Raw genomic sequence first — 57,671 nt, forward strand, 5'->3', positions numbered from 1 at the left:
GATCGTGGCCCGGCCCGGACCGCTGCCGGGGGTCGTGGTCACCACGGGCGAGATCGGCGCGCCGATGTCCGGCGTGTGCGCCGATCAGACCCGGGCGCTGTCGGGATTGCATGTGGCGCTCGACGGGGAGCGGGCCGCGGTCACGCTGTTCACCCATCACAGCATTGCCGATGGCTATCACTCGTTCGCGCTGCTGGCGGATCTGTGGTCGCTCTACACGGATACGGTGGGCGGCAATCCGGTGGACGCCATCGTGTGGGACTATCCGCAGTCGCTGGAGCAGATGCTCGCCGAGCGCGGGATCGTCAAGGCGGACAACGGCATTGCGGCCGAACCCGTCGAACAGGGCGCCGCGGGCGAGACACCCGCACCCGTGATCCCGGGTCCCGCCGTCGCCGATCGCGTATTCACCAGCGCCGCAGCACGATTCCGGTTGTCCGCCGACGCCACCGCGGCGCTGCTCGCCTACGCGCGCAGCCACGAGACGACCCTCAACGGTGTGGTGTCCGCCGCGATCATGCGGGTGGAGTCCGAACTGCGGGGAATCGCTCCGGAGCGAATCAAATACAGCTATCCGGTCAACCTGCGCACCCGGGTGGAGCCGATCGTGCCGGATCAGGCCGCCACCGACCCGCTGGGGTTCGCGGAGTTCGTTCCTTCCGGCGACCTCACCGACCTGGCCGCCCTCGCCCGCGCGGTCACGGACGCGCTGCGAAAAGGCTTGGACAGCCAGGAGATACATCAGGCCGGACTGTCGTTCTTCGACAATATGTCCGCGGCGATCGCACGCCTCATGCAGCTGCCGGAGGACGAGCGTCCCATCGCGGTGGTCTCCACCAACTGGGGCCTCGTACCCCCGCTGCGGTCGCCCGCCGGGCTCGAATTCGACGACTTCCGCAGCGTCATGAACGAGCCGCCCTTCGATCCGGACGCACCGATCGGCCCGCCCGGCACCTGGATCCTGTCGTCGTTCCAAGATCGCCTGGCCATCGAGCTGCGCGGTCCCTTCGACGCCGAGACGGCCCAGAAACGCGTCGCCGCAGTGGAATCCGTGCTGCTCACCCTGGATTAGCGGGATCTTCGCCACGGGCTCGCCCGTGAAACCCGGGGCTTGTCCGGGAACATCCGCGATGGTGTCGTGGTCTACGCGGTGCGGACGGGAGAGGTCCGCACCGCGCGATGACGGCGGAGAGGGATGTTCGTGGAGGACCTGGAGCAGGCGGTGCGCCATCGCGCGGAGTTGACGAAGGAGCTGCTGACCTACTTCGGGTCCATGGCGGAGATCGAATTGTCGCCCGACGACGATATTTTCGCGCTCGGACTGGTGAATTCGCTGCGCGCGCTGGAGATCGTCGTCCACATCGAGAACACCTACGGCATCGCCGTCGAGGTCGACGATCTCGAGCTGGACAATTTCCGGAGCGCCGCACGCGCGGCCGCGTTCGTCGAACGCAAGCGGGGCGGTGTCAGCCACTCGTGATCGCAGTCGACGAGCTCGTAGCGGCCGCGGCATCGGAGGGGGCGCGGTGGGACCACGACGGCCTGCCCGACGAGATGATCACGCTCGCCGCCGCGAAGGGCGTACTCGGTGCGGACCGGCCCGCGACATTCGGTGGCGCGGGACTGGATTCGCGCGAACTCGGGGAATTGGCCGCGACGCTCGGGCACGCGTGCACCAGCTTGCGGTCGTTGCTGACAGTGCACGGAATGGTTGCCGCGGCGGTGGACCGATGGGGTACGGCCGCACAGCGGCGGCAGTGGCTGCCCCGGCTCGCCACCGGGGAACTCGTCGGGGCGCTGGCGGCGACCGAGGCCGGGGCCGGAACCGAACTGTCCGCTGTCGCCACGACTTTCGCGCCGGACGGGAATGACGTCCTGGTCTCCGGCACCAAGCTGTGGGTGACCTTCGGCCAGCGGGCGGATGTGTTCCTCGTGCTCGGCAGGGAGCCACGCGGACTGTGCGCCGCCCTGGTGGACCGCGACCGTCCCGGCGTGACCGTGGCCCCGGCCGAAAGCGGGCTGGGCCTGCGCGGCACGCGTTTGGCGACCATCGGTTTCGACCGCGTGCGCATCCCCGCCACCCAGTTGATCGCACCGCCGGGATTCGGGCTCTCCCATGTCATCGGCACCGCACTGGATCACGGCCGCTACACCGTGGCCTGGGGCTGCGTCGGGCTCGCCCGCGCGTGCCTGGACGACGCGGCCGCCCATGCCGCGGCCCGCGTCCAGGGTGACACCGCCCTGTCCGGCCATCAGCTGGTCCGCGCCGCGCTTGGCCGCAGCTGGGCGGAAGTCGAAGGCGCACAAGCACTCTGCGCACGTGCGGCCGACACCCGCGGTGCCGGATCGCCCGAGGCGCTGATCGCCACCATCGCCGCCAAATACGCCGCGGCCGGTGTCGCCGCCACGGTGAGCGAACGCGCCGTGCAGATACTCGGCGCGGCCGGGTGCGCACCGGACAGCCGGATCGGGCGGTTCTATCGCGACGCCAAAGTCATGCAAATCATCGAGGGAGCACAGGAGGTCGCCGAGGTGACCATGGGAGAGCACGTTTTGCGAGGTGCGCGGTGAGCGAACGCGTACTCCTGGGTCCGGTCGCCACCTGGTTCCCGGACACCACCGCCGAAGTCGCCACCCTGGCGGAACTGGACGCCCTCCCCGCGAATCGACGGGAACACGCCCTGGCCCTGGGCATCGACACGGTGCGCACCGCCGACACCATGGCCGAGGTCGACCTGGCCGCCGAGGCGGCGCTGCGGGCACTGGACGAGGCCGGGCTCGCTGCCACCGATCTGGACGCGTTGGTCCTGGTGACCGGCCGGGCACCGCAGTACCTGCTGGCCTCGGAAGCGACCCGGCTGCAACACCGGCTGGGCGCGAGCCGCGCCTTCACCACGGCGGCCGGGGATCTGGGCTGTGTATCCGTCTCCGCCGCAATGACTCTCGCCGCGAGCCTGCTGCGCGGTGATCCGCACTGCCGCACCGTCCTGCTGGTCACAGCGGCGAAGACGCCCACCCGCACCAGGTATCGCGCACCCATGACCCTGCTCGGCGACGGCGCGGCGGCCGTGCTGATGACGACCTCCGGCCCCGGCCGCTGGGAGTTCGTCGACCAGATCGTCCGCAGCGAGGGCAAATACGCGGATCTGTTCCGCATCGACTACCGCGATGTCGGCTCGCAGGACTGGATCGAAGCGTGCGCGGACGAAGCCACCTACTCGTTCCGGCTCGCGGTCGAGAGCAAGAAGCGCTTCGACGCCATCATTCCGGAACTGCTGCGACGGAACGGAATTCGGGACGATCAGGTGGGTCCGATGCTCATGCAGAATCTTTCGGCGGGCGCGTTCGCCTTCTGGGAGGAAGCCCTCGACCGCCCCGTCGACAAGGCTTGCCGAAGCAATCTGGCCGCCTACGGCCATCTCGGTTCGATGGACATGCTGCTCAATCTCGAGTCGGTCGCCGCCACCCGCGCGAGTGGCGAATACGCGCTCCTGTTGAACAGCAGCCCGGTCGCCGCCTGGAGCGCCGGCCTGCTACGGAGGATCTGATGGCGACGACAGTGAAATGCCTGGTCTGGGACCTCGACGACACGGTGTGGCCGGGCGTGGTCCTGGAATCCGACGGCGGTGCGCCGAAACCCGAAGCCCTGCACGCGATCCGGACCCTGGACGAGCGCGGCATCCTGCACGCCGTGGCGAGCCGCGGCGAACCGGCCGCCGCCACAGCGCATCTGCGCGCGCACGATATCGAGGACATGTTCTCGGCCATCGAGATCAGCTGGGGCCCGAAGTCGGAAGCCGTCCGGCGGATCGCCGAAGCCCTGAACATCGGCCACGACACCATTGCCTTCGTCGACAACGACCCGGTCGAGCTGGCCGAGGTGGCCGCCGCCCTCCCGGAGGTTCGCTGCTATCCGGCCGACCGGATCGCCGAACTCCCCGGCCTGCCCGAATTCACGCCCGCCACAGCGACATCCGAGGCCCGCGGACGCCGATCGCTGTACCGGGCGGAGCGCGAGCGGCAAGCCTCCCAGGCCGAATTCGCCGGCTCGGACGCGGATTTCCTGGCCTCCCTCGATCTGGTCATGACCGTGCGCGAGGCCGGCGAGGCGGATCTGCTGCGCGCGCACGAGCTGACCGAGCGCACCCACCAGCTCAACACCACCGGTGTCACCTTCGATCTCGGCGAACTGCGCGCCCTGTGCGCCTCCCCCGATCACGAGGTGCTGGTCGCCTCCCTGACCGACCGCTTCGGCGGCTACGGCACGATCGGGCTGGCGGTGACCGAACGACGCGGCCCCGATGCGGTGCTGCTCCTGCTGCTCATGTCCTGCCGCGTCATGTCCCGTGGCGTCGGCACGGCGCTCATCGCCGAGGTGGTGCGCCGCGCACACGACGCGGGCCTGCGTCCGGCGGCGGAATTCGTTGCCACCCCGCTGAATCGGGTCATGCTGGTGACGCTGCGCTTCGCGGGGTTCGAGGTGGTCGACACCGACGGGGAGCGCATCCTGCTCGCCTGTTCGGTCCCGCCCGAGCACATCAGCGGCACCGGTCACGTCGAGGTGGTCCGGTGAACCACACCGATCTGCTGAGCGGGCTGCTGCACCAGTTCGAGCGGGTGCCCGAGCGCACCGCGGTCGTAGTGGGGGAGCGGTCCCTCACTTACGGCGAACTCGACACCGCGACACTGGCTCTCGCGCGTCGCCTGCTCGCGGCCGGGGTGCGACCCGGCCAGACGGTCGTCATCTTCCAGCAGCAGAACCTGGACAGCGTGATCGGCATGCTCGCGGCCCTGCGCGCCGCCGCGGCCTGGAGCATCATCGAACCCGGGCACGGCGGCGAGCAGTCCCTGGCCGCGGTGCTCGAGACGCTGGACTGCGGCGCGGTGATCATCGACGGTGGTGATCCGCTCACGCCGGGCAGCGCGGCGGCGGCCCTGGCCGACGCGACGGGCGGCCCCGCACTGATCGACATTGCCGCACAGGCGAATCCGCCTGAGCTCGCGCTGCCCGCCGCACCGCCCCTGCGGGCCCCGGCCTACGCGATCACCACCTCCGGCTCCACCGGCGTCCCGAAGGCCGTGGTCGTCTCCCGCGCGAACCTGGCCACCCTCATCGGTTCCCGCAACTACGCCTACACCGACGGTGAACTGGTCACCTTCTCGGCCATGCGGCTCATCTGGGACGGCTCCCTCATGGGTTTCGCCTGGGCGCTCGCGGTCGGCGGCACCAGCGTGCTGCCCGAGGCCCGGATGCTGCGCGATGTCGAGGCCGTCGCCGAACTCGCTGGCCGCCACCAGGTTTCGCATCTGGTCGCGACACCGTCGTTCTATCGGCTGCTGCTGCCGCGACTGGCCGGGCTGCGGCCCACCCTGCGCCGCGTGACCCTGGGCGGTGAGGCGGTCTCGGTGCGCCTGGTGGAGGAACACCGTGAGGTGCTGCCCGCCGTGGCCCTGCACAATGAGTACGGCCCGACCGAAGCGACGGTCACCTGCATCCTGCACGTCGTCGCGGACACCCCGCGACAGATCGTGCCCATCGGCAAGCCGACCGAGGGCACCACCGCCCACATCCTGGACGACACACTGCGGCCGGTCCGGCGCGGCACCCGCGGTGACCTGTATCTGGGCGGCGAGCAGATCGCCGACGGCTATGCGGCCCGGCCGGGCCTGACCGCGCTGCGATTCGTGGCCGATCCCTTCGCCACCGTGCCGGGCGCGCGCATGTATCGCACCGGCGACCTGGCCCGCATGGACGCCCACGGCGACATCGAATTCCACGGCCGCGCCGACAGTCAGGTGAAGGTGCGCGGCGTGCGCATCGAACGCGGCGCGGTGGAGGCGGTGCTGGAAGATCACCCCGCCGTGCGCGAGGCGGTGGTGCTGCCCGTCACCGATGTCGACGACACCGTGTACCTGGCCGCGTTCTGGGTGCCGATGGACGGCGGGACGGTCACGCCCGCGCCCAGCGTGCTGGCCGAGTTCTGCGGCGAACGGCTGGTGCCCGAGGCGGTTCCGGCGCGGTTCGTCACCCTCGACGCACTGCCGATCGCGGCGGGCAGCAGCAAACTGGACGAAGCCGCGCTGCGTGCGCTGCTGACCACAGCCACTGTGCGGCAGCCGATCTCGCGCGACGACTGGTCGGATCCGGAACGTGAAGTCGGCGACATCTGGTCCCAGGTGCTGCTGCACGACGAGTTCGACCGCGAGGACCGCTTCCTCGACGTGGGCGGCAACTCCCATCGCGTGGTCGCCCTGCACATGCGCCTGGAGGCGCGCTGGCCGGGAGCCATCTCGGTGGGCCTGCTGTTCGACCTGGACACCGTGGCCGCGCAGGCCGCCGCGCTGCCCGCCGACCCGGCGCACCCCGCCGAATCCGCGGACAGCGCGCAGAGCATCCCCCTGGCATTCGAGGTGTGAAGGACATCGTGACCGCACCAGCACTACGCGACGACGACATCGCCGTCATCGGCATCGGCGCGCGCTTTCCCGACGCGGCGAACCTGGACGAGTTCCGCGAGAACCTCGCCGCCGGACGGGATTCCATCGGGCCCATGCCGGAGTCCCGGGCCGAGGCCACCGCCCTCGATCGGCGGCTGGACTACCTGCCCATGGGGCATCTCACCGATATCCACAGTTTCGACTACGCCTTCTTCGGACTGTCCAAACGCGAAGCGTCGCTGATGGATCCGCAGCAGCGGATCGCCCTCGAACTGGCGCACCGGGCGATCGAGGACGCCGGATACGCGCCGGCGACCCTGCGCGCGGCGACCACCGCGGTGGTGTTCAGCGCACCCATGCCCACCTATCACGCCATGGCGGTGGATCCGGGGCCGCTGGCCATGCTGGGCAATCTGCCCTTCGGCGTACCAGCGCGCATCGCGCACCTGCTGGGACTGGACGGGCCGTGCTACGCCATCGACAGCGGCTGCAATGCCTCGCTCGTCGCCGTGCATCACGCCTGCCGCGAATTGCGCGGCGGTGACGCGGATTACGCGGTGGCCGGGGGAGTCAGCGTGCGCGCCAACGGTTCTCCGGCGTGGGCGATGAACACCATGACCGAGATCGCCTCACCCGGCAGTCAGGTCCGCGCCTTCGATGCCGACGCCGACGGGACGGTGCCCGGTGAGGGCGGTGCGGTGCTGCTGCTCACGACGGTGGCGCGGGCGCGTGCCGACCGCGCGCCGGTGTATGCCGTCATCCGGGGTACGGCGGTGCTGCACAACGGGCATTCTGCGGTCACCATCAGTACCCCCAGCGCCGCGGCGCAGGCGAAGGTCATCGCGCGGGCCTGGCGCAATGCGGGGGCGGACCCTCGCCAGGCCGGATATCTCGAGGCGCACGGGTCCGCGACCCGGCTCGGCGACGCCGTCGAGCTCGAGGGGCTGCGCGCCGCGTTCGCCGGGCGCGGTGCGGCCCTGCCCATCGGGTCGGTGAAGACCAATATCGGGCATCTGGATCACGCCGCCGGCGTCGCGGGCCTGGTGAAGGCGGTGCTGTCGGTGTCGGACGGAATGCTGTACCCCTCACTGCATTTCGAACGTCCCACCGGCGACCTCGACCTGGCGGCCGCCGGTATCGAGGTGGTGACTCGCGGGCGTGCGTGGGACAGCGACGGCCCGCGCCTGGCGGGTGTGAGTTCGTACAGTCTGGGCGGGGCCAATGCCCACGCCGTCGTGCAGCAGGCGACCGCGCGTCGCGGCCTGGTGCGGGTGGCGGGCGAGCCCCGTCTGATCGGCCTGTCGGCGCGAACCCCGGCCGCGCTCGCGCAACTGTGCCGTGAGCTCGCCGGGAATGTGCGGGGGCGCGCACTCGATATCGCCGATGCCGCATTCACGCTCAATCGGGGCCGGGCGCACTTCGGTCACCGTGTCGCGGTGGTCGCCACCAGCGCGGCGGACCTTGCCGAGGTGCTCGAAAAGCGCATTGCCGGAATCGATCCGGATCGCAAACGGTCCGAGGCTCCGCGCGTGGCGCTGTTGCTCTCACCCGGCTCGCCGGACGCATCCGAGACCGTCACCCCGGCAATGTTCTCCTCCAGCATGATTCCCGCCGATCAGATTCGGCTGACCCTGCCCGAGCAATTGCCCGCGACCGGGCGCACCGCGCAGGTGCTGCGGGAGCAGATCGCGATCCATGACCGATTGCGGGCCTGCGGAATCACATTCGCCGCCATCCTCAGTGCGGGGGCGTCGAAATACGCGGCCCGCTACCTGCTCGGCGCTACGGCGCGCGTCGACGCCCGCGAACTGGCCGACGCGGCGGCGAATCCGACCATGGATCGGTCCCGGCTGCTCGCTGCGGCGCAGACGCTGCTGGCCGACGGTCCCGTGGTGTTCGTGGATCCGACCGAGGGCGGCGCGCTGGGGCGGGCGCTCGCCGAGGATCTCGCGGGCCGGGCGGACGCGCAGATCCTCGCCGTCGCCCCGGAATCATGTGCCGCGCTGGAACTTCTGGGGCAGCTGTACGAGTGCGGCGTCGAAATCGACTGGGCGCAGGTCCATGGCGAGGAAGGCGCGCGCGTGCGGCTGCCGGGCCATCCGCTGCTCGGTACCCGGTGCTGGGTCGAGCTGCCCGGCTCACATCGGTCCGCCGAGCCCGCGGCACCGGTGCCACCCGCCGTGTCCGAACAACCGGCCGTCACGATGCCCGCCGATGCGACCGCCTGGCTCAGCGGTGTCCTGCGCGATCTGCTGCACTCGGAGACCGACATCGGCCCGGACGACGACTATTTCGATGTCGGCGGCAATTCGATCATCGCCGTGCAGCTGGTCGAGCGGGTGGAGGAGGCGTTCGGCTTCCGGCCGAAACTCCTCGATGTCTACGAGCGGCCCACCGTCGCCGAATTCGCCGCACTGCTGCGCGAGCGGGCCCGCCCCGCGGCCCCGCAGACGCATCCGGCGGCCCGTGGCCTGCCACCCATTACGCGCACCGATGAGCTCGTCATGTCGCCCGGCCAGGAACGCATGTGGTTCCACCACCAGCTCGTGCCGGACACCACGCTCTACAACTATCCGGTCGTCAATGTCCTGCGCGGGCCCATCGACGTCGACGCGGTGAAGGGCACCTTCGAGGACTTCGCCGAACGTCATGAACCCCTGCGCTACAACCTGATCGAGGAGAACGGGCTCCCGGCGGTGCGGGTGCGGCCCGCGCTCGGCGAGTTCTTCCGGATCGTCGACGTGTCGGGGAAATCCGATGCGATGGCCATTGCGCGCGAGCTCATCCAGGAGAACGCGGTCCGGCCCTTCGATCTCGCCCGCGACCCGATGTTGCGCGTCCTGGTGGTGACGCTGAGCCCGGAAACGCATGTGCTGCAGGTGGTGTGCCACCACTGCGTCACCGACGGCCAGACGCCGGGCATCCTGGCCCGCGAGATTCCGGTGCTCTATGCCGCCCGGCAGCAGGGGCGCACCGCCGAGCTGGAACCGCTGCCGATCCGGTACCGCGACTACGCGCGCTGGCATCGGGAACTGCTCGGCTCGGGCGCGCTCGACCACGAGCTCGACTACTGGGTGCACGTGCTGCGTGATGCCCCGAAACTGCGGCTGCCCACCGACTTTCCGCGTCCGGCGCGCAAGACCTTCGCCGGTGAGCTGGAACCGTTCACGGTGCCCGCGAGCCTGCTGGCCGCGGCCCGGCGGGTGGCCAAGCGGGAATCGGTGTCGCTGTTCGTGGTCATGCTGGCGGCGTTCTATGTGCTGCTCGCACGGCGCAGCGGGCAGCGGGATCTGGTGATCGGCACGCCGACCACCGGTCGCACGCGACGCGAGCTGGAGGGGCTGATCGGGTTCTTCAACAGCACCGTCGCCCTGCGCGCCAACCTCTCCGGTCCCGCCACCCTGGCCGATGTGCTCGAGCGGGTGCGCGGAATCGTGCTGGGCGCGTTGGAGAATCAGGAGATTCCGTTCGAGCGGGTCGTGCACGCGCTCGACGATCAGCGCGATCTGTCCCGCACGCCGCTGTTCGATGTGCTGTACGTGCATCAGGACCTCACCAGCACCGGGGCCGCCAATCCGCTCAGCGGCGGGGAAACCGAGTTCTTCGACCTCGAACACTCGATTCAGAACGCGTTCGGCGGATTGCCGCCCGGCACCGCGAAATTCGATCTCAGCCTGATCACCTACGACCGCAGCGACGATCACGACATGCTGGCGTGTTTCGAGTACAGCACGGAGCTGTTCACGCAGCGCACCGCGGCGGGGTTCGCGGCGGCGTATCTGCAGATCCTCACCGAGGTCGTGGAATCGGCTCCGGATCGATCGATCGACGAACTGGTGCTTGCCGCGCCCGCGATCCCGGCGGTAGTGGAAGAGCCTGCGGCACTGGATATTCCGACCGACCGCCCGCGCGGATCGGGTTCGGCTGTGTACACGCCGGGAACCGTGCGGGAGCGGGTCGATTCCGCCCCCGGGGATGCCGAGCTGCTCGCCGCGTGGGTGGCACTGCTGAGCTGGTACTCCGCCTCCGATGCGGTGACGGTGGGCTTGGCGAGCGGTGCGGCCCGTCTGGATCTTTCCGACGAACCCACCGGAGCCGAGCTGTTCCAGCGAAGCGCTGGGGCGCTGGGTGAATCGGCCGGACCCGCCGGTCCGGGGGCCATTCGATTCGGTGACACCTCATCCAGCACAACGGAACTGGCTCTCCGCCGGGCCGCAACGGACCGCTCGGTGCTGGAACTCGTGTACGCCACAGAGCTTTTCGACGAAACGACCGCACAGCAGATGCTCACGGATCTGATCCTGCTGCTGCGCGGCCTGCGGGAGACACCCGATGAGCCGGTACCCGATATCGCGGTGCGCAGCATCGCCGACGCGGAGGTGACGCGATGAGCGGAATCGTGGCAGTGCTCGGCGCGGGCACCATGGGTGCGGGCATCGCCCAGTGCCTGGCCCAGGCCGGGCGCGAGGTCATTGTGGTCGAACCCGATCCGGCCGCCGTCGAGCGCGCGCGGCGCGGGCTCGACGAGGCGGTGCGCCTGGCACTGCTGCTGGGCCGTGGTGATCGCCGCACCGCCCTCGACGCCGCCCGCCGGGTGCGCTGGACCGACCACCTCGACGAACTCGGCCCGGTCGAGTTCGTCATCGAGTGCGCGGTCGAACAGATCGAATTGAAAGAGAAGCTCTTCGCCGAACTGGACCGGATCTGCCCGGCCGAGACCGTCCTCGCCACCATCACCTCGGCCATTCCGATCGCCCGGCTGGCCGCCGTCACCGGCCGCCCGGACCGGGTGCTCGGACTGCACTTCATGAACCCGGCCCCGCTGACCGACGCGGTGGAAGTCGTACGCGGCGCAGCGACGTCACCCGACACCATGACGCGCGCCACCGAGCTGCTCACCGCCCTCGGCAAGGAAGCCATCGTCGTCGGCGACCGGCCCGGGTTCGTCCTGAACCGGGTGCTCATGCTGAGCATCGCCGAGGCCGCCGCCCTGCTCGACGCCGGCGAATCCGCCGCCACCGTCGACGCCCTCTTCGAACGCTGCCTCGGCCACCGGATGGGCCCGCTGCGCACCGCCGACCTCATCGGCCTGGACAACGTCGCCGACACCCTCGAGGTGTTGCGGCGCGAAACCGGCGCGGCCCACTACCGCATTCCGCCCGCCCTCGCGACCCTCGTCGCCGCAGGACATTTCGGCCGCAAGACCGGACAAGGATTCCATGACTATCGTTGAGCCCACCCCCGCCGCGACCGCCGGCCTACGGGTGCCGAGCGACGCCGAACGTGCCGCCCTCGCCGCCGGTGACCATTACGTCGACCTGTATGTCGAGCTGACCGGAACCGTGGACGCGACGAGCCTGCGCCGGGCGATCGACACCGCCCTGGCGGAATGCCCGGTGCTGCACAGCGTGTTTCGCCGGGCCGGTGGTGCGATTCAGGTGAGCGAGACGGCCGTCGCGCCGACCGCTGTGCATATCGTCGAAACGGCCGAACCCGAGGAGTTTCTCGGCGCATGGCTGGCGGACGAGCGTGCGCGACCGATGGACAGCGGGCAAGGGCCGCTGTACCGGCAGGCCGTATTCCAGTTCGGGAATGGCCGGATCGGCTGGTATCAGCGCTATCACCGGCTGATCAACGATCAGGCGGGCATGCTCGCGATCGTGGCCCGCGTGCGTGACCTCCTCGACGGCACGCCCGCGCAGCCCGGCCCGAACCTGCCCTTCGGTTCCACCTCGGACCGCCTGGACCACGAACACCGCTACCGTGAATCGGGCGCATGGGCCGCTGATCGCGCCTACTGGGAGCAGAGCCTCGCCGAGGCCGCCCGGCCGGAAACGCTGCCGTCGCCAGTAGTGGCCGCGACCGGTGTTCCCGCCGTGAGTGATTCGGTGCACGGGGTGGCGACCGGCCGTGCTGCCGAGCCCCTGTGGGTTCGGGTTGAGGGCACCAGCGAGCTCGCCCGGATCGCGCGCGTCTGCGGCGGCGGCGCGCCCGCGGTCGTGCTCGCCGCCATGGCCGTCTACGGGTCGCGACTGCTGCGCGCGGGCGAATGTGCCGTCGCCTTCGACACCGGGGAAACCGTTGTGCCGATGCGGATCACCGTCCCCGCTCAGGCGAGCTTCGACACCGTCGCGAAGCAGGTGGGCCGCGCGCTGCGCACGGCGCGGCGGCACCGGTACATCCCCGATATCGATGAGCCCTGGGCGGATTCGCCCGTCCATGGTCAGTGGCCCCTCACCGTACGCATGCTCGGCGGCGCGGCGGTCGACCGCATCGGCACCGCGGCGGTCTCCGAAAGCTGCGGGGCCGGAGCAGGATTCACGGTCGGCGTCGATGATCGCGCGGTCGGCGGATGGCGCATCGCGGTCGCCGGGGCGCACCGCTCGCATCGGGACCGGCTGGTGGGGCTGCTGGAACGACTCGCCCGCACCCCGCACACACCCCTGGCGCACCTCGATATCGCCGCGCCGGGCGAGATCGAACAACTGGCGGGCGAACGCTCCGCAGCCGCGACCGCGACCCTCGCAGAGCTGTTCGCGGAGCAGGCCTCCCGTTCGCCGGAAGCGACGGCGCTCGTCGGACCCGGCCTCCACATGACCTATGCGGATCTGCACGGCGAGGCGAATCGTCTGGCGCGCAGTCTGATCGGGCTCGGCGTCGGACCGGAACGGCCGGTGGCGCTGGCTTTCGGACCGTCCGCCGAGCAGATTGTCGCGATCCATGCGGTGCTCGCGGCGGGCGGCGCGTATCTGCCGCTGGATCCGGAGCATCCGCGGGAGCGTCAGGCCCGGGTGCTCGATATCGCGCGGCCGGTGTGTGTGCTCAGCACGCGGCGTGCCGGATTCGAGGCGGACGGCGTCCCGGTGATCTACGTGGACGAGCTCGACCTGTCCGGTGCATCGGCCGCCCCGATCGGCGATGCCGAACGGCTCGCGCCGCTGCGACCGGAAAACCTGGCGTACGTGCTGTTCACGTCCGGCTCCACCGGGCAGCCGAAGGGCGTGGCGGTGACCCATGCCGCCGTGTGCACGCATCTGGCGTGGATGCAGCACCTGCACGGGCTCGACGACTCCGATACGGTGGTGCGCAAGACCGCGCTGACCTTCGATGTGTCGGCCTGGGAAGTGCTGTGGCCGTTCACAACCGGGGCGCGCCTGGTCATCGACGGCACCGGCACGCAGGGGGATGCCGGTGAGCTGGCGCGCGCGATGAGCGAGCACGGTGTCACCACCGTGCAGTTCACGCCCTCCACGCTCGGGGCGTATCGGCGTGCGGTGGCTGCGCCGCTGCCGTCGAGTGTGCGCCGCCTGCTGCTCGCCGGTGAGGCGGTGACGCCCGCGCTCGCGGCCGCATTGCCCACTGTCGCGGCGGACGCCCGCCACGACAATCTCTACGGTCCTACCGAGGCGACCGTCGCCGTCACCCGGCACGCGATCGACGGGAGCGGCACTGCCCCGGTGCCGATCGGCGCACCCGCCTGGGAGGTGCGCGCCCATGTGCTCGACGCCTGCCTCCGGCCCGTCCCCGCGGGCCTGCCGGGCGAGCTCTACCTCGGCGGCGCGACCCTGGCGCGCGGCTATGTGCGCCGCCCCGCGCTCACCGCCGCACGCTTCATCGCCGATCCGTTCGGCCCCGCCGGGCAGCGGCTCTACCGCACCGGCGATATCGTCCGTTCGACCGGTCACGGCGAACTGGAATTCCTGGGCCGCAGCGATTTCCAGGTGAAGCTGCGCGGCATCCGCATCGAACTCGGCGAACTCGAATCGGTGCTGGCCGCCGAGGAATCCGTCGCGCAAGCGATCGCGGTCGTCCACGACGGCAGCGCCAGCGCGGCAGGTGGTGCTCGATTGGTCGCCTATGTCACCGCAGCTGCCGGACACACCATCGATACGGTCGCGCTGGATGAGCGGCTGCGGGCGGTGCTGCCCAGGCATCTGGTGCCCGCCACGATCATCGCGCTGCCCGAATTGCCGGTGAATCGTTCGGGCAAGGTGGATCGAAAGGCCTTGCCCGCACCGGAATTCGCGCCGGTGGCCTTCCGTGCGCCGCGCTCCGAAACCGAGACCGCGCTGGCCGCCGCGTTCGCGGAGGTGCTGGGGCGCGACGGCATCGGGGTGGACGAGTCCTTCTTCGCGCTCGGCGGAGACAGCATCATGTCCATCCTGCTGGTGTCGCGGGCCCGCGCGCGCGGCATCGCGGTGACCGCGCAGCAGGTGTACGAGCACCGCACCGTCGCCCGACTGGCCGCCATCGCGGAAACGGCAGGCGGAGAAGAGATTCCGCCACTCGTCGAGCTGCCGGGCGGTGGGGTCGGGGAGTTGCCGCTGACTCCGGTCATCCGATTCCTGGTCGAACGCGGCGGGACCTTCGACCGCTTCTGCCAGTCGATGACGCTCGACCTGCCCGCCGGGATCGACCGCGGCGCACTGGTTTCCACCATTTCCGCGGTGGTGGACCACCACGACATGCTCCGTTCGCGGCTGTACCGCGACGACTCCGGTGAATGGCACGTCCAGGTGTCTGCGCCGGGCAGCGTCGACGTGGACGCCCTCATCGATCAGGTCGTTCACGACGCCGACCTCGACGGCGAGGAGCTGCGTGCGCTCGCCGCGGTCGAACTGAACGCGGCCGTCGACAGGATCGACCCGTCCACCGGATCGGTCCTGCGATTCGTCTGGCTGAGACCGGACTCCGGCGACGCCTCCGGGATGCTCGTCATCGCCGCGCACCACATTGCCGTCGACGGGGTCTCCTGGCGAATTCTGTTGCCCGACTTCATTGCCGCGTGGGCGGCGGTCGCGGCGGGGAACACGCCGCAGCTGCCGGCCGTCGGAACCTCCATGCGGCGCTGGGCGCACGCGCTGGTCGACACCGCGCACAGCGACACCCTCACCACCGAACTGCCGATCTGGCGGGAGATCGTCGAGGGCCCGGACCCCTGGTTCGGTGCGCGGTCCTTCGACCCGCAGCGGGATATGGCCGCCGACGTGGCACACCGCACCGTCGAACTCGACGAAGCCGACACCGCCGCCATTCTCACCGCCATTCCCGACCGCTATCGGGCCCGCGTCGCCGACGCACTGCTGACGGCGCTCGCACTCGCGGTGGCGCGCTGGCGGTCGCGGCGCGCCGAGCCCGAACGATCAGTGCTGCTGCGGCTGGAAGGCCATGGGCGCGAACAAGATGCTGTGCGCGGGACGGAACTGTCACGCACGGTCGGCTGGTTCACCTCCATCGTTCCGGCGCGGCTGGATCTGACCGGGGTCGACCTCGTGGACGCCTTCGCCGGCGGACCGGCCATGGGCGTCGCCATCAAGGCCGTCAAGGAACAGCTGCGGGCCACGCCGCACAATGGTTTCGGCTACGGCCTGCTGCGCTACCTGAATCAGGACACGGCCGCCGCCTTGCCGCCGGGTGAGCCGGGGCAGATCTCGTTCAACTACTTCGGGCACATCACGGGCCTGGATATTCCGGACGAGCTGGCGGGCATCGGCTTCCTGCCCTCCACCGAATTCGGCATGCTGGCCATCCGACCCGACGCCCGGCGCGGCGCGCTGGGCGCCGTCGAGGTGGACTCCATCGTCCTCGGCCACCGGCTCGTCACCAGCTTCGGTTACGCACGTGGCATATTCGGCGAGACCGCGGGCGCGGAACTCGTCGGCCTGTGGCGAGAGGCGCTGCACGCGGTCGCGGAGCACGCGCGCGCTCCGCACACGCACGGCGGCCACACGCCGTCCGACTTCCCGCTCGTCACCGTCACCCAGGGCGATATCGACGGGTGGGAGCGGCGGTATCCGACGCTGAGCGATATCTGGCCGGTGACGCCGCTCCAAGCCGGGATGATCTTCCACGCCCTGTTCGATCCGGGCGCGATCGACGTGTACACCGTGCAACTGGTGCTGAGCCTCGAAGGCGAGATCGACGCGGCGCGATTGCGCGACGCCGCCGCGGCCGTGCTGGAACGGCATCCCAACCTGCGGGCCGCCTTCGCCGTCGATGCGACCGGCGCGCCCGTCCAGATCATTACCGGCGCGGCGGAATTGCCGTGGCGCGAAGTGGTTTCGATCGACACGGCGGGCGAATACGATCGCCTGCTCGCCGCCGAACGCACGACGCCGTTCGACCTCGCCGCGCCGCCGCTGCTGCGCTTCCTGCTGCTGCGCCTCGGTGACGGCCCGGCGCAGTTCGTGGTCACCTGCCATCACCTGCTGCTCGACGGCTGGTCCATTCCGCTGCTGCTGCGCGAGATCATGGCCGGGTACGCCGGATTCACAGCTGCCGCGCCACGGCCCTACCGGCACTATGTGGAATGGCTCGGCCAGCAGGATAGTTCGGTCTCGCGACAGGCGTGGGCGCAGGCGCTGGCCGGGCTGGACGAGCCGACCCTGCTCGCGGACGCCACCGAAGCGCACGCGCCCGATACGCTCCCGCTGGAGCGGGATTTCGCACTGGACGAGGCACAGACGCGGGCGGTGGCCCGGCTGGCGGCCGAGTTCGAGGTGACGATCAATACCGTCGTGCAGGCCGCGTGGGCAATCCTGTTGGCGCACAGCACCGATCGCAGCGATATCGTCTTCGGCACCACGGTGTCGGGCCGGCCCGCCGACCTCGCGGGCGTCGAGGACATGGTGGGGTTGTTCATCAACACGATCCCGGTGCGGATCAGGCTGGACGCGGGGGAGTCGGTGGGCGCACTGCTGCGCCGGGTGCAGCGCGAGCAGTTCGAGCTGACCGCGCATCACCATCTCGGGCTGCCCGATATCGGCGCACAGGCCGGGCTCGATGCGCGGAGTCTGTTCGACACGCTGCTGGTCGTCGAGTCGTACCCCGTCGATGCGGCGAAACTGCGGGCCGACGCGCTGGCCTACGCCGGTCTGACCATCGACCTGCTGCGGTCGCGGGAGGCGACCCACTACGCGCTGACCCTGACCGTCCGGCACACCGATCGGCTGCACATCCAGACCGGATGGCGACCCGATCTGGTCGACGAGGCGAGCGTGGTGCGGCTGGGCGAGCAATTGACGCGGATCCTGGCGGCGCTGGCCGCGAATCCGAATACCGCTGTCGCCGAGATCGATTCGCTCGGTGACGTGGAACGCGGGCAGGTGCTGCGGGAGTGGCAGCGGGACTCGGTGCGGGTGCCGGAGGCATCCCTGGTGGACCTGTTCCGGGCGCAGGCGATCGCGTGCGGCGAGGCCGTCGCGGTGCGCTTCGGGGACAGCGCGCTGACCTACCGTGAACTCGACGCCGCCTCCGACGCGGTGGCACAGATGCTGGCCGAGTGGGGTGTCGGTGCCGAATCGCTGGTTGCCGTGGGTATTTCGCGCTCCACGGAACTGATCGCGGCACTGCTCGGTGTGCTGAAGTCCGGAGCGGGCTATGTCCCGCTCGACCTGGAGAACCCGCTGTCACGGCTGGAATACCTGCTGGCCGAGACGAATCCGGTCTGCGTGCTCACCACCGCCGCGGACCGGGCCGCACTGCCGCAGACCGGCATACCGCGCCTGCTGGTCGGCGACGCCCACAGCCGTTCCAGCCATGCGTGGGGCAGCGCCGAGAGCTCCGGAGCTCCAAGCGAGAACGACCGGGCCGCAGCCGATCTCCCTCCCGCCGGTCCGAGTGCGCACAGTCGCGCCTACGTGCTCTACACGTCAGGCTCCACAGGTCGGCCCAAGGGCGTGAGCGTCACGCACCGCAATGTCGTTGCCATGCTGGCCGCCACCCGCGCGATGCTGGAGACCGATTCCTCGGACGTGTGGACGATGTTCCACTCGTACGCCTTCGACTTCTCGGTCTGGGAAATGTGGGGCGCGCTCACCAGCGGCGGCACGCTCGTGGTCGTGGACGCCACGCTGACGCGCGCGCCCGCGGAATTCGCCGAGCTGCTGGCACACGAGGGCGTCACCGTGCTGAGCCAGACCCCGGCGGCCTTCGGTGCGCTGCTCGACGCGGGCCTCCGCCGGGCCGATGTGCCGGCACTGCGACATGTGGTCCTCGGCGGCGAGGCCGTGGACCCGCGCCGCCTGCGGCCGTGGTTCGACGCCGATCCCACCGGGGAAACGCGGATCTCGAACCTGTACGGCATTACCGAGGCGACCGTGCACGCCACACAGGTGACACTGGACCGCACCCATGCCGGATCCACCGGCGCGAGCCTCATCGGCCGAGGTCTGCCGGGAATGACGGTGCGCGTACTGGATTCGCGGCTGCGACCGTCCGCCGTCGGCGTCCGTGGCGAGCTGTACCTGACCGGACCGCAGCTCGCCCAGGGCTATCACGGTCGACCGGCAACCACGGCAGAGCGCTATGTGGCCGATCCGTACGGCGCGCCGGGCACCCGCATGTACCGCACCGGCGATCTCGCGCGCTGGAACTCCGAGGGGCAGCTCGAATACCTCGGCCGCGCCGACCAGCAGGTCAAGATTCGCGGGTACCGCATCGAGCCGGGCGAAATCGAGGCCGCCTTGCGCGAGCACGAGTCGGTGGCGCGGGCGGCCGTCGTGGCCCGGGCCGCCGAGTCTGGGGCGATGCGCCTCATCGCCTACGTGGTCCCGGCCTCGCTCGGCGACCCCGCGAGCGAGGTGTCGGCGGTGCTGGAAATGCATATCGCGCAACGCGTCCCGTCCTACATGCGACCGGCCGCCATCGTGGTCCTCGATGCGCTGCCACTCACCAGGAATGGCAAGCTGGACCTGGCCGCACTGCCGAATCCGGTGCTCGTGCCGCGCTCGAGCAGCGCGCCGCGCACACCCGCCGAACAGCTGGTGGCGGAGCTGTTCGCCGAGGTGCTCGGCGTGGCGGGGCCGGGCGTGGACGACTCGTTCTTCGCGCTCGGCGGCGACAGCATCATCTCGATTCAGCTCGCCTCCCGGGCCCGGGCGCGGGGACTGCACGTCACGCCCCGCGAGGTGTTCGAGCAGCGCACCGTGGCCGGAATCGCCGCTGTGGCACGGGTATCGGACAGTGCGGACGAGACGGCGCGGCTCCTGCCGGAGCTGCCCGGCGGCGGGATCGGCGATATGCCGCTCACCCCCGTGGTTCGCTGGCTGACCGAACGGGGCGGAGGTTTCCGCCGGGTCAACCAGAGCCTGACCGTCGAATTGCCCGCCGGCACCGAGTACGACGCCCTCGTCTCCGCCGTCGCCGCACTGCTCGACCGGCACGATATGTTGCGCGGCAAGCTGTTCCGCGACGACGTCGAGGAGTGGCGATTCGAGACCACGCCGCCGGACGGGCTCGATGCATCGAAGCTGCTGCGCCGCAGCACATTCGAGGATGCTCTCGATGCTGATGCCATTCAGGGCCTCGCCGCCGCGGAGCTCGATGCCGCACTGGACCGTCTCGACCCGGCCGCCGGCGTGCTGGTGCAGTTCGTCTGGCTCGAGGCCGAGCGGGGGAGCGTGCCGGGCCGTTTACTGATCTGCGCCCACCACCTCGCCGTGGACGGCGTGTCGTGGCGCATTCTGCTGCCCGACCTGTTCACCGCACTCACCGCAGCGGCGAACGGCACAGCGCCGCAACTGGATCCGGTAGGAACCTCCATGCGCCGCTGGGCCCATGCACTGGTGGACGCCGCGCACTCGCGTGCGCGCACGGCCGAGCTCGCCGGCTGGCGGCAGATCTGTGCGACGCCGGACCCGCTGCTGGGGCTGCGGGCGTTCGATCCGGCCATCGATACCAGCGCGCGGCTCGCCACCGTGGAAGTCGCCGTGGACGAGGCGCTCACCGACGCGCTCGTACGCATGATTCCCGCGCGCTTCCACGCGGGCGTCGACGAGGTGCTCATCGCCGCGCTGGCCGTGGCGCTCGCGGTGTGGCGCGCCGATCGCGGTGTGGACGCACCGGTTTCGCTGCTGCGCTTGGAGGGCCACGGCCGCGAGGAGCAGCTGGCGCCCGGCGCGGATCTGTCCCGCACGGTGGGGTGGTTCACCTCGCTCTACCCGGTGCGCATCGACCTGTCCGAGCTCGATATCCGTGCGGCGCTGGGTGGTACGGACGCGGCCGGTTCGGTGCTCAAGGCGACCAAGGAACAGTTGCGCGCCATCCCCGATCACGGCATCGGCTTCGGGTTGCTGCGCTACCTGAATCCCGATACCGCCGAACAGCTTCCCGAGCAGATGCCCGGTCAGATCGCCTTCAACTACCTCGGGCGAATCGACGGTCGGGGTGCCGGAGTGCTCGCGACACCCGAGGCCCGGCCGGACGCGGACCTGCCCGCGGCCGCCACACTCGAGGTGAACGCCGTCGTGACAGGTTGCCGGCTGCGCGCCGGATTCGCCTATCCCACCACGCTTCTCGACGAGGCGGCGGTAACGGAGCTGGCCCAGCTGTGGGTGACCGCGCTCGGCGCGTTCGCCCGGCACGCGCGCAGTGCGCACGCCGGCGGGCACACGCCCTCGGACTTCCCGCTCGTGCGGGTCAGCGGTGACGACATCACCGGCTGGGAACGGGATTACGGCCGCCTCACCGATGTGTGGCCGTTGGCCCCACTGCAGTCGGGCCTGTTCTTCCACGCCACCGTCGCCACTGCGGCCCAGGCCGCCGTCGCCGACGTCTACAACGTGCAGACGGTGGTGCGGCTGGGCGGGACGATCGACCGCGCTCGGCTGCGCCAGGCCGGGCAGCGCATCCTCGAACGCCACGCGAACCTGCGTGCCGCCTTCGTGTACGCCGCCGACGGCACACCCTGTCAGGTGGTACCCGAGTCGGCCGAACTGCCCTGGCGCGAAGTGACACTCGCCGAAGCCGGCGAGCTGACGGACCTCGTGACGCAAGAGCGCGCCCGCCGATTCGACCCGGCCCGCCCGCCGCTCATGCGCTTCACCCTGGCCAACCTCGGCGAGGCCGGGTGCGTGCTGCTCGTGACCTACCATCACATCCTGCTCGACGGCTGGTCGGTGCCGCTGATCCTGCGAGATCTGATGGCGCTCTACGGTTCCGGCGCACCACTGCCCGCCCCGAGCGGATCCTTCCGCGACTACCTCGCCTGGAATCACACCCGCGACGCGGCCGCCGCCACCCGGGCCTGGCGTCGAGCCCTGGACGGCGTGCACGAACGGACCCTGGTCGCACCGGACACCCGCACCCGGCAAAGCACGGTCACCACAGCGGATCACCGGTGGTCCCTCGACCGGGACACCACCGCGGCGCTCGGCGCGACCGCCATCGAACTCGGCGTCACCCTCAACACCGTGGTGCAGGTCGCGTGGGCAATCCTGCTGGGCCGCAAGCTCGGACGCGGCGACGTGGTGTTCGGCGCGACCGTATCGGGCCGCCCGCCCGCCCTGCCCGGGGTGGAATCCATTGTGGGACTGTTCATCAACACCGTCCCGGTGCGCGTGCGCTTCGGCCCGGACCTGCCCGTGGCCGAGCTGCTGCGCACCGTGCAGGCCGAACAGGCGGAAATGATCGAGCACCACCAGCTCGGGCTGACCGACATCCACGCCGCCGCCGGACTGCGCGATCTGCTGTTCGACACGGTGCTGGCCTTCGAGTCCTATCCGCTGGACGCCGAGCAGCTCAGCGCCGCGGCCGCCGCGCTGGACGGCGTCACCGGCGCGGGTCTGGAGATCACCGACGCCGCGCACTATCCGCTGTCGGTCACCGTCGATCCCGGCGCGGAGCTGGCGGTCCGAATCGGCTATCTGCGTGAGGTTTTCGACGAGACCCACGTGGCCGAGATCTGCGCGACCATGCGCGCGCTGCTCACCGCCATCGCCCGCCATCCCTACGCGACCATCGAGGAGCTGGCGTGACCGCGCGCCTGCCGCTGACACGCGCACAGCAACACGTCTGGGTCGCACAGCAACTCGACGACACCGGGCAACGGCTGATCGTCGGCGGATACGTGCACATTCACGGCGCCCTCGACGAGGAGGTGTTCGAGCGGGCACTGCGGATCGTCGTCGCCGGCGCGGAGACCCTGCGGGTGCGGTTCGACACCGAGACCGACGGCTCGGTCGTGCAGGTGGTCGAAGAGCTGCGGGATTGGCCACTGGGGCGCAAGAGTTTCCGCGGAGCGGCGGACCCGCACGGCGCGGCGCTGCGGTTCATGGAGGCGGCCCTCGAACAGCCGATCGACCTGGGACGGGCGCCGCTGTTCGCGCACCAGCTGCTCGATCTCGGCGCCGCGGGGACGGTGTGGTTCATCCGCTCGCATCACGTGGTGCTCGACGGGGCGTCCTCGGCGGCGTTCATTCGGCGGGTGGCCGACACCTACAGTGCGCTGCTCGACGGACGATCGGTCTCGGAAACCGTGTTCGACCGGGCGGCGGACCTGGTCGCGACGGACGAAAAGTTCCGCAGGTCGGCGCGATTCGCCGCGGACCGGGAGTTCTGGACGCAGCGGCTGGCGACCGAGCATCCCTATGATCCGCCCCAATTCGCCGGTGCGCCGACGGCCGCCGACGGCAATCGGTTTCTGCGGCACGCGGGTGTGCTCGGCGAAACCGAGTGGAAGGCTCTGCGGGTCCGCGCGGAGGCCGCCGGGACGCCGTGGCCGGTGTGGATGTTCGCGGCCATCGCCGTGCTGCTGCACGCGGATTCGGGCGCGCGCACGGTCACCCTCGGACTTGCCGTGCCCGCCAAGCGTTCCCGGCATGCGCTGGGCATGACGGCGAATATCCTGCCCCTGCGCATGACCGTCGACCCCGCCGCCACGGTCGGGGAACTGCTCGCCGCCGTGCGGGCCGAATCCCTGATCATCCTGCGGCACCAGGGTTTCCAGTATGGCGAGATGCTCGCCGAACTGGGGGAGAGCGGACTGACGGGCGGCATTCTCGGGCCCACCGTCAATGTGATGCCCATGCAGAAGGATCTGCGCTTCGGCGTCGAATCCGCGACGCTGCGGCATATCGCGGCCGGGCGCTCCGACAATCTGAACATCAGCCTCTACGACAATGGCGAACCCACGCTGTCGGTGACGCTGGAATCGAATACGCTGCGATACTCCGACCGTGATCTCGCGGCGCACCACGACCGGCTCACGGCGACGATCGCCGCCTTGGCCGCCGCGCCGGAGGATCTTCCGCTGGGGCGGTTGCGGTTCGCGCCCGACCCGGTAGCCCCGGCCGCCGGCACGGGCTCGTCCGACACGCTCGTCGATCTCTTCGAGCGCATGGTGGCCGCGCATGGGCAGGCCACCGCCGTCGTGCACGGGGGCGAATCGCTCAGTTACGCCGAACTGGATGCACGGGCCGCCAGGCTGGCTCGGATTCTGGCCGGGTCGCGGGTCGGCCCCGGCGACTTCGTCGGGCTCGCGCTGCCGCGTTCGGTGGACCTGATCGTCGCCATTCTCGCGGTGCTGCGGACGGGTGCGGCCTATGTGCCGCTCGATCCGAGCTATCCACACTGGCGGTTGCGCGCGATCCTCGAGGATGCGGCGCCGGCGCTGACCCTCGTCGGCGCGGGCGTCGAGCTTCCAGAGGTGGATTTTCCCGTCCTGCGCATCGGCGACCCGGTGCAGGTCGTCCCGGCCGAGCCCGCCGGACGGCCCGGAGCGCGATTCCCGGCGTATGTCATTCACACCTCCGGGACCACCGGCCGCCCGAAAGGTGTGGTCGTCACGCACGCGAATGTGGTCCGGCTGCTCACCGCGACCCAGCCCCGGTTCGAGTTCGGTGCGGACGATGTCTGGACGCTGTTCCACTCCACCGCTTTCGACTTCTCGGTGTGGGAGATCTGGGGTGCGCTGGGGTACGGCGGCACGCTCGTCATCGTCGACGCCGAGACCGCGCGGTCACCGCGTGAGTTCGTCGAACTGCTGGCGGCGCAACGGGTTACGGTGCTCAATCAGACGCCGTCCGCCTTCGGCATGCTGGTCGACGCGGACGCGCGACGGCCCGCCGACAGCGCGCGCCTCGCGCTGCGCCACGTGATATTCGGCGGTGAACCGGTGGAGCCGTGGCGGCTGGCCGAGTGGTGGTCGCGGCACGACCCCCGCGGGACGCGCCTGACGAACATGTACGGCATCACCGAGACGACGGTGTTCACCACCGGAACACCACTGTCGGAGACGGTCTCGCCCGGCGATATCGGCACGGCCATACCGGATCTGGCGGTCTATATCCTCGACGCCGCATTGCGCCCGGCCGCGCCCGGGGTGCCGGGCGAGCTGTACGTCGCCGGGCCTGGCGTCGCAGCCGGGTATCTGCGCCAACCCGGCCGTACCGCAGCACGATTCACCGCCGACCCCTTCGGTGCGGCGGGCACGGTGATGTATCGCAGCGGCGATGTGGCGCGCTGGACCGGCTCCGGGACACTCGAATACCTGGGTCGGGCGGACCGGCAGGTGAAGATTCGCGGCTACCGAATCGAGCCGGGAGAAATCGAGGCCGCGCTGTGCGCAATCCCGGCGGTGCGGGCCGCCGTGGTGCTGACGGTGGAACAGCGGACCGGTCATCGTCGCCTGGCTGCCTTCGTGGTCGGCGCGGACGCCGGCGGGAACGGCGTCGATGTCGGTGCGGTGCGGGCCTCGGTTGCCGAACTGCTTCCCGCGCACGCTGTTCCGTCGACAATCCTGGCCGTCGATGCCTTGCCGACCACACCCAATGGCAAGGTCGACGAGCGCAGGCTGCGCGCCTTCGCCACCAACGGCGGAACGCCCACAGCCGGCGCCCTTCCGCGCACCGATGCCGAGGCCCGGCTGCACGCCGTATTCGCGGAAGTGCTCGGACACAACAGCTTCGGTGTCGATGACGGATTCTTCGCGGTCGGTGGCGACAGCATTCTCGCCATTCGACTGGCGGATCGCGCTCGCGCCGCCGGATTCGCCCTCACTCCGCGAGATGTGTTCGAACAGCAGAGCATCCGGGCACTGGTCCACACGGCGGGAACGCTACCTGTGGCAGCTCCGCGCGTGACGGCCATGCCACCGGCCACCCGCGACGGCCGGATAGTGCTGCCCGCGACGGCCTTGCAGGCGGGGTTGCTGTTCCACTCGATCTATCAGGACGGGGCGGGCGAGGATCCCTACCTCGTGCAGGCCGTGCTGACCCTGGACGGTCCGATCGATGCACAGCGGTTGGGCGCGGCCCTGCGCGCGGTGCTCGCCCGGCACCCGCACCTGCTGGGCCGGTTCGTCGTCGACCGCGACGCCCCGGAATACGAGGTCCGCACCGATATCGAATTGCCGTGGCGAGTGGTCGAACTCGATGGCCGGTCCGATGCCGTGCCGATGGCGGGGCAGGACGACGCCAGGCCGCTGGTCGAGCCGGACGTTCTCGCGCGAGTGCGCGCCGAGGACGCGCGCATGACTCCGCTCGAAGCGCCGCTGCTGCGGGTCGCTTTCGTTCGCACCGCGCCGCAGTCCGCCACGCTCGTGGTGACACATCACCATGCGCTGCTCGATGGCTGGTCGCTGGGCATCCTGCTGCGCGAACTGCTGCTGTCGTATCGCGGCTGCGAATTGCCCGCTGTCACACCGTTCACCGCATTCCTGGACCGGTCGGCGGCACAGGATCGTGCGCGTGCCCGGACGGCCTGGGCACAGGCGCTGGCCGGGGTCGAACCGAGCAAGGTGGCGCGCGCGGAGCGGGGGCGGTGGCGGCGGCCGGCCGAACACCGGTTCGCGCTGCCCGCGCCCCTGGTGACCGCGCTGCGCGAACGGGCGGGGGCGCACGGGCTCACCCTCAATACGATGGTTCAGGCGCTGTGGGCGCTGGTCGTGGCCAATCTGACCGGCAGCGAGGACGTCGTATTCGGCATCACCGTATCCGGGCGCGACAGTGGGGACCTCGACGCCGCCGTCGGACTGCTCATGAACACCGTCCCGCTGCGGGTACGCGTGCGGCCTGCCGAAACGGCGCTCGAGCTCGCCGTCCGGATCCAGCGCGAGCGGGTCGCGCTCATGGAGCACGATCACCTCGGGCTGTCCGAGATCGTGGCGGCGGCAGGGGTTCCCGACCTGTTCGACACCTCGCTGGTGTTCGAGAACTTTCCGCTCGATTCGGCGCTGCTCGATGATCCGGGCGCGGAGTTCCGGGTCAGCGACGTGGATGTGCTCGGCGGAACGCACTTTCCGCTCACGGTCATCGTGGTGCCCGGAGCGGGCGAACTGACCTTCCGGCTCGGTGCGCAGCTCGACCACATCGATTCGCTCGGCGATATCGACGAACTGTGGTCACGCATCCTCACCGCGGCGGCGGCGCTCACGACACCACGGCACGCCCCGATCGGACAGCTCGATCTGCTGCCGCCCGCCCGTCGTGCCGAGCTGGTGAACGCCGGGCGCGGTGTGCAGACAACCATCGAAAACGGCGCTCTCGCCGCGTGTTTCGAATCGACCGTGCGCGATCACGCGGACTCGATCGCACTCTGGTGTGACGGCGTCGAGCTCACCTACGCCGAGCTGAACGGCCGCGCCAACCAGGTCGCCCGCTGGCTGCGCACCCGCGGTGCGGGACCGGGAGTGCCGGTCGGCCTCGCGCTGCCGCGCTCGGTCGACCTCGTGGTCGACTTCCTCGCCGTGGCCAAGCTGGGCGCACTCTGCGTACCCCTGAGCGATCGCTACCCGCCCGCGCATGTGCGGCGGCTGCTGGAATTCACCGGGACCACGCTGGTTCTGCACGAACTCGACGGTGCGGCAGCGGATTTCGATGACAGCAACCTCGACGTACATGTCGCCGCCGATGCGGTCGCGACGCTGATGTTCACCTCCGGCTCGACCGGCGCGTCCAAGGGCGTGGAGATCACCCACCGCAATATCGTGGCCCGCGCCCGCGACCGGATCGGCCACAGCGACGGCCATCGGCGCATGCTCATGCACCTGCCGCACAACTGGGACATGGTGGTCTGGGAGTTGTGGTTGCCTCTGCTCACCGGCCGCACGACCGTTCTGGCTCGCCCGGGCGTGCTCGATGTCCACGACTACACCGAGGTGCTGCGGGCGGGCCGGGTCACCTCGATCATGCTGCCGGCGGGGCTGTTTCATCTTCTCGCCGAACAGATTCCGGACGATCTCGCCGGCTTGCGGATGATCGCCTCCGCCGGTGATGTGCTGCCACCGCGTGCCGCCGCCACCGTGCGACGCGGTGCGCACCCGCCGGTGGTGACCAATTCGTACGGTCCCGTCGAGGCGACCAGTTACGCACTGACCTTCGCGATTCCCGGTGACATGCCGGCGGATCGGCCGGTTCCGGTCGGGCGTCCGGCCGACAATACGCGGGTCGCGGTCCTGGACGCGGCGCTGCGGCCGGTTCCGGTCGGGGTGGCGGGGGAGATCTACCTGTCGGGCGCGGGGCTGGCCAACGGCTACCATCGCGACCCGGCCCGGACCGCGGAACGTTTCGTACCCGACCCGTTCGGACCACCAGGCGACCGCATGTACCGCACCGGCGATCTGGGCCGCTGGGATGGCGACGGCCTGCTGCACTTCCTCGGCCGCGCCGACCGGCAGTTGAAGGTCAATGGTTTCCGCGTCGAACCCGGTGAGGTCGAAGCCGCGATTCGCCGGGAACCCGGTATCAGCGCGGTGATCGTCACCGCGCGGCGGGTCGCCAGCGGGCAATCGCTGCTCGCCCACGTCGTCGGCGAACAGATCGACACCGCCGCCCTGCGCACCCGCCTGACCGCCACATTGCCCTCCTATCTCGTGCCTTCCGCGATCGTGGTCATGAGTGCCTTGCCATTGACCCCCATGGGCAAGATCGACGTCGCGGCGCTGCCCGTTCCCGAGGCCGGTGACCGGATACCGGCGCGAACACCCCGGCAGCAGCTCATCGCGGCGGCCTTCGCGGAAGCCCTGGGCCGCACCGATATCGGCATCACCGACGACTTCTTCGCGCTCGGCGGCAATTCGCTGTCCGCCATCCGTGTCGTCGCTGCCCTGCGGTCGCGCCTCGAGGTCGCGGTGTCCCTGCGGGACCTGTTCGAGTCGCCGACGATCGCCGCACTGGAACAGGCCCTGGATCTGCGTGCGCCCGGGAAGGGCTCACATCATCTCGGGCATCTCCCGAACAACCTTGCCGCCGTGCGGCGTACGGACCCGATCCCGCTCGCGCCCGCCCAGCAGCGGCTGTGGACGGTGAACTACCTCAGCGGCAATCGGGCCGACTATCTGATGGCCACCGGCCTCGAACTGCACGGCCGGCTCGACACCGGCGCTCTGGAAGCGGCCGTCACCGATGTGGTCGAACGACACGAAATCCTGCGCACCGTACTGCCCTATGGGACCGAGGGCCCGATCCAGCGCATCCTGCCGGTCGAGTCCGCACGCCCCGACTTCCGCACGGTGCAGGTGTCCCCTGATGAAAGCCTCCACCAGGCAATCGATTCCGAGCTGCTGCGCGGATTCGATCTCACCTCCGAACCGCCCCTGCGTATCCGGCTCTACCGCGCGGCCCCCGGCCATCACATCCTGCTCGGCATCCTCCACCACGTCGCCGGGGACGGTGAATCCCTCGCCGTGCTCCAGCAGGACCTGTTCACCGCCTACCAGGCCCGCGCCGCCGGTGGCCGACCCGAATGGCCCGCCCCGGCCACACAGTTCGCCGACTACACGCTCTGGCTGCGCCAACTGTTCAACCCCGACGGCACCCCCGGCCCCGTCCTCGAAAAGCAAGCCCACTACTGGCGCACCGTCCTCGCGGGCATGCCCGTGAACCCGGTGCTCCCCACCGACCATCCCCGATCGGAGCGCCGCGAAAACCGCGCCGCCGCAATCCCGATCGACATCGCCCCCGCCACCCACCGCGCCCTCACCGAGGCCGCCCGCACCCACGGCGTCACCACCTACATGCTCGTCCACACCGCCCTGGCCCTCGCCCTCCAGCAGCACGGCGCAGGCCCCGACCTCCCCATCGGCGTGGCCCTGAGCTCCCGCGACGCCGAGGGCCTGCACAACCTGGTGGGCTGCGCGGTGGACACCGCCATCGTCCGTGTGGACCTGTCCGCCGACCCCTCCCACGCCGCGCTCATCCAGCAGGTCCGCGAACGCCTCCTGGGCGCCTACGAGCACAAGGAATTCCCGTTCGACAGCCTCGTGAACCTGCTGAACCCACCCCGTTCCCGCACCCACCACCCCCTGTTCCAGGTCATGGTCACCTACCAGCGCGGCATCCGAACAACCACCCCCACAGCCGATCTGACCATCACCCACCACCCGGTCCCGGTCCGCCGCACCCCCTGGGAACTACTCCTCGACCTCCGCGAGACCCACACCCCCGACGGCGACTGCGCCGGCATCCACGGCGAGATGGTCTACGCCGCAGAACTGTTCGACCCCGGCACCGTCGCCGCCATAGTCACCTCGATGACCGCCGCGATTCGCGCGATCTGCGCGGACTCGACGGCCCCCGGCGCTAGCGGCTCGATCGGTTGAAGGTGATGATCGAGTTCTGTTCTCCTGCGGCGACATACAGTCGATGGGACGAGGGATCGACGGACAGCCCGAGCACGTCCGCGTTGCCCGCGGACAAGGTCTCGGCGAACGTGGCGGTCGTGGCGTCCAGAACGTGAATCTCGCCGATCCGGTCGGTGGAGCCCGATATCCCCTTCGCGGTAGCGAATACGTGGTGCGTCACCGGATCGACCGCAATCGCATAGGGCTGGCTGGGTAATGTGACCGTCGCAGTGACGCGATTCGCTGTCGTATCGAGCACAGCGATCGATTTCGACGACGCGATGACGACGTAGAGACTGAGGGTGCCCGGATCGTATGCGAGCCGCGAGGTTTGGGCACCCATCGGGAGGGTTGCGGTGACCGCGTCGGTCGACGCGTCTATGACCAGAATCGAATGTCCGCTGCTGACGAATACCAGGTTGCGCTCGGCGTCGACGACGATATCCGAGGCGCTCCAGCGGATCGAAATCCTCTCGAGCACCCGGTTGCTGGACATCTCGACCTTTGCGACATAGGGCTTGCCGAATTCGGTGGCCACATAGAGGATTCCGTTCTTGCTGTCGACAGCCAATGCCTCCGGCAGGGTGTCGCGGGACGGGTCTCCAGCCACGAGCTTCGCTCGGACTTTCCCGGTGGCGGTATCGATCACATGGACCGGATGATTCGTTTCATTGGTGGTGACGTAGATGGTCTTCCCGTCCGGCGTACCCACTATCCGTCGAGCGTCCTTGCCGGCGTGGAAGGTTGCGACACCGCGGTTGGTCCCGGTGTCGATCGCAGTGATGGAACCGTCGAGGGAATTGCAGGCGTACACCTTCGCGCCACCTGGCGCGACCCATACATCCGTGGGGTTCTTCCCGACCGTGACGGCCGCCGAAAACGGTCCGGACAGTGTTCGTGCAGTCGTGGTCGAACTACGCGCCGTGGTGGATTCGGCGGTCACATAGCGTGCGGCGGAGGCCCCCGTGATGGGTCCCGTGTCGTGCTGTGAGCCGCAGCCGGTTGTCAGCGCAACCGACGCGAGGACTATGAGGCAGCACAGTCGCTGGATCATCAGTTGCCCCGCTCGACGGTGACCGCATCACCGTGTGCTCCGCCCGCGGCCGGGGAAGAACCACCCGCCTGCTTTCGCTGAACCTCTGCCGACAGGGTCAATGTTGCGAAGGAGAAATCCACGTTCAGAGGCACGGTGAAAGTCAGGGTGCGCGTCGCCTCGTCGACTTGCAGTGCTGACGTGGCTGATTCAGAGCATGAACTCCGTTCGTTCCGGATGTCGAAGGCGAATCCGTCCGACGACTCCCAGACTTGTTCGTCGTACTGATTCGTACAACGCCAACCGTATACGAAATAGCTCTTCGATGTTCCGGTGCCGATGTGGACCACGACGAGTGAATCGTCGACTATCAGTTGCTCGCCGGCAGTTACGGTGAGAACCAATTCCTCACGCCGGTAGCGGCCGCACAGTTTGGTCACCGTGGATTCCGACCACTCCCGGCATGTGGTCTGCGCGGGCGCTGGATCCGGTGTCATCAGTTCCTGGTACTTGGTGCGCAGCCGTTCCAACTCGTCCGAGCGGATCGCCTGGATCTCGTACAGCGCATCGAGTTGCTTCGACATGCGCTGGACGCAAGCCATATTCCGCACATTCGCGACCTGGAAATCTCCCTTTCCGGAGGTTGTCAGCATGGCGATGGTGCCGACGTCGAGCGCGTGGCTGGAGTTGTCGTGCAGGAAGGAGATGCGCGCGGCGAAGACGAACGGCTTGGCGCTGGAGATGTTCTGCTCCTCCGGACCTATCCCGAGCGCCATCCTGTCGATGGTGCCCGGCTTCACCTCGAATCTCATGGCGCGTGTAACGGAGAACGGAACCGCTGGAAGTACTTTGGGAAGCTTGACCGAGTAACTCGCCGATACCACTCCGGGTCCCGCTCCACCGTTGGCGCAATCCTCGAATTCCTGTGCGAACAGAACTTCTATCGTTGCGCCCGTGATCAGGGCGGGTGCGTTGCCATTGTTCTTCAATGTGATGTCGACGACCGTGGTGTCGATCGCATTCTGCTTGTGCTCGAGCTGGCCGGTGCCGATGTTGTAGACGTCGGCATCCAGTTTGCTCGGCTCGGTGATCTCGACCGCGCCGATCTCCAGCCCCACGTGCGGACCCTCCGGCCAGAGCAGCATGGTGGAGGTGAAGAGTCCGAAGACGGTGATCAGTATCCCGGCGATGAGCAGCGCCCGGGTTTGCGGATCCCGCCATAGATTGAAGACTTTGCCGTGATCGCCGATGTACACACCCTGGGAGTTGTGTATCTCGAACGCGGTGTGCTCGGGCGTCCCGAATTGATTGCTCACAGTGGGCCGCTCAGAGCCGTTCGAGTTCGTAGAGGCGAGTTCCCTTGGAGTCGTACACGACTGCGTGGTCGGTGTCGGGGAACTCGATCGTGTAGGTGCTGCGGTTGGGGGATTGGGTGACGACCAGGGTGTAGCGGCCCTGCGCATTGGGTTTTTCGGATATGACACAGGTCATCGGGCCGCCGATGTCGAGGATTGTGCCTTGGGCGTAGTAGAAGCCGTCGCACTGGCCGCCGCTGGTGGTGAAAGTTTTGGTGCCTGTGTTGTCGGAGGGCGTCCAGGAGCCGGTGATGGTGGAGGAGTCGGGGGTGGTGCGTGTGCCCTTGGTGGTCTGGTCGATGGCGCCCACCGGGTTCGGGTTCCCATGGCTCACGGTGGGATCTGTTGTGGCAGTAGTGACTTCGCCGAAGGTCAGGCCATTCAGCTTGGCTGCGAGGAGACCGGCCGCGGCAAGGATGATGATCACGATGAGCAGGAACCGGCCGGGGTGGTCCTTGGCATAGTTGACGATCTTCGATGTGTTCGTGATGGTCAGGTCGCCGGCGACCTGCGCTCCGGCCGCGTTCACTCCAGCGAACTGGTCTGTCTTCGAACGAGATACCGAGGTGGGCTGGGGCTCGGTGGCCTCGTGTAGCTCGGCGGCGAAATCGGGGTTCGCAGCGGCTGCTCGGTCGAGGGCGCGTCGGGCTGAGGCGCGGGCTTGCGGCGTAACCGTGCCCGCTCGGGCCTCGGCGATCAGGCGCACGATCGCGGGGTCGCGTCCCAGTTCCCGATCGACGATCCCCCCGACGCGATCGATGGCCACGTCGAGTGCGGCCCCGGTGAGGGGGCCGATCTTCTTCCGGGCACGGTTCGCGTGGGGAACCGCCCAGGCGACGAGCAGGCCGATGACGAACTCCACGTGTCACCTGTCGCTTTCATCGTCATCGTCGGATCGGAATCCGGATAGCGTGGGATTCGGCCGGTTCCGCTTGTATCGGCCGTCGACCCAGAAGCTGAGGCTGCCCCAGATCATGAGGCCACCGAGGGCGACTGCGATCAGAATGATCAAGGCATCCATCGGAATTCACGCCCCCCGTTCGGCGATAACTACCTGAGCTTGCGGATCCTCGGCGAGGATTGCCGCGCGGACCTCGTTCATGAACTTGCGATAGACGCTGTATCCGTTCATGGTTTTGGGGGAGAGCGGGATGAACATATACGACTGCTGGGTGGTTTTGTAGGTGTCTATGCAGCTGCGACCGTTTGCGCCGGTGGGGGTGTCGGTGATGGCGACATGGAAGGTGATCAGCTCGTAGAAACCGGCCATGCTCCGTACGGAGAAGTTGGTCCGGCCGCGGTCGGCGCCTTCGAAACGCACCGCGCCGACGCCGATCGTTTTGGTGTTGTCACCGACAGTCTTCGTGATTTCAGCGAATCGATCTGCCGAGAGGCGTGTGGTGATGGAGAAATGGGAATCCGCGTATTTGTGCGTGCGGGACATGGGAACTCCAAGAATGTGTCAATCGTAAGCTCGTCCAGCCGCTGCCCCGAGAAGCGGTGCGGGAGACTCTACGCGCTTTCGATGAATTGTGTTGTGTTACCCGCCGGTTCGAGTTGTTCAGTCCCGACCGGCCCGGACTTTCTCTGTTATTGTCTGCCAATAGCAGACCGACCAGCTTTGATTCTCGCGGTCACCGTTTGAACGGAAGCAGAACTCCCGCACGGTTTCCCGGGCGAATATCCGTTGCGGCATGGCGCACGAAGTGTTCGATCTGCTTTCCTGCTTCGATTCCACGCCGCCGCCGCTCGTCGGCATCGCCGGCGTGGTGAATCAGGTCGATCTGCTCGACGACCGAGGTGGCGATCGTGCGCAATCCGGGATCGTCGGTGAGTATGTGCAGCCGCGACAACACCTCGAAAAGCGTCGCACGGCAGCGGTGCGCCTCGGCGACCGCCGCCTTTGCCTCGGCGCTGCCAGGTGAGTCGGTCTGCAACTGCCATCGCGTCAGCTCACTGAGCCGGTAGTGGATCGCTGCTCCGGTGAAGCGACCGTACGCGTCGAGTCGCTCCTGACGGTCGCGTTCGGCCCCTTGCCGCGCAGTCGCGCGGTCCGCGATGGAACGCTGTATGCAGAACGTCAGCAGGGAGCCGAGCAGCGTCGCCACCACCCCTATCGCCGAGGTCCACAGCGCGATCATGAGGCGGGCCCGGGAACTGCGTACATTCGTTTCTCCTCTCGGTCCGTCGGAACCTTCGGGAGCCGGCGTGAACAGGTCGACCGACCCCTCGAACCCGAGCGAATCCAATGGACACACTGCGGATTTCACGATCGAGCTGCACCGTGTACGGCCGTGGGATCGAGGTGCGGGTTCCCCGGAATTCGACGGAGTCCGGGGTCGCTCGGGGCGTATCCTGCTTCTCGAAACCTCGGCTCGACACGTTCGTTTCGACTTCCGGATCCATGAGACAGTCCGGAGCGGCCGGTGCGACCGGTACTCGGGCAGGTCCGGACAACGTCGTACACCTCGGAGTCGTTGAACCCGGCTACCGTGGCGACGGGACGGAGGGAGGTGGCATTGAGCCGAGAAGATATGCACGGCCTCGCATCACCGGATCCGCGTCGCATCAGCACGCGGCGTGAGTTCGGCCGGGAGCTGACGCTCGCCCGCCGCCGCAGCGGGCAGACCGTGCGACAGGTCGCCAATCGGGTGAAGTTGCCGACCAGCACCCTCGGCGGATACTTCGCCGGTACGCACCTTCCGGCGCTGCAGCCCGCGAACCAGCTCGTGAATCTGCTCGCGGCACTCGGTATCGACCGGGCCGAGGATGTACGGCGATGGGGCGAGGCATACTGGCGCGTTCGCGAAGGGTCCATGGCTGGAACAGCTCTCGACGACCCCGCGAATCCGGCGCGGCTGCTGGTGTCCACGCGCGCGCCGGTGGACCGGCTCGCAGTGGAGCCTCGCCTGCGCGGCCGCGAAGAGCTCGTCCGGCAACTCGACGACCGCGTCAGCGGTGCGGAGGGCGCGGCGCAGCTGCCCGCTGTGCACGTGTTGCAGGGACTGAGCGGTTGCGGGAAAAGCATGGTCGCCATAACCGTCGCTCATCACGCCGCGTCCGCGGGCATCCCCACCTACTGGATACCCGGGGAGAATCAGGCCACCTTCGCGGCCGGAATGCACGCTCTGACAGTCCAACTCGGTGCGTCGGGCTATCTGACGGAGGGCGGCAGTCCGCCCGACACCATCTGGCGCTGCCTGGACGATCTGTCCCATCGCTGGTTGCTGGTGCTCGACAATGTCGACGATCCGCAGCAGGTGCTGGCACTGCCGGGTACCCGGATCGGCGACGGCACCGGCTGGCTGCGGCCCATCGACGGAGGGCGTGGCACCGTCCTCGTGACAACCCGCGATGGCGACCAAGCGGTTTGGGGAAGTCCGCCACCACCGTGGATGACGATCCATCGGTTGGGCGGCCTGTCCGCAGCGGACGGCGCCGAGGTGCTGGCCGAACTCTCCGCTGCCGGTGGCCCCGAGGATGCCGCCGAACTGTCCGACCGGTTGGGCGGGCTGCCACTGGCGCTGATGCTGGCCGGCCGGTACCTGGCCGAATCGCACGCGATCCCGGAGGGCCTGGGCGCGAACGCCCTGCCGCGCACCTACCGGGAATACCGAGACGCTCTGCGGGAGAGCGGTTATCGCGATCTGATGCCCGCCCACGGGCGCGGCGACGAGCGCCTGATGATCGGGCGCAGCTGGCGCCTTTCGCTGGATCTATTGTCCCGGCGCGGTGTGCCCCGGGCGAGTGCCTTGCTGGGCACGCTGGCGTGCTTCGGTACCGAACCCATTCCGTACAGCGACCTGCTCGTCGCCGAATCGCTCGCGGGTACACCACTTTTCGAGGGAATCACCGCCCGCGGCGTCTGGCAGGCGCTGCGCGCGCTCGAAGACCTCGGCCTGATCACCATCAACGCCTCCGGCGATTGCGACGAGCACGCCTCCGATTCACTGGCGCTTCATCCGCTGGTGCGAGATATGGCCCGCCAGGATGCCGTCTCGGGACGACCGGCCGTCGCATACCTCGAGACCAGCACGACCCTGCTGCGTTCGGCATTGCGCAACGCACATCCGAAATCGCCTGCGGCATGGCACAAATGGCGTTCGCTCCTGAGCCACTGCACCGCACCGCTGGATCTGCTCGCCGTGCTTCCGACGGCCACATCGCCGGTGCGAGCGGCGCTCGAATTGGGCGGTGACGCGGCACAGTTCCTCCGTGCCCGGGGACTGCGCGAGCAGTCGGAGGCAACCTTTGCGGTCGTGCTGCGGTTGTGTGCGGAACGGCTCACCGACACCGATCCGCTGCGGTTGGACATCGAGCACAATTTCGCACGACTGCGCTACGACCAGAGCCGGTACGCAGAGGCCGAGCAGCTCTACCGAGCGGTGCTCGCGCGGCGGCGTGCGCGCCTCGGGCCGAGACATGCCGACACTTTGACCACCCAGCACTATCTCGCCCGCACGCTGCGCCGGTTGCGGAGATTCGACGAAGCGCGACAACTACTGAACGAGACCTACCAGGCGCGGTTGACCATATTGGGCGGGCTGCACCCCGACACCCTGACCAGCCGTCAGGGAATCGCCGATCTGTTGCGCGCGGAAGGCCACGGTGCGCAGGCGGAGTCGTTGTACGCGGAGGTGCTGGCGGCCCGGGCCGAGGTGCTCGGCCCGGAGCATCCCGCCACCCTGTCGACTCGTCAGTACCACGCGGAATTACTGCATGCGCACGGTGAGATCGCCGAGGCCGAGGCGGAACTGCGCCGGCTCTGGTCGGCGAATCAGCGGGTGCGCGGTGTGGATCATCCGCGCACGATCGCCGTGGGTTCCGCACTCGTCGATGTGCTGCGGGACACCGGCCGACCGGGAGATGCGGTCGAGGTGGCCGTGATCGTCGCGGTGGCCGCGCGGCGGCTCTTCGGTGCGATGCACCCCACGACCCAGGCGGTGCGTCAGAGCCTGGCCCTCATCGAATCGGAAATCGCCGATATGGCAGGCGAATCCGATGATTCCCCGGCTCCACCCCCAATTCACCGATCGGAGGCCACATGACGGAGCGGTACGGCGTTCTCGACCCGGAGCTGTATCAGGGTCTGGATCGTGAGGTCGCCGAGGTGCTGGCCGATTGGGCCGAATTACACACCCGTCATTACAAACTGGCACGCTGGCTGGTCAATGGCCGGAGCCTGCAGCCGGTGGCCGTGGTGCGCGAGACCGACGGTCACACCGGCAGGTCTACCATGCTCGTACTGAAAGTGATGTCTCCACAAGGTGATTCGCTGCAATCGCTGGAGTACGCCAGGCACCGCAAGGCGCAACGCAGCCAGTCGGCGTTCGCCGGTGAGCATCTGAGCACCTACTTTCACGACGCAGTGCCGGCGCCGTCCGGCCGCTGGATCACGTTCCAGCGGATCGCGGCCAACAGTCTGGCCAACACGGAGGTGTTGACCGTCCTGCTGCGTCGGATGCTGAAACTGGAGGATGCGACGGATCTGCCCGAGTACCACGAAATTGCCTGTACACCAGAGGTCTTCGCCGGTGCGTGCCGTGCGGTCGTCGGTGGCGTGCTCGGCGGGCTGGCGGGGCATCCGATGATTCCGCCGGGGGTGGAATGGAGCCTCGGCACATTCTTCCACCGCCATCTGTTCGACCAATTGGAGCCGGACGGCCGACTCGGAGCGTGGGCGCGTGAGTATCAGGCGGACCGGATCCGTTTCGCCGACGAACCCGGACTGCTGCCGAACCCGTTCGCCGTGGCCCAGGGGCGATTGCTCGCCGACATTGTGATCGGGCCGCTGCTCGGGCGCAGCCACGGTGACCTCCATACCGACAACGCGCTGATCCGGGTTCGGCCCCGCATGGTCGCCGAGGACTACTTCCTCATCGATACCGCGCTCTACGAGGATGACGGGCCACTCACCCGGGACCCCGTGCATCTGCTGCTGTACATCATCGCGCGATCCATGGAAGCCATTGCCCCGGTACAGCAGGGTGCGCTGATCGACTTGATCCTCGACCCGATCGACGGCCCCGCCCATCTGGTGCCAGGCTGGCTGTCCACGCTCATTCAGGGCATCGACGCCGAGACTCGGGCCTGGGTGGAGGAATCCGGGTTGGAGCAGGACTGGCGCGAGCAAACCTGTCTGTCGCTGGCCGCCTGCGCGATGCTGTTCCTCGGGCGAACCTCCACCCGAGAGATCGACAAGCCGTGGTTCTTACGGCTCGCGGCGCGAGCGGTCGCGAAGTTCGCCGCGGCCCGTCGTGTGCCGATCGTCGGATCGAATGGCGGGCAGGTCACGGACGTGCGGTCGCCGATTGTGCCGCAATCCGCCACCGGAATCGGTCAGGACCCCGCACCCGTGCCCGCCGCCGCATCGCGGCAGGAGGACGAGAGCAGGTCCGCTCGGCGGAAGAAGAGGGGGACGACCTTCAACATCCGCTTGAAGGGTGCGCAGGGTGTGCAGATCGGCGACAACGGCACGCAGGAGAACAGGTGGTGAAACACTACTGCGGTTGGACCACGATCGTGAGCCTGCCCATCGACGTGTTCTCCGGTGTGAGCACCCCGTCGAAACGAAACTTCAGGACCGATCCCCAGGTGATCATCGCCAGGGTTCCGTCGTAACGTGTTTCGCTGGAATAGCTTTCGCCATTGACGGCTCCGGAATTGCGGCAGACCATGGTCACCGGTTCACCGAACCGATCCGGCAGCGTGCAATCCCAGGAGAAGTACGATCCGGCCACTATCTCGTCCTTGTGGAAGGCGAAACCGGCCGATGTCCGCTGCATGGTGCCGGTGACGCTGGATTCGCCATAGCTGGAATCGCTCTGAACGATCCACGAACCGGAGAGATCGAGGGCGGCGGGCGCGGCGGTCGGCGGCGGTGGCTTCGAAACCGTGGTGGTCGCGGGTGTGGTCGGCTGCGGCGCCGCTGCCGCCGGTGTGGTGGTGCTCGGCCAGTCCGTGTGGTCGATGTCGCTCTCGCCGGTCGTCCCGACAGGTCGATCGAACGGACGCCCGGTCACGGTGTCTATCAACGTGATTCGAATCAGTGATGAGGTTCCCGGCGAGATCGCCCCGACGTGCTTGACATCGAAACCCGGCCATGCCGCACCGGTGAGCTTCGGTGCGTGCGGCAGTGCGGTGGCCAAGGTCAGCGGAGATCCGCTGAGACTGCGGAACCGCGGCACGCCGTGATCGTCCACCAGGACCGCGGTACCCGCCTGCAGGATCGATTGATGCGCCACCGGGCGGCCTTCCACCAGTGCGTAATTCGTGATCCGAACATCGATTCGCAGCAGCACCGGTGTCAGCTCCCTCAGGTACTGCACCAGCTCCGGCCCGGCGAGGCGTTTGCCCTGCGACCATGAGAAGGTCGTGTCGGAGGCGAAAACCGCTGCGGCGCTGCTCGCTTCATCCGGATGCGTGCCGTAGAACGCGATCAGCTCGTCCCGCTCGGTCAGCGCTCGATCCCGGGGCGCGCTGTACACGCCCGGCAGATCTCCGGAATACGGCTTGGCAGCGGCGGATCCGGCGGTGCCCGGCAGATCGGCCACGGGTTGTGTGCCGTCCGGGTGGTACACCGCAGGGGGCGTCGGCATGAACGGGTTGGCGCCCTGCTGGTCGCTCGGCTCCAGCAGAACCTCTGGCGGGCCTAGAGATTCGCTATTGGACCTCAGTGCGATGGCGGTCGCGAACACGCTCGAGGCGGTCAGCAGGATCACAACGAGAGTGGCGAAGAACCCAAGGCGGGTGAGGCGCAGGTGCGCGGTGTCATCGCGGTGGAACAGGTTGAACTGGATCCCGGCGCCGACCAGGATGCCCTCGGAGCGCTCGACATCGGTCGTGTAGGCGGACCCCGGTTCGGGTCCCTGACGGTCGGGTTTCTCGCTCACCTGGATGTCCTGGTTCTTTGCGAATCCTCTAGGGCTGTGGGGAGACGATCAGCGCGCCGGGCCGGGCGAGCTGGCGCATAGCACCCGGGGCCGACCCCACGCATTGGTCGCGTCCTGCAGACGCCGGGTGTCCAAGAGTGTCAGGCGGATCACTCCGGTGATGTCCACCGGCACCTCGACCGCCGGGTCGTTCGGGCCGACTTCGGTGGAGAAGAGCTCGCGATCGTCGCCGATCACGACGAACCGGCCGGTGCCGCCGCCCGATGAGTCGGTGTTCTTGCCTACCCAGGCCTCGAACCTGGTGCACTGTCCGCCGATCGCCCACACTGCCTTGTCGTTCTGGTCGGTCGCGCTGGACTGGTAGCTGCCGATAATGCTCGCCGGGTACGAGGAGGCGCCGATCCGCACCGGATCGACGGCATTGAATCCGTTGTTCCAGATGACGGCGCGCAACTTCGTCAGGTCGTACCAGATCGGCTGGGCGGCCCGTGGCGTGGTGGTCGTGCTGGACGAGACCGGGACGGTCGAGGTGCTGGTCGGCAGGCCACCCGTAATCGGCAGGGAGGGTAGGTTTTTCGCCGCATCGGCGGATTCCCCGTCGCGGGTCACCCACAGTGTCGCGGCCACACCCGCGACGACCAACACCAGCACCACGGCGACGATGCCCACTGTCCTGCCCGTGTCATGCTTTTTGTCCGTGTCGTGGAAATGATTGATCTGCGTACCGTTGTCGCCGAGTTGCAGCCCCTTGCCGCGATCCGCCTGCACCCGGTACTTCCGCTTCCCCGCCTTCTCCGCAGGCCCGTCCTGGTCGGGATACATGCTCACTTCGACGCCCACTCATCTGTCGGCCGACAAGGATTCGATCGGTATCGCAGGGTGCGGGAAGGTCCGCCACCGCTCAGGATTATGGACCCCGCAAGGTCGTCCCGGGACCGAAATCTGGCGCTGTGAACGGATATACGGCGTCCGATGTTGTCCGGGATGCCTCCGACGACCGTGAATCGGGCAAAACCAAGCGCAGGTGCCATACTCCAGTGGCTAGTTTGGCTGTTCGAACACAACGAAGGAGTGGTCATGGGTGGGTTTACTGTGGCGGAGGCCAAGGCGGTATTCGCGAAGGTCGATGCCAACAGTGACGGCTACATCACCCTCGAGGAGTACGTGCACGCCGTCGAGGCCTTCGGTTTCTCGACCGAGAGCGCCGAGAAAGCCGCCAAGTCGATCCTGGAGAAGGCCGACCTGAACGGCGACAAGAAGATCAGCCTCGAGGAATTCCTGACCCTCGTCAGCTGATTCAGCGGAGGAACAGCGGGAACCGCGCGGGCAGGCCGGCCAGTTCGGCCTGCCCCGCAGCGGAAGGCCCCGCCGCCATGGCCGATCCGGCAGGATTCGAACCTGCGACCTCCTGGGCTTCAACCAAGCGCTCTGACCGACTGAGCTACAGACCGTCGATCCGCCGAGGGCGGAGCCGAAACTCCGCCCTCGGCGGAACATAGTGGCGGTGGTCGGATTCGAACCGACGACCCGTGGATTATGAGCCCACTGCGCTTCCTGACTGCGCCACACCGCTATGTGAGGGAATTCCTCGCGGAAGACAGAGAACTCGAATCCCAAGCCGAATGGCTCAACTCCGTTAGCAACAGGTTCCGGCCCCCGGCCGGTTTGTCTTCCCTGGTGGAGGTTTCTCACCTCCGCTCCCGCTGCTCCGTGGAACGCTGCGGTGCACCAACATTCGCAGGCGAAGGGGGCGGGATGCAACCGAATATTTCGGCGTCGGCCCGGATGTCAGATTCGGGACGTCCGCCATTGCTGTGCGGGACGTTGGGCATCACTGTTCCGATGACTCGGTCGCGGCCCGATTCGGCTGCGTAGCTTTGCTCGTACCGCTGGCCGAGGAGTCGGCGGAAAGGCTCGACCTCTGCCGAGGAGTCCGCGATGCGCCGAGTACGTATGATGCTGTCCGCCGCCCTTGTATCTGTCGCTGTCGCAGGCGGTCTCGCGGTTGGGACCGGGCCCGCCTCCGCTGCCTCGGTGACGATCTATCCCAATATTGCTGACACCAACTGTGGTTTCGGCGGATGGGTGTGGGCCGTGCAGATCGCCGCCATTCCGGGCAATTCGAAGAACTGGACGTCGGGACGCTGGGTCGCACTCCAGGTCCCCGGCGGACAATACATTCGCATCGTCGCCAATGTGAACTGCGCTTACTGGTGGAACAGGAAGGGCGGAACATACAAGGTGGTGCAGGGGAGCATCGCGTCAGCCAAGGCCAATACGTCGTACTGGTTCTGACGCCGTCGGCTGGTCGACCGCCTGGGTGCGTGGGCGGGCTGGTCAGACCAGGTTCAGGGTGTCGAGGAGACGGCTGGCGAGGGCTGTGTCTCCGGTGAGCTCGAGATTGTGGTCGCGCCACGGGCTGCGGGTGGTTGCCCAGCTGGGAAAGTCGATGGCGCTGCCGGTTATTCGGGCGGAGGCGCCCTCGGCGTCGCCGTGCCGGACCGAGAGGCGGCCCTGGCCTGCCGGCTGTATGCGCCACGTGCCGCCGCCTGGGCCGATGAGAGTGAGGGCCACGGGGGTGTCGAGCCAGGCCAATGTCCGGGCCTGGGATTGCTCGAGTAGAGCCATCAGCCAGCCCAAGATCGCGGCCATGCGGGTCTCGTCGGTGGCGGGTGCCGGTCGGCCGAGGGCGGGGGCGATGTCGTGGCGGAGGTGGGTGTGCAGGTCGAAGGTGAAGAGTGCGGGGAGGATTCGGGCGGGGTAGGTGCCGAGTTCGCCGATGCGCAGGGGGATGTGGTTGAGGGCGGGTGCGGAGGTCACGGACATGGCGGCGGTGCCCACCCGCGTCCAGCGGGAGAAGCCGGAGAGCACGCGCTGCGGGGAATGGGAGCGGGCGGCGGCGACCGACCGCTCGTTGAGCTGCTCGACGTCGCCGGTCGTCATGAAGCGAAGGGCGGCCGGGGTGACCAGCGCTCGGGTTTCCGCGGCCATATGGGCGACAACGTCTTTCACGGTCCATCCGGCCGCCCGGCTCGGGGTGTGCCATTCGGCCTCGGTGAGGTCGGCGCAGAAGTCGAGCACGGCCTGGCGCTCGCGGCGCAGGGCGTCCAAGTCGGGTGCGGGCATGCTCCTCATTCCAGTGGGCGAGCCGGTGTACGTCAACGGCGGACTTCACGCTCCGAACAGCTCAGTTGCGCAGGGTGTTCAGGATCTGTGCGGCCTGATGGTTTGCGCCCAGCTGGTTGGGATGGAACGGGACGGCGGGGCCGTGCGGGGCGGTGGAGTAGGGGACCAGGCCCTCCACCCAGCGGACGCCGTCGGGGCGGCAGGCGTCGTGGTCGCGGCTGCCGGTGTAGGTGTCGACGAACTCGACCTCGGTGGTGGCGGCGACGCGGGCGAGCATGGAGTTGAGCTCGATGAGCTTGTGGCCCAGCCAGTTCGCGTCCTCCGCGGTGATGGGAATCTGCGGGTAACAGCTGCGGCCGGGGGAGATTCCGGCCAGATAGTCGACGAGCAGGATGCGGGCTCGCGGTGCGCGGGAACGGATTCCGGCGATGGCGGCCACCACCTTCGGCTCGGCGGCGCGGATATTGGCGGACATGCGGTCGCCGCCGTCGGCGGCGGTGCGCACCGGGGTACAGCCGGAAACGGTGGGGGAGGTGGTGACGCATTTGGGGACTATTCCGGCCAAACCCGCGTCATTGCCGCCTATTTCGAGGGTCACCAGATCGGTATCGGCGGTGAGGCGATCGAATTGCGGGGGATTGGAGGTGCCCTCGGGCAGAAGTTGTGGCTCGGTGAGATCGGAGGTGGTGGCCGACGCGCATGTGGCATCACGGAATTGCGGGACCGCCAATGCGGCGGCGACCTGTTTGGCATAGGAATCAGCGCTCTGGACACAGCCGAGCGGCACGAATTCGGTGGTGATCTGACTGAAGGTCGCACCCGCCGCCCACGAATCACCCAGGGCCACATACTCGCGGAACCGTTGCTGCGAACTCCCCGCCGGGGTTGCTCCGGCGGGGGAGTTCAGCGTCACCGCCGCGGCGGCGCAGGCCATGACAAGGCACGTCGTTGTGCGCATCGAATTCTCCAGAGGTAGACGAACGTCCAGCCGAGCCGTGGTCGTGGCCTCGGAATTTCGATGCCCAATAGAGCACACGCACCCGCCGTAATCGTGGATCGACACGATCTTGGCGGGTGCGCGGCCGCGGAACGGGTCAGGCGGTTGCCGGGAGGATGTAGCGGCGACAGAGCGCGGTCCACGCGTAGTTGCCGTGCACCCAGCGCTCGAAGCTGCGCGCGACCTTGCGCTCGGCCGGACTCAGATCGGTCATGGCCACCAGCAGGGCGATCTCCTCGGCCTGCTGTTCGAGCAGCTGGGTGTAGAGCGCGACGATATCCTTCAGGGCGACGGACAAACTCGTCTCATTGCGCAGCACCGTGACGAAATTCAGGGAATCGTCTTCCTTGACGACGGAGTAGAGATCGTTGACTATTGCGCACAGCACCGCGCTGGTATGGCGGACTTCGCGGAACAGCCGAATATGCGGGGAGGCGATTTCACCCCACGCGAGTTCGATCAGATCGAAGGGCGGGAATAGCCCGATACTCAAGGTGCGTAGGTATAGGTATGCCTCCGGTGACGGGACGAGATCCGTTTGGCGATAAGGCATTTCGAAAAGGCAGCCGTGGAAGAACAGTCGCATACTGGTGGCGAACCGGTCCAGCCACGCCTCACTGGCCAGCCGCGCGCACTCCGCGCGAAAATCGCTGAGCGCCAGCAGATATGGGTTGTCGTCCGGCGGAGTGCCGCCGCGCAGCACCTGTTCGCACGCGTCGAACATTTCGATCGCCGCGCTGGGATCGGCGCCCTCGCCGTATAAGTCGTCGAAAAGGAACATCCAGCCGATGAGCTTCGCGGCGAGCTCGACCACCTGGATGGGCGCGCCCGGGAGCGCGTAGGCGGCGCAACTCCAACAGCAGGTTTTCTCGAAATGCCCGCCCCCGTCTATCCCATGGCGATGAGCCCACTGCAGCACCCGTTTGCGAAGGTGGTCCATGTGGGGGCTCGGGAAGACTTGCTCATGCGGCAACAACTCGACGGCCGCCATGATTTCCTGCATCTGGATTTGTGACTTCATCGGACTTCCTCACTGGCCTTCCTGTCCTGTGCGAGAGCGTACGTACACGCGCCGCGACCAGGACTCATTTCGCGCAGGCGTGCACCGTCACCTGCGTGTGCGGCAAGTGGGGATCGAGAACGTCGATGTCATGACGCCTCCACGAATCGGCGGAATCTCTCGGTGCGTTCGAAGCGAGGTGAAGCAGCACTCAGAGCAACGCCCCGAGCTGCCGGACCACCCCTTCTGCGTCGACCGCAGAGAGATCTATTGTCCCTCAGGAACGTTCATGCGTGGAAGCAGCCGGGAGCTATCGAAGAGGTAACGACCGCTGTCCCTGTTCGCTGAGTGGCTGCCGGAGCGCGAGATTTCGCCGTGACCAGTGAAACAGCCTCGGAGGCAGTAGGATTCGGACCGTTTGCCGATGCGGTAGGGTAACGGTCGGGTCTCGCGGGAAGCCGATCATGGCTTGCGGTCAGCGTTTTCGGGATTCGGTCGCCAGTTGGTCACGGAATTGGCCTGGGGTCTGGCCGGTTTCCTCCCGGAACGCCCGGTAGAAGTGACGATCCGTGCTGAATCCGGCCGCGGCGGCAATGGCGGCCAGGGAGCGGGCCGGGTCGGCGCGCAGCAGCCGGCGGGCATGCTCGATGCGAACACGGCGAACGATCTCGGCCGGGCCGCCGAAACCCTCGCACACCCGGAACAGGGTGCGCCGGGAGATGTGGCAGGCGCGCGCGATCTCGTCGACGGTGAGATCGGGATCGGTGGAGCGGCTGCGGATGTAAGCGAACACCTGGCGGCGGGTATACGCCGAGTCCGAGGGGGCCGGGGTGGTGTTGCCGGCGGCCAGCAGCAGACCCGAGGCCATCATGGCGGCCGAATCCGTGCCGAAGACGGTAATGGCCCGATCGACTTCCTCCGGCGGCAGGGCGGCCAGCCCGCGGAAGAAATCGGCGACAATGCCGACCGCGCCGGTGGTGGGAACCGCTGTGGCAATGGGCAATCGGTCCCTATTCAAACCGCAGTGATCCAGGATCAATTGCAGCGGTGCGCGAACCAGCGTGGAGACGCAATTGTCGGTGGTGTGGCTCTCGAGCGGCCGGCCGCTGTCGAAGAATGAGATGGTGCCGGGCGTGCATGCGGCGGTGCGGCCGTCCTGCTCGGTCCAATTCGTGCCCTCCGCAACGATATTCACCAGCAGGAATTCGCCGGTGGATCGTTCGACCATGCGCTGGGTGCGTAGTGCGCGCTGCGCGCTGGCCTGCATGTGGGAGACGGCGAAACCGTCGAATTGTGTTGTGGTGACCCGGCCGTACCAGTGGTTGTGGTGCAGCGGCTGGATCAGTGAGGGCGCGACGGCATCCGACATCAGCCCCTCCCACTGTTCGAAGGCCTGGCGCGGCGTAACGGTCGAGGAGGAAGAGATCTCGACGGTGCCGTAATTGGCATTCTGCACGCCGCAATCCTCTCATCGATCAATCGCCGAGCAATCGGATTTCGGGCGACCTCCGGCGTGAAATCCCGAGCTGGACCGATTCAGTCGATTCGCCGGAGTCAAAGGCGGTGCGGCGCAGCGGACCCCGGCCGCGGTGCGGCCGGGGCCGGGGCCTCGCCCACCGTCATCGAGACCCGTTGGTACTCAGCTGGATTGCAGATGTGATCGTGCACACCGCAGATGGCGAATCGCAGACGGACGTCCCATATGCCCGTTACGCTGAGTTGATTCTCACTGGCGGCCCGGCCGCCGCCGGCCATGGAGCAGCAGCTCATGAATGAACACGAACTGCGACAGCTGGAGATCCCCCTCCCGTTCGCCCCCCAGCGCCATCCGATGAGCGATGCCGCCCAACACCGCGCTGGCGTGTGGGCGCGCCGCCACGGACTGCTCGAAACCGACACCGACGCAGCGCGATTCGATGCGCTGGGCTATGGTCGTTTCGCCGCCCACTGGTGCCCCACCGCCAACTTCTCCGACCTGGTCCTCATGGCCGAATGGATCACCCTCTTCTTCTTTTTCGACGATCTGCAGGATCAGGCCATCGCCACCGGCAACGGGGGCGAGTATGACGATCTGCGCCACGACGCCACCCGGATCATCCGCGGCCGCGCGGCCGCGCCGACCGATCACCCCGTCCTGACGGCGCTTTCGGAACTGTGCGTACGCACCTCTGCGCGCAACTCCGCGGCGTGGGCCCGCCGATTCGCCCTCGACCTCGAGATCTGGTTGCTGGGCCACGCCCGCGAGAACGCCTTCCGCCGCGCCGCCCGCACCCCCGGCCCCGACGAATACCCGCGCCTGCGCCGCGACGCCTGCACCGTCCTGCCCACCGTCGACCTGGCCGAAATCATCGAGCACACCGAGATTCCCGACGCCCTCTACTTCGGCCCCAGCTACCAGCAGATCATCGCCACCACCGCCGACATCATGTGCTGGATCAACGACCTGCACTCCCTGGCCCGCGAACTCGACGCCGAAGACCCCATCAACATGGTCACCGTCCTGCGTCACCACCGCGCCCTCACCCTCGCCGAAGCCGTCGACGAAGTCCGCCACGCCATCGACGCCCGCATCCGCGACCACCAATCCGCCATCACCACCCTCACCACCGAAATGGACGCCCTCCACCTCTCCGCCCACACCCGCCACGGCATCCTCCGCTGCGTCCGCGACTGCGGCTCCGCGATCGCCGGCATGGAATCCTGGGACCGCACGGACACAGTCCGTTTCGCGGCGGATCACAGCTACCCCGTACCCTCGAAATCCCAACCGGTATCAGGGCATTCGACGTGACGAACACGATGGCCCCCGGGTTTCGCCACGAGGATCAGATTCGGGAGCTGGCCGGGCTCGGCATCGCCGCCTCGGTGTTCAGCCGTCACATCTATGTCTGGGGTGACCGGCACCGAGAGATTTTCCTGGGCCCGGAGCGCGCCGCCCGCCTACACCAGCGAGGCCGCCGCGGCAGCGATCTGTCCGGCATCCGCTGTGAACAGACCTGGGTCGGTGGCGTGCGGCGGTGGCAGTCCGGCTAGCCCGCCGGTTGGCCCGGTTCCAGGTCTGCGACGCCGTCGAAGCGGAGGGGGTGGGAGAGGTCGGTGGGGGCGCCGGCGGCGGTGGGGGCGAGGACGAAGCCGACGTGGTCGCCGAAGTCGGTGCGCTGGACCACCTCGCCGGTGAACCAGGCCGCGGCGCCGTGCAGGATCGGTAGGCCGTGGGCGCCCGGGTGCCAGTCGCAGTGCTCGAATTTGTCCAGGTCCGTGCCGGTTTCGGAGCCGAAGAGCTGGGCGAGGGGCAGGCCGTCCTGGTCGAGAAGGTGGACTGCGAGGTGGGTGGCCGCGGCGGCGACGGTGAAGGTGTAGTTGTTGGTGGACAGGCCCACCAGGAAGCGGCGGGGTTCGATGCTGACCTGGGCCGCGAAGCCGACCAGGCAGCCGGCGCGCTGGTCGCCCGCGACCGCGGTCACGATCCACACCGGGGCGTCGGCACGAGCGACGATCGTGTCGAATGCGCGGAGCAGATCCTCGGCCATGGCAGTGAGATTACTGGTCGAGGGCTATGCGGTCCTGTTCGGCCAGGATGGTGACGGCGTGTGCGGCCTCGGTGCGGGTGACATAGCGGCCGCGTGCGTCGGCGGCCTCGGGATCAGGCGTTTCCAGCCACAGCAGCGGGTCGCCGCCGGCCGGATCGGTGCGCCAGATCATGTGCAGGCAGCCGCCCGAGCGGCCTTCGAACACCACGAAATGGCCGGGGACGGCATCCATTTCGTGCACCCACAGCAGCGCGGAATCCAGTGTGTGCGGCCAGGATCGGTCGTCGGCGCGATAGCGGTTGCGGAGCCGGAGTTCGAGCATGGGGGTGGCGGGGCGGAGGGCGGCCTCGGCCAGGTCGGCGGGGTCGAATCGGCCGGTGTGGAAGAGCGGGCCGAACAACGCCCATCCGGCGTCGCGGGGGATGTCGACCGGGTGGACCCGCTCGTCGCCGGGGAGCCGCAGGGTGCCGATCACTCGATCGAACCGGCGGCGCAGCCGGAACCGCTGGCCGAAGACGCCCTCCACGGTGATCTCCTGCGGGCCGTGCAGCGCCTCCGGCAGATCCCGGTCGAACACGTCCTGCGCGATGGTCGACGCGGGCCTGGTCATATTCCTGGCTCTGCGATTGGCCCGGTAGCGGCCGCCGGGACTGTCGTCGACCCGCTGCACCCGCGCCGCCGGCACCGGCAAGCGATCCCAGTCGCGGTGGTCGAGGCCCAGGACCTTGCCGAAGACCCGGCCGCGGGCCCGGCCCTCGATATCGTCGCCGTCGGCCAGTTCGGAGCTGTGCACCGGCACCACCTGGAGCGCGCAGTCGGCGAATTCCGGTCTGGTGGCGAAGAATCCGGTGTGGCCGGGGCCGAACAACGCCGCGCGGTCCAACCGCACGCCCGCTACCCCGAGCGGCCGAAGGTGCACGCCCGCACCGAGATCCGGCATATCCATCAGCTCGTCCACGGCTTCGAGCAGGGCCGCCGCGATATCCTCCCGGTAGCCGGATCGCGCGAGCATGGCCAGCACCCGGCCATGGCGAATGTGATAGACGACCGTCGTCGTCTCACGAAGAGTGAAGGTTTCGATCCACACCTCGTGCCGCCCGATCCGGCCCGGGGCGAAGGGCACATTCGGGCGGTCACGCTGGATGAGCTCGGCGAGAGCGGGGGACTGAGCCATGGGGCCGACAGTAGCGCCGGCAATGTCAGCCGGTGTAGGTGCGGTAGCGGAGATTGGCCTGTGCGCGGCCGAGCAGTCCGGCGGTGTGCATGACCCACAGGCCGACCGGAACCTGCTTGCGGGTCAAGGGATTCAGGGGATTGCAGGCGATGGCGATGAGCAGTGAGCTCAGCGCGGCGGCCGCCGGGATGCGCGGGCAACCAGCGGCCCGATGCTTGATGCAGGTGCGAGCGAATCCGTAACCGTAGCCACGGGATTGACGCCACGCGGCACGGAAATTGCCGCGCAGGCGGTAGGCGATCAGGGCGTCGGGCGCGTGTGCGAAGGACATGCCCGCCAATTGCAGCCGCCAGCTGATGTCCACATCGTCGCCGACGGTCAGGTCCTCGTCGTAACCGCCGAGCTTCTCGAAGGCGGAGCGCCAGAAAGCGGTGTTATTGCCATTGGCGAACGGAAGCCAGTGTGTGCGAAAGCCTTCCGCGGCAGTCGGCACCGGCCGCCAGATCGGGGCGGTGCGATCGTTGAGCGAGTCGGATTCGATGGCCCCGCCCACGGCGTCGACCTCGGCGGCCACCTCGACCAGCGCGCTGAGCCAGTGCTCGTACACCCGATCGTCCTGGTCGACGAAGACCAGGAAGTCGCCGTCGGCGATCGCCGCCCCCCGATTGCGGGCATATGGCGCACCCTGTTTCGCGGAACTGTCGAGGTAGCGAAGCCGCAGTTCAGCCCGCTGCGGATGATTCGAGATATGCTCGGCCAGACCGTCTCCGGACCCGTTGTCGCTGACGATCACCTCGAACGCGCCGGAATAGTCCTGCCGCGCCAGCCCATCCAGCTGCACATCGAGATCCGGCAGCCCGTTGTAGACCGGAATGATGATGGAAACCAGCTCGGGCACACGCTGCGCCGAGGTCGGATCGGTCATGGAGGAGCCCCCGCTCATCTGGGAAACGCTTGTCGCGGAGCGCTTCCCGACCCCTCGGTGCGGCGCTCACCGGCAGCACAGTACCCCGGATGAGGGCAGACCGCAGAGTACGAGCGCTCAAGCCGCCAGGGTGGCGGACAACCAGCCGAGCGCGGCATACGGTTCGGGCACATCCACCACGAGCCGGGTGTAATCGCCACCGGACAAATCGATCTGGATCGCGTGCTCGTCGAACCGGGTGTCCCAGAACTCCTTACGCCCCTTGCCCCGGAACACGCCCGCGGCGATCACACCCGGGAAGAATGTGCCCGGCGCGCGCACCCACGGTGGCCGCAGATCCACCGGCGCGATCGAAACCCGGCGGACGTCGCGGAGGTCGAAGGTCACCTGCTCGCGCAGCGCGAGCACCCGATGCGCACCGCTCACATGCACCGTCACCGTCGTTCCCGTGACCTCGAACTCGACCATTCCGCACCTCACGCTCGCCTCGTCACCCCCGTCCCCTCCCACCCTGCCGCGCGGATCTGGCCGCAGCCTGAGGGATTCCTGGGGGTTCTCTTAAGTCACGGCCGGCGGCGCAGCAGCACGCCGCGAATGAAGGCGGCCTGCCCGGAATGCTGGATATCGTCGTCGGCCACGCTGATCAGGCGCACGCCCAGGCTGACCGGCGGATCCCAGCGGGTGTCCACGATCCGGGGCAGATCGGCATCGGTCAGGCCGGAGACATAGGCGATGGTCTGCGCGTGCACCGCGTCGTAGTAGCCGAGCAGGAGTTCGGCGGAGGCGTCCGCGAGCTGGGCGACGTCATCGGGAGTCTGGGCGTATCCGGTGGCGGCCTCGTCGAAGGGCAGATCGAAACGTTTGGACCAGCCCGCCGCGGTCCATACTTGGGGGAGGTCGGCCACGTCGGCGATGTGGTCGTCCTGCACCCGGGTCAGATGCCAGATGAGCCAGGCGATGGAATTGGCCTCGGGGTCGAGGCGGGCGGCCAGTTCATTCTGTGCGAGGCCCTCGACGGCGCCGTGCACATTCTGGCGCACTCGGTCGAAGGCGTCGATCAGCAGGTCTGCACTCGTCATGACGTGCTGGAACCGGTAGTGCGAGTGCGGTATTCCCGTGCGGCGGATTCCCGCGCACGAGGCATGTCGGGCCAGGTTCGGCTGCTTGCCGGTGCGTTGCTGGTTTAGAGTGCGCAACAGCTTCACGAAGAGAACGAGCGTGCACAGACCCGAATGGATGTGATGCGTGATCGGTGAAATTCTGCGTGTGAGGACGACTTCGACCGACGGCGAGCCCGCGCGCGCGAGCGGGGACGCCGGAAAGTCCGAGGTGAGCACCACCGTGCTGACCGCATTCGGCATCGCGGCGGTGGTGGTGGTGATCTGGCATATCTACGCGCTGCCGATCGGAAATCCCTACTACGGGTTGTTCAACTGCAATCTGGACCTCGCGGTGTACCGCGCCGGGGGCGAAGCGCTGCTGCATCGGTCGGGGCTGTACGACGGCCCGGTCATCTGGGAAATGGAATTCACCTATACACCGTTCGCCGCAATGGTTTTCGCGCCGCTGGCCCTGGTGTCACGGGCGACGGCCAATATTCTCTGGTGGTCGGCCACCTTCGCCGCGCTCGTCGCGATCATCGCATTGAGCCTGCGGAATCTCGGCTATGCCATGACCCGGAAGACGCTGCTGTTCAGTGTGTTCTTCGCACTGGTGACGACCGCCTTCGAGCCCGTGCGCACAACGATTTGGCTCGGGCAGATCAATGTCTTCCTGGTGCTGCTGGTGGTGTGGGATCTGACCCGTCGCAGTTCACGCCTCCGGGGTGTCGGCGTGGGCCTGGCGGCCGGAATCAAACTCACGCCCGCGTTCTTTCTCGCCTATCTGGCGCTCACCCGGCAGTGGCGAACCTGTGCGACCGCGACGGCGATGCTGGCCACCACCATCCTGCTGGGATTTCTCGTCGTTCCCGGCGATGCCCTGAGTTACTGGGGGCAGCAGATCACCAGCGCCGGGCGGGTCGGCCCCGTCGACTCGGCGGGAAATCAGTCGCTCAATGGTTTTCTCGCGCAAATGATGCGGTTCTACGAAGCCACCGGCTATTTGCGGGTCGAGCACGGCATGCTCATGTATCTGCCGCCCACGTGGATGTGGCTGGCGCTGGCCGTCCCGGTGGCGATACTCGGGCTGGCCGCGGCGCGAGTGGCGCACCGGCGTGGTCAGGAACTGCTGGCGATCTCCGTCACCGGAATGACTTCGGCTGCGGTGTCACCGTTTTCGTGGGGGCATCACTGGGTGTGGTTCCTGCCGCTGCTGGTCGTGGTGTTCCACCACGTGCGCACCTCCACGGCCGCGCCGCTGTACCGATACCTGCCGATCGCGGTGATCGTGCCGTTCTTCTGCTGGTGGTGGAACTATCCGGAGGAGGCGCCGTTCGCCGAATCGGCGTATCCGATCGGTATCGGATTGTTCATGCTGCCGCGCAATATCCCCGCCTGGTGGTCGCATCTCGCGGTCCCGGTTTATGCGAGCTGTTATCTGCTCGCCTTGTTCGCCACGGTGGCCGTGATTCTCACGCGGGAAAGCGCGCGCCGATGGTGACTGCACTGGGCGCCGTCGCGGCTCCGGAGCTGAAGCGCGAACCCGTGGTGGCGAATGCGGTTCTGGTCGTCAGCGGTCTGCTGGCCTGCGCCGTGGTGGGCTGGCATATCTTCGCGATTCCGATCGGGACGCCGTATTACGGGCTGTTCAACAATCACGTCGACCTGACGGTGTATCGCGCCGGCGGAGAGGCGATCGCCCACCGCGCCGGACTGTACGACGGGGCCGTCGTCTTCGGAATGCAGTTCACCTATACGCCTTTCGCCGCGCTGGTCTTCGTGCCGTTGACGTGGGTGGGCCTGCACACGGCGAATCTGCTGTGGTGGACGGCGATTTTCGCGGCACTGGTGGCCATTGTGGCAGTGAGCCTGCGCAGCCTGGGATATCGCGCTACGCCGCGCACGGCATTGTTCGCGTTCTTCCTCGCCGTGGCGAGCACGGCCCTGGAACCCGTGCGGACGACGATCTGGCTGGGCCAGGTCAATGTATTCATCGTGCTGCTGGTGCTGTGGGATCTGACGCGGCCGAATTCCAAGGGCCGGGGCATCGGCGTCGGAATCGCGGCGGGTATCAAGCTGACTCCGATACTCTTTCTCGCCTACCTCGCGGTGACGCGGCAATGGCGCACCTGCGCGACCGCCGCCGCCACCTTGGCGGGCACGGTGGCACTCGGATTCGTCATCATCCCCGGAGACGCCTGGGGGTATTGGGCGAACCAGTTCACCAATTCCAGTCGCATCGGTGCTGTCGATTCGCCGGGCAATCAATCCATCAACGGCGCGATTGCCCAACTGCTGCGGCTCTTCCACGTCGATCGGTACCTGCACACCGGGCCGGGGCTGTATCTCTACGTGCCGCCGACGTGGCTGTGGCTGGCTGTCGCGGTGCCGATCGCGGTCGGAGGTCTGGCCGCCGGCGCCCTCGCCTACCGTCGCGGGCAACAGGTGCTGGCCATCAGCGTCGTCGGCATGACCTCGGCCGCGGTGTCACCCTTCGCCTGGGGACATCACTGGGTGTGGTTCGTCCCCTTGCTGGTAGTTCTCCTGCACCACGCGCTCGATGACCGGTCCTGGTGGTCCGGGCTCGCGGCCGGAGCGCTTGCGGCTGTGGCCTTCTGCTGGTGGTGGAGCTTCACCGACCGGGAGCCCCTCGAAGGCGCGCCGTACCCCATCGGCCTGGGGCTGTTCATGATGCCGCGAGACGACCCGGCGTGGTGGTCGAATATCGTGGTCCCGTTTTACGCGGTCTGTTTTCCGCTCGTTCTCCTTGTCACGATCGGCTTCATCCTGTTCCACTCGCATGGATCGGAGTAGCAGTGTCGCTGTCTGTCGTTCCCGATGCGCCCGAGGCGCCGGTCCTCGTGACCGCCGAGTTGCCGCAGGTCATGGCGCGGGCGCCACAGCCCGCCGCGCGCCGTACGCGGCTGCCGCGGACCGTATTCCTGACCGGCGTCGCGGTGACCGCGGCCCTGTTCGCGGCCGGCGCCTGGGAGCACCGGTGGATCGCCGACGACGGGCTGATCGTGCTGCGCACGGTGCGAAACCTGTTGGCGGGCAACGGCCCGGTCTTCAATGTGGACGAACGGGTGGAGACCAATACCAGTGCGGCGTGGACGTATCTGGTGTGGTTCTTCAGCTGGCTCACCCAGGCGCGGCTGGAGTACGTGGTGCTCGGCCTCACGCTGACGCTGTCGGTGACGGCGGTGGTGGTCGGTATGCTGGGATCGGCGCGACTGTGGGGCGGCCCGGCGGGCCGATTGCTGCTGCCCGCCGGCGCACTGGTCTACATCGCGCTGCCGCCCGCACGTGACTATGCCAGCTCGGGGCTGGAGTCCGGTCTGGTCATCTGCTGGCTGGCGGTGCTGTGGTACTTCATGATTCGCTGGGCGCAGGCCGGGGCCGTGCGGCCCGCAGGCTATTTCGGGCTGGTCTTCCTCGCCGGTCTCGCGCCGCTCATCCGGCCCGAGATCACCCTGGTAGGGGCGCTCGCGCTGCTCGTGCTGGTCTTCGCTCCGGTGCCGGAAACGTCCCTGCGCCCCTGGGTGTTTCGGCTGCTGACCGTGGCGGTCGCCGGGCTCGTGCCGATCGGCTATCAGATCTGGCGGATGGGCTACTACGGGCTGCCCTATCCGAATACGGCCGTCTCCAAGGACGCCGGAGGGGCGAAATGGCAGCAGGGTTTCACCTATCTCGGCGACTTCGTCGGCCCGTACCACCTGTGGCTCCCGCTGCTGATTCTCGCGGTGTCGGCTTTCGTCATCGTTCGGCCGCAGCGCCTTTCGACACCGGCGCTGCGTAGTCCTGCCATGGTCGTTCTGGTCATGCTCGTCAGTGGAGTGGCGCTGACGGTGTACGAACTCCGCGTCGGCGGCGATTTCATGCACGGCCGCATGCTGCTGCCCCAGCTGTTCTGCCTGCTGCTGCCCGTCATGGTGCTGCCTGTGCGGCTGTCCGGAAACGCGGCGCACGGGAATCGGGTGCGCTGGCTGGTACCTGCCGGTGTCGTGATCACCGCCGCGTGGGCGCTGTGGGCGTGCGGTACCTGTGCCGTCCAAACCGGAACCAGCGTAGGCGCTTCCGGCATTGTCGACGAGCGCATCTACTACGTGCTCGGCACTGGGCACGACCATCCCATCCGCGCCGAGGACTACCTCGACTACGCCCGTATGCGTCCCATGCTCCGCCATATCGGCGAAACCCCCGACGGTGCACTACTGCTGAACCTGCCCTCACAGATGGTCTGGCATATCGTCCCGCCGCCGCTGCCCGTCCCCGAAGGCGGTGCGGGACATACCGTCTTCTTCCTCAACCTCGGCATGACGAGCATGAACGTCCCGCTGGACGTGCGCGTCGTCGACCAGATGGGATTGGCGTATCCGCTTGCGGCACACACCGATCGGCTCGAGAACGGCCGCATCGGCCACGACAAGAACCTCGCCCCCGGCTGGGTGGTGGTCGACGCCGAAATGGTGGACCGGCAGCCCTGGATCCCGCTGCACATCGACGAGCGCTACGTGATTCGCGCGCGAGCGGCCCTGAGCTGCCCCGCCACCCAGGACCTGCTCGCCTCCACCCGCGCGCCGCTCACCTTCACCCGATTCCGGCACAATATCCAGCAGGCCTTCGGCTTCGCGAGCTACCGGACCAACCGCAACCCCTCCTACGAACTCCAGCGCTGCGGGCTCGAGGATCCCATCCAGCCGGTCGCGCCGCGCTGACTGGGTGATGCCGGTGCCGGCCTCCCCGCCTGCGGTCAGGCGGGGATCTCCATGCCCTGGGCCAGCAGCGGCCACGAATCGTAAAGGGCCTTTTCCCAATACGGCCAGTAGTGGGTGCCGACGGGCGTGAATTCGAAGGTCGCGGGGATGGCGAGGGAATCCAGTGTGGTCTTCAGATTCGCCGTGCACCCGTTGACGGCCGCCTCGATGATCACACCGAGCGTGAGGTTGAGCGCGCCGGAAGCCCCGGGAGCGCTGTTCAAGTAGTACTGGACGTCCTCCGCGACCGGGACGCCGCTGCCGCTGGACACGTAGAGCAATGTGCCGCGCAGCTTTTCGGCATTGATGACCGGGTCGTTGGCGGTCCAGGCCGGATCGCCGTCCGGGCCGTACATGTTCCGAGTGTCGCCGCCGGCACGGTTCTCGACGACCAGCTTGATGAACGCGCGACCGACCGGGTCGGCGATCTGAGCGCAACCGCTGTAGGCGGCAACGGCTTTCCAGAGGCCGGGCTTGGCCTCGGCGAGCTGGAGGACCGAGGTGCCGGAGGTCGACAGACCGGTCAGCGCATTGCGGCCGGACGAATCGAGGGTGTCGTCCAGCAGCGGCGGAAGCTCCTCGGTGAAGAAGGTCTTCCATTTGTGCACGCCCAGCACCGGATCGGGGTTGCGCCAATCGGTGTAGTAGCTGCCGTAACCACCGATCGGCTGCACCACATTGACCTGCTTGTCGGCCAGAAAATCCAGTGCCTTCGTCTGCGCGGTCCAGCTCGCGTCGCTCAGACCGGCGTCCAGGCCATTGAGCATCCACAGGTTCGGGGCGGGCCGGGATTCGTCGACCGGGCGCTGCACATCGACGGTGATCTCGGTGCCCATGGCCGCCGAATACACCTTCAGATGCCAGGTGCGGCCGTCCTTGACGATCGACGAGACGTGCGAAGGTTTCTGAGGATCGGCCGTCGAGACACCACCGAGCAGCGTCATGGACAGGGCGGCAGACAGGGCGACCACTGTGGTGCGCAGCGCGGTGAGCTTCACGCCTGCCT

Annotated in this window: 36 protein-coding genes and 2 tRNA genes (1 of these 38 running past the window's edge); 19 read left to right on the top strand and 19 right to left on the bottom strand. The window is 68.2% G+C overall.

Going from position 1 to position 57,671, the window contains the following annotated elements:
* The 10 genes from H0264_RS22540 to H0264_RS22585 all read left to right on the top strand — a co-directional run.
* A protein-coding gene (locus tag H0264_RS22540) for a phthiocerol/phthiodiolone dimycocerosyl transferase family protein (RefSeq protein WP_181579377.1) crosses the window boundary here: on the top strand, positions 1-1,072 show its 3' portion. The gene continues 191 nt to the left of window position 1, outside the view; only the last 1,072 of its 1,263 coding nucleotides appear in the window; its start codon lies beyond the left edge, outside the window; the stop codon is at positions 1,070-1,072.
* Between the two features lie 123 nt (positions 1,073-1,195).
* On the top strand, positions 1,196-1,480 hold the full coding sequence (locus H0264_RS22545) for an acyl carrier protein (protein ID WP_181579378.1): 285 nt from the start codon (positions 1,196-1,198) through the stop codon (positions 1,478-1,480).
* A complete protein-coding gene (locus tag H0264_RS22550) occupies positions 1,477-2,571 on the top strand; it encodes an acyl-CoA dehydrogenase family protein (RefSeq protein ID WP_181579379.1) in 1,095 nt (364 codons plus the stop codon). The genes H0264_RS22545 and H0264_RS22550 overlap by 4 nt, the downstream gene beginning before the upstream one ends.
* The gene (locus tag H0264_RS22555; protein WP_181579380.1) at positions 2,568-3,548 is read left to right on the top strand and encodes a 3-oxoacyl-ACP synthase; all 981 of its coding nucleotides are present in this window, start codon (positions 2,568-2,570) and stop codon (positions 3,546-3,548) included. Before H0264_RS22550 ends, H0264_RS22555 begins: the two co-directional genes overlap by 4 nt.
* Positions 3,548-4,573, top strand: coding sequence for an HAD-IIIC family phosphatase (locus tag H0264_RS22560; protein WP_181579381.1), 1,026 nt, complete (start codon positions 3,548-3,550; stop codon positions 4,571-4,573). The genes H0264_RS22555 and H0264_RS22560 overlap by 1 nt, the downstream gene beginning before the upstream one ends.
* On the top strand, positions 4,570-6,417 hold the full coding sequence (locus tag H0264_RS22565; protein WP_231085611.1) for an amino acid adenylation domain-containing protein: 1,848 nt from the start codon (positions 4,570-4,572) through the stop codon (positions 6,415-6,417). Before H0264_RS22560 ends, H0264_RS22565 begins: the two co-directional genes overlap by 4 nt.
* 8 nt (positions 6,418-6,425) lie before the next feature.
* Positions 6,426-10,829: a condensation domain-containing protein gene (locus tag H0264_RS22570; RefSeq protein WP_181579382.1), complete on the top strand. Its 4,404-nt coding sequence runs from the start codon at positions 6,426-6,428 to the stop codon at positions 10,827-10,829.
* A complete protein-coding gene (locus H0264_RS22575; RefSeq protein ID WP_181579383.1) occupies positions 10,826-11,671 on the top strand; it encodes a 3-hydroxyacyl-CoA dehydrogenase family protein in 846 nt (281 codons plus the stop codon). The genes H0264_RS22570 and H0264_RS22575 overlap by 4 nt, the downstream gene beginning before the upstream one ends.
* The gene (locus H0264_RS22580; protein ID WP_181579384.1) at positions 11,658-22,193 is read left to right on the top strand and encodes a non-ribosomal peptide synthetase; all 10,536 of its coding nucleotides are present in this window, start codon (positions 11,658-11,660) and stop codon (positions 22,191-22,193) included. Before H0264_RS22575 ends, H0264_RS22580 begins: the two co-directional genes overlap by 14 nt.
* Complete coding sequence (locus tag H0264_RS22585) at positions 22,190-29,755, top strand: non-ribosomal peptide synthetase (protein ID WP_181579385.1); 7,566 nt, start codon at positions 22,190-22,192, stop codon at positions 29,753-29,755. The genes H0264_RS22580 and H0264_RS22585 overlap by 4 nt, the downstream gene beginning before the upstream one ends.
* Here the strand turns inward: H0264_RS22585 and H0264_RS22590 are convergent.
* The 5 genes from H0264_RS22590 to H0264_RS22610 all read right to left on the bottom strand — a co-directional run bounded on the left by H0264_RS22590 (position 29,736) and on the right by H0264_RS22610 (position 34,272).
* Complete coding sequence (locus H0264_RS22590; protein WP_220139818.1) at positions 29,736-30,590, bottom strand: YncE family protein; 855 nt, start codon at positions 30,588-30,590, stop codon at positions 29,736-29,738. The genes H0264_RS22585 and H0264_RS22590 overlap by 20 nt on opposite strands.
* 239 nt (positions 30,591-30,829) lie before the next feature.
* The gene (locus tag H0264_RS22595; protein ID WP_181579387.1) at positions 30,830-32,125 is read right to left on the bottom strand and encodes a hypothetical protein; all 1,296 of its coding nucleotides are present in this window, start codon (positions 32,123-32,125) and stop codon (positions 30,830-30,832) included.
* A gap of 10 nt (positions 32,126-32,135) precedes the next feature.
* The gene (locus H0264_RS22600) at positions 32,136-33,026 is read right to left on the bottom strand and encodes a hypothetical protein (RefSeq protein ID WP_181579388.1); all 891 of its coding nucleotides are present in this window, start codon (positions 33,024-33,026) and stop codon (positions 32,136-32,138) included.
* Positions 33,027-33,191: 165 nt separating this feature from the next.
* Complete coding sequence (locus H0264_RS22605) at positions 33,192-33,608, bottom strand: hypothetical protein (RefSeq protein ID WP_181579389.1); 417 nt, start codon at positions 33,606-33,608, stop codon at positions 33,192-33,194.
* A 190-nt stretch (positions 33,609-33,798) separates the two neighbouring features.
* Positions 33,799-34,272 carry a hypothetical protein gene (locus tag H0264_RS22610; RefSeq protein WP_181579390.1) on the bottom strand — a complete coding sequence of 158 codons (474 nt, stop codon included), beginning with the start codon at positions 34,270-34,272 and terminating at the stop codon, positions 33,799-33,801.
* Between the two features lie 411 nt (positions 34,273-34,683).
* Here H0264_RS22610 and H0264_RS22615 point away from each other — a divergent pair, with 411 nt between their 5' ends.
* A complete protein-coding gene (locus H0264_RS22615) occupies positions 34,684-37,212 on the top strand; it encodes an XRE family transcriptional regulator (RefSeq protein ID WP_181579391.1) in 2,529 nt (842 codons plus the stop codon).
* A complete protein-coding gene (locus H0264_RS22620; RefSeq protein ID WP_181579392.1) occupies positions 37,209-38,660 on the top strand; it encodes a hypothetical protein in 1,452 nt (483 codons plus the stop codon). The genes H0264_RS22615 and H0264_RS22620 overlap by 4 nt, the downstream gene beginning before the upstream one ends.
* Before the next feature lie 4 nt (positions 38,661-38,664).
* Here the strand turns inward: H0264_RS22620 and H0264_RS22625 are convergent, their stop codons facing one another.
* A complete protein-coding gene (locus tag H0264_RS22625) occupies positions 38,665-40,056 on the bottom strand; it encodes a DUF6777 domain-containing protein (protein ID WP_181579393.1) in 1,392 nt (463 codons plus the stop codon).
* A 48-nt stretch (positions 40,057-40,104) separates the two neighbouring features.
* Positions 40,105-40,878, bottom strand: a complete 774-nt coding sequence (locus H0264_RS22630; protein WP_244976277.1) for an NPCBM/NEW2 domain-containing protein — start codon at positions 40,876-40,878, stop codon at positions 40,105-40,107.
* Positions 40,879-41,133: 255 nt separating this feature from the next.
* Between H0264_RS22630 and H0264_RS22635 the strand changes: the two genes are divergently transcribed.
* On the top strand, positions 41,134-41,352 hold the full coding sequence (locus tag H0264_RS22635) for an EF-hand domain-containing protein (RefSeq protein ID WP_181579395.1): 219 nt from the start codon (positions 41,134-41,136) through the stop codon (positions 41,350-41,352).
* A gap of 78 nt (positions 41,353-41,430) precedes the next feature.
* Here the strand turns inward: H0264_RS22635 and H0264_RS22640 are convergent.
* Together H0264_RS22640 and H0264_RS22645 are read right to left on the bottom strand one after the other, a co-directional pair.
* Positions 41,431-41,507, bottom strand: a tRNA-Phe gene (locus H0264_RS22640).
* Positions 41,508-41,555: 48 nt separating this feature from the next.
* Positions 41,556-41,629 (bottom strand) — tRNA-Met (locus tag H0264_RS22645).
* Between the two features lie 461 nt (positions 41,630-42,090).
* On the opposite strand from H0264_RS22645, the gene H0264_RS22650 reads away from it, so the two are divergent.
* Positions 42,091-42,351, top strand: coding sequence for a hypothetical protein (locus H0264_RS22650; protein ID WP_181579396.1), 261 nt, complete (start codon positions 42,091-42,093; stop codon positions 42,349-42,351).
* 42 nt (positions 42,352-42,393) lie between these two features.
* On the opposite strand, the gene H0264_RS22655 is transcribed toward H0264_RS22650, so the two are convergent.
* The 4 genes from H0264_RS22655 to H0264_RS22670 all read right to left on the bottom strand — a co-directional run bounded on the left by H0264_RS22655 (position 42,394) and on the right by H0264_RS22670 (position 46,635).
* Positions 42,394-43,182, bottom strand: a complete 789-nt coding sequence (locus tag H0264_RS22655) for a maleylpyruvate isomerase family mycothiol-dependent enzyme (protein ID WP_181579397.1) — start codon at positions 43,180-43,182, stop codon at positions 42,394-42,396.
* A 61-nt stretch (positions 43,183-43,243) separates the two neighbouring features.
* Complete coding sequence (locus tag H0264_RS22660; RefSeq protein WP_181579398.1) at positions 43,244-44,140, bottom strand: SGNH/GDSL hydrolase family protein; 897 nt, start codon at positions 44,138-44,140, stop codon at positions 43,244-43,246.
* Positions 44,141-44,276: 136 nt separating this feature from the next.
* Positions 44,277-45,170: a terpene synthase family protein gene (locus H0264_RS22665; protein WP_181579399.1), complete on the bottom strand. Its 894-nt coding sequence runs from the start codon at positions 45,168-45,170 to the stop codon at positions 44,277-44,279.
* A gap of 484 nt (positions 45,171-45,654) precedes the next feature.
* Positions 45,655-46,635: an AraC family transcriptional regulator gene (locus H0264_RS22670; RefSeq protein ID WP_181579400.1), complete on the bottom strand. Its 981-nt coding sequence runs from the start codon at positions 46,633-46,635 to the stop codon at positions 45,655-45,657.
* A 312-nt stretch (positions 46,636-46,947) separates the two neighbouring features.
* Here H0264_RS22670 and H0264_RS22675 point away from each other — a divergent pair, with 312 nt between their 5' ends.
* Together H0264_RS22675 and H0264_RS22680 are read left to right on the top strand one after the other, a co-directional pair.
* Positions 46,948-47,970 (top strand): terpene synthase family protein, encoded by a 1,023-nt coding sequence (locus H0264_RS22675; protein WP_181579401.1) that lies wholly within the window; start codon positions 46,948-46,950, stop codon positions 47,968-47,970.
* Positions 47,967-48,212 carry a hypothetical protein gene (locus tag H0264_RS22680; RefSeq protein ID WP_181579402.1) on the top strand — a complete coding sequence of 82 codons (246 nt, stop codon included), beginning with the start codon at positions 47,967-47,969 and terminating at the stop codon, positions 48,210-48,212. Before H0264_RS22675 ends, H0264_RS22680 begins: the two co-directional genes overlap by 4 nt.
* Here the strand turns inward: H0264_RS22680 and H0264_RS22685 are convergent.
* The 5 genes from H0264_RS22685 to H0264_RS22705 form a co-directional block, all read right to left on the bottom strand.
* The gene (locus tag H0264_RS22685) at positions 48,209-48,709 is read right to left on the bottom strand and encodes a flavin reductase family protein (protein ID WP_181579403.1); all 501 of its coding nucleotides are present in this window, start codon (positions 48,707-48,709) and stop codon (positions 48,209-48,211) included. The two genes, H0264_RS22680 and H0264_RS22685, sit on opposite strands and share 4 nt — an antisense overlap.
* A gap of 10 nt (positions 48,710-48,719) precedes the next feature.
* Complete coding sequence (locus H0264_RS22690; protein WP_181579404.1) at positions 48,720-49,883, bottom strand: hypothetical protein; 1,164 nt, start codon at positions 49,881-49,883, stop codon at positions 48,720-48,722.
* A 25-nt stretch (positions 49,884-49,908) separates the two neighbouring features.
* Positions 49,909-50,826, bottom strand: a complete 918-nt coding sequence (locus H0264_RS22695; protein ID WP_181579405.1) for a glycosyltransferase family 2 protein — start codon at positions 50,824-50,826, stop codon at positions 49,909-49,911.
* Between the two features lie 99 nt (positions 50,827-50,925).
* A complete protein-coding gene (locus H0264_RS22700; protein ID WP_181579406.1) occupies positions 50,926-51,276 on the bottom strand; it encodes a hypothetical protein in 351 nt (116 codons plus the stop codon).
* Between the two features lie 95 nt (positions 51,277-51,371).
* Complete coding sequence (locus tag H0264_RS22705; protein WP_181579407.1) at positions 51,372-51,887, bottom strand: mycothiol transferase; 516 nt, start codon at positions 51,885-51,887, stop codon at positions 51,372-51,374.
* A gap of 187 nt (positions 51,888-52,074) precedes the next feature.
* Here H0264_RS22705 and H0264_RS22710 point away from each other — a divergent pair, with 187 nt between their 5' ends.
* The 3 genes from H0264_RS22710 to H0264_RS22720 all read left to right on the top strand — a co-directional run bounded on the left by H0264_RS22710 (position 52,075) and on the right by H0264_RS22720 (position 56,626).
* Positions 52,075-53,409, top strand: a complete 1,335-nt coding sequence (locus H0264_RS22710; RefSeq protein WP_181579408.1) for a glycosyltransferase 87 family protein — start codon at positions 52,075-52,077, stop codon at positions 53,407-53,409.
* Positions 53,403-54,722 carry a glycosyltransferase 87 family protein gene (locus H0264_RS22715; RefSeq protein WP_181579409.1) on the top strand — a complete coding sequence of 440 codons (1,320 nt, stop codon included), beginning with the start codon at positions 53,403-53,405 and terminating at the stop codon, positions 54,720-54,722. The genes H0264_RS22710 and H0264_RS22715 overlap by 7 nt, the downstream gene beginning before the upstream one ends.
* 71 nt (positions 54,723-54,793) lie before the next feature.
* On the top strand, positions 54,794-56,626 hold the full coding sequence (locus tag H0264_RS22720) for an arabinofuranosyltransferase AftB family protein (protein ID WP_244976278.1): 1,833 nt from the start codon (positions 54,794-54,796) through the stop codon (positions 56,624-56,626).
* Between the two features lie 35 nt (positions 56,627-56,661).
* On the opposite strand, the gene H0264_RS22725 is transcribed toward H0264_RS22720, so the two are convergent.
* Positions 56,662-57,663 carry an alpha/beta hydrolase gene (locus H0264_RS22725; RefSeq protein WP_231085603.1) on the bottom strand — a complete coding sequence of 334 codons (1,002 nt, stop codon included), beginning with the start codon at positions 57,661-57,663 and terminating at the stop codon, positions 56,662-56,664.
* Positions 57,664-57,671: the final 8 nt, after the last annotated feature.

Origin of the sequence: Nocardia huaxiensis, assembly GCF_013744875.1 — a bacterium.
GTDB classification, from domain to species: domain Bacteria; phylum Actinomycetota; class Actinomycetes; order Mycobacteriales; family Mycobacteriaceae; genus Nocardia; species Nocardia huaxiensis.

What these genes read in the sequence shown, in the direction of transcription:
- H0264_RS22620 (WP_181579392.1), top strand. Translation starts at nt 37,209, where the DNA reads ATGACGGAGCGGTACGGCGTTCTCGACCCGGAGCTGTATCAGGGTCTG.
- H0264_RS22630 (WP_244976277.1), bottom strand. Translation starts at nt 40,878, where the DNA reads ATGTATCCCGACCAGGACGGGCCTGCGGAGAAGGCGGGGAAGCGGAAG.
- H0264_RS22580 (WP_181579384.1), top strand. Translation starts at nt 11,658, where the DNA reads ATGACTATCGTTGAGCCCACCCCCGCCGCGACCGCCGGCCTACGGGTG.
- H0264_RS22690 (WP_181579404.1), bottom strand. Translation starts at nt 49,883, where the DNA reads ATGGCTCAGTCCCCCGCTCTCGCCGAGCTCATCCAGCGTGACCGCCCG.
- H0264_RS22665 (WP_181579399.1), bottom strand. Translation starts at nt 45,170, where the DNA reads ATGGCGGCCGTCGAGTTGTTGCCGCATGAGCAAGTCTTCCCGAGCCCC.
- H0264_RS22545 (WP_181579378.1), top strand. Translation starts at nt 1,196, where the DNA reads ATGTTCGTGGAGGACCTGGAGCAGGCGGTGCGCCATCGCGCGGAGTTG.
- H0264_RS22660 (WP_181579398.1), bottom strand. Translation starts at nt 44,140, where the DNA reads ATGCGCACAACGACGTGCCTTGTCATGGCCTGCGCCGCCGCGGCGGTG.
- H0264_RS22685 (WP_181579403.1), bottom strand. Translation starts at nt 48,709, where the DNA reads ATGGCCGAGGATCTGCTCCGCGCATTCGACACGATCGTCGCTCGTGCC.
- H0264_RS22715 (WP_181579409.1), top strand. Translation starts at nt 53,403, where the DNA reads ATGGTGACTGCACTGGGCGCCGTCGCGGCTCCGGAGCTGAAGCGCGAA.
- H0264_RS22675 (WP_181579401.1), top strand. Translation starts at nt 46,948, where the DNA reads ATGAATGAACACGAACTGCGACAGCTGGAGATCCCCCTCCCGTTCGCC.
- H0264_RS22720 (WP_244976278.1), top strand. Translation starts at nt 54,794, where the DNA reads ATGGCGCGGGCGCCACAGCCCGCCGCGCGCCGTACGCGGCTGCCGCGG.
- H0264_RS22575 (WP_181579383.1), top strand. Translation starts at nt 10,826, where the DNA reads ATGAGCGGAATCGTGGCAGTGCTCGGCGCGGGCACCATGGGTGCGGGC.
- H0264_RS22560 (WP_181579381.1), top strand. Translation starts at nt 3,548, where the DNA reads ATGGCGACGACAGTGAAATGCCTGGTCTGGGACCTCGACGACACGGTG.
- H0264_RS22705 (WP_181579407.1), bottom strand. Translation starts at nt 51,887, where the DNA reads ATGACGAGTGCAGACCTGCTGATCGACGCCTTCGACCGAGTGCGCCAG.
- H0264_RS22605 (WP_181579389.1), bottom strand. Translation starts at nt 33,608, where the DNA reads ATGTCCCGCACGCACAAATACGCGGATTCCCATTTCTCCATCACCACA.
- H0264_RS22635 (WP_181579395.1), top strand. Translation starts at nt 41,134, where the DNA reads ATGGGTGGGTTTACTGTGGCGGAGGCCAAGGCGGTATTCGCGAAGGTC.
- H0264_RS22695 (WP_181579405.1), bottom strand. Translation starts at nt 50,826, where the DNA reads ATGAGCGGGGGCTCCTCCATGACCGATCCGACCTCGGCGCAGCGTGTG.
- H0264_RS22655 (WP_181579397.1), bottom strand. Translation starts at nt 43,182, where the DNA reads ATGCCCGCACCCGACTTGGACGCCCTGCGCCGCGAGCGCCAGGCCGTG.
- H0264_RS22700 (WP_181579406.1), bottom strand. Translation starts at nt 51,276, where the DNA reads ATGGTCGAGTTCGAGGTCACGGGAACGACGGTGACGGTGCATGTGAGC.